The 55164-nt window shown below is 70.2% G+C and carries 50 protein-coding genes and 1 pseudogene (1 of these 51 cut by a window edge); 29 read left to right on the plus strand and 22 right to left on the minus strand.

Annotation, left to right across the window (positions count from 1 at the left end; all coding sequences use genetic code 11):
• On the minus strand, nucleotides 1-365 hold the start of the coding sequence (locus ACZ39I_RS00235) for a glycoside hydrolase family 3 protein (protein ID WP_467241268.1). The gene continues 1432 nt to the left of window position 1, outside the view; 365 of the gene's 1797 nt are visible here — the first part of the coding sequence; the start codon lies at nucleotides 363-365; its stop codon lies off the left edge, out of view.
• A gap of 370 nt (nucleotides 366-735) precedes the next feature.
• Here ACZ39I_RS00235 and ACZ39I_RS00240 point away from each other — a divergent pair, with 370 nt between their 5' ends.
• From ACZ39I_RS00240 to ACZ39I_RS00270, 7 genes are all read left to right on the plus strand, one after another.
• Nucleotides 736-993 (plus strand): hypothetical protein, encoded by a 258-nt coding sequence (locus ACZ39I_RS00240; protein ID WP_467241270.1) that lies wholly within the window; start codon nucleotides 736-738, stop codon nucleotides 991-993.
• Nucleotides 994-1052: 59 nt separating this feature from the next.
• Nucleotides 1053-2318 (plus strand): 3-phosphoshikimate 1-carboxyvinyltransferase, encoded by a 1266-nt coding sequence (aroA, locus tag ACZ39I_RS00245; RefSeq protein WP_467241272.1) that lies wholly within the window; start codon nucleotides 1053-1055, stop codon nucleotides 2316-2318.
• Nucleotides 2319-2325: 7 nt separating this feature from the next.
• On the plus strand, nucleotides 2326-2958 hold the full coding sequence (locus ACZ39I_RS00250) for a GNAT family N-acetyltransferase (RefSeq protein WP_467241273.1): 633 nt from the start codon (nucleotides 2326-2328) through the stop codon (nucleotides 2956-2958).
• Between the two features lie 618 nt (nucleotides 2959-3576).
• Complete coding sequence (locus ACZ39I_RS00255) at nucleotides 3577-4350, plus strand: class I SAM-dependent methyltransferase (protein WP_467241275.1); 774 nt, start codon at nucleotides 3577-3579, stop codon at nucleotides 4348-4350.
• Between the two features lie 487 nt (nucleotides 4351-4837).
• Nucleotides 4838-6256, plus strand: coding sequence for a glycosyl hydrolase family 28-related protein (locus tag ACZ39I_RS00260; RefSeq protein WP_467241277.1), 1419 nt, complete (start codon nucleotides 4838-4840; stop codon nucleotides 6254-6256).
• Nucleotides 6257-6585: 329 nt separating this feature from the next.
• Nucleotides 6586-8052: a glycosyltransferase family 2 protein gene (locus tag ACZ39I_RS00265; protein ID WP_467241279.1), complete on the plus strand. Its 1467-nt coding sequence runs from the start codon at nucleotides 6586-6588 to the stop codon at nucleotides 8050-8052.
• 47 nt (nucleotides 8053-8099) lie between these two features.
• A complete protein-coding gene (locus tag ACZ39I_RS00270) occupies nucleotides 8100-8258 on the plus strand; it encodes a hypothetical protein (protein ID WP_467243329.1) in 159 nt (52 codons plus the stop codon).
• On the opposite strand, the gene ACZ39I_RS00275 is transcribed toward ACZ39I_RS00270, so the two are convergent.
• Both ACZ39I_RS00275 and ACZ39I_RS00280 read right to left on the minus strand, forming a co-directional pair.
• Nucleotides 8205-8417 (minus strand): DUF397 domain-containing protein, encoded by a 213-nt coding sequence (locus ACZ39I_RS00275; RefSeq protein ID WP_467241281.1) that lies wholly within the window; start codon nucleotides 8415-8417, stop codon nucleotides 8205-8207. The two genes, ACZ39I_RS00270 and ACZ39I_RS00275, sit on opposite strands and share 54 nt — an antisense overlap.
• Nucleotides 8414-9232: a helix-turn-helix domain-containing protein gene (locus tag ACZ39I_RS00280; protein ID WP_467241283.1), complete on the minus strand. Its 819-nt coding sequence runs from the start codon at nucleotides 9230-9232 to the stop codon at nucleotides 8414-8416. Before ACZ39I_RS00280 ends, ACZ39I_RS00275 begins: the two co-directional genes overlap by 4 nt.
• 120 nt (nucleotides 9233-9352) lie before the next feature.
• Between ACZ39I_RS00280 and ACZ39I_RS00285 the strand changes: the two genes are divergently transcribed.
• The gene (locus ACZ39I_RS00285; protein ID WP_467241285.1) at nucleotides 9353-9760 is read left to right on the plus strand and encodes an ATP-binding protein; all 408 of its coding nucleotides are present in this window, start codon (nucleotides 9353-9355) and stop codon (nucleotides 9758-9760) included.
• A gap of 72 nt (nucleotides 9761-9832) precedes the next feature.
• Here ACZ39I_RS00285 and ACZ39I_RS00290 read toward each other — a convergent pair whose 3' ends face one another.
• The 4 genes from ACZ39I_RS00290 to ACZ39I_RS00305 all read right to left on the minus strand — a co-directional run bounded on the left by ACZ39I_RS00290 (nucleotide 9833) and on the right by ACZ39I_RS00305 (nucleotide 13737).
• Complete coding sequence (locus tag ACZ39I_RS00290) at nucleotides 9833-11068, minus strand: MFS transporter (protein ID WP_467241287.1); 1236 nt, start codon at nucleotides 11066-11068, stop codon at nucleotides 9833-9835.
• Nucleotides 11069-11251: 183 nt separating this feature from the next.
• Nucleotides 11252-12052 (minus strand): sugar phosphate isomerase/epimerase family protein, encoded by an 801-nt coding sequence (locus tag ACZ39I_RS00295; protein ID WP_467241289.1) that lies wholly within the window; start codon nucleotides 12050-12052, stop codon nucleotides 11252-11254.
• Nucleotides 12053-12131: 79 nt separating this feature from the next.
• A complete protein-coding gene (locus ACZ39I_RS00300) occupies nucleotides 12132-13064 on the minus strand; it encodes a bifunctional helix-turn-helix transcriptional regulator/GNAT family N-acetyltransferase (RefSeq protein ID WP_467241291.1) in 933 nt (310 codons plus the stop codon).
• 76 nt (nucleotides 13065-13140) lie between these two features.
• Nucleotides 13141-13737, minus strand: coding sequence for a dihydrofolate reductase family protein (locus ACZ39I_RS00305; protein WP_467241293.1), 597 nt, complete (start codon nucleotides 13735-13737; stop codon nucleotides 13141-13143).
• Nucleotides 13738-13908: 171 nt separating this feature from the next.
• Here ACZ39I_RS00305 and ACZ39I_RS00310 point away from each other — a divergent pair, with 171 nt between their 5' ends.
• Nucleotides 13909-14496 (plus strand): DinB family protein, encoded by a 588-nt coding sequence (locus ACZ39I_RS00310; protein WP_467241294.1) that lies wholly within the window; start codon nucleotides 13909-13911, stop codon nucleotides 14494-14496.
• Nucleotides 14497-14546: 50 nt separating this feature from the next.
• Here ACZ39I_RS00310 and ACZ39I_RS00315 read toward each other — a convergent pair whose 3' ends face one another.
• Entirely contained in the window at nucleotides 14547-15593 is a 1047-nt protein-coding gene (locus ACZ39I_RS00315) for a LacI family DNA-binding transcriptional regulator (protein ID WP_467241296.1), read from the minus strand.
• Nucleotides 15594-15878: 285 nt separating this feature from the next.
• Between ACZ39I_RS00315 and ACZ39I_RS00320 the strand changes: the two genes are divergently transcribed.
• Genes ACZ39I_RS00320 through ACZ39I_RS00330 form a run of 3 tightly spaced genes read left to right on the plus strand, consistent with a single transcriptional unit; the run spans nucleotide 15879 to nucleotide 19014 of the window.
• Nucleotides 15879-17036, plus strand: coding sequence for a Gfo/Idh/MocA family protein (locus ACZ39I_RS00320; RefSeq protein ID WP_467241298.1), 1158 nt, complete (start codon nucleotides 15879-15881; stop codon nucleotides 17034-17036).
• Nucleotides 17033-18187: a dihydrodipicolinate synthase family protein gene (locus tag ACZ39I_RS00325; RefSeq protein ID WP_467241300.1), complete on the plus strand. Its 1155-nt coding sequence runs from the start codon at nucleotides 17033-17035 to the stop codon at nucleotides 18185-18187. The genes ACZ39I_RS00320 and ACZ39I_RS00325 overlap by 4 nt, the downstream gene beginning before the upstream one ends.
• Entirely contained in the window at nucleotides 18184-19014 is an 831-nt protein-coding gene (locus tag ACZ39I_RS00330) for a sugar phosphate isomerase/epimerase family protein (protein WP_467241302.1), read from the plus strand. The genes ACZ39I_RS00325 and ACZ39I_RS00330 overlap by 4 nt, the downstream gene beginning before the upstream one ends.
• Before the next feature lie 53 nt (nucleotides 19015-19067).
• Here the strand turns inward: ACZ39I_RS00330 and ACZ39I_RS00335 are convergent, their stop codons facing one another.
• The 6 genes from ACZ39I_RS00335 to ACZ39I_RS00360 all read right to left on the minus strand — a co-directional run bounded on the left by ACZ39I_RS00335 (nucleotide 19068) and on the right by ACZ39I_RS00360 (nucleotide 25933).
• Nucleotides 19068-19934, minus strand: a complete 867-nt coding sequence (locus ACZ39I_RS00335; RefSeq protein ID WP_467241304.1) for a DUF1963 domain-containing protein — start codon at nucleotides 19932-19934, stop codon at nucleotides 19068-19070.
• A gap of 199 nt (nucleotides 19935-20133) precedes the next feature.
• Nucleotides 20134-20523 (minus strand): D-ribose pyranase, encoded by a 390-nt coding sequence (rbsD, locus tag ACZ39I_RS00340; protein ID WP_467241307.1) that lies wholly within the window; start codon nucleotides 20521-20523, stop codon nucleotides 20134-20136.
• A complete protein-coding gene (locus tag ACZ39I_RS00345; protein ID WP_467241309.1) occupies nucleotides 20520-21422 on the minus strand; it encodes a ribokinase in 903 nt (300 codons plus the stop codon). The genes rbsD and ACZ39I_RS00345 overlap by 4 nt, the downstream gene beginning before the upstream one ends.
• Nucleotides 21423-21454: 32 nt before the next feature.
• Nucleotides 21455-23392, minus strand: coding sequence for an ABC transporter permease/substrate-binding protein (locus ACZ39I_RS00350; protein WP_467241311.1), 1938 nt, complete (start codon nucleotides 23390-23392; stop codon nucleotides 21455-21457).
• Complete coding sequence (locus ACZ39I_RS00355; protein ID WP_467241312.1) at nucleotides 23382-24908, minus strand: sugar ABC transporter ATP-binding protein; 1527 nt, start codon at nucleotides 24906-24908, stop codon at nucleotides 23382-23384. The genes ACZ39I_RS00350 and ACZ39I_RS00355 overlap by 11 nt, the downstream gene beginning before the upstream one ends.
• The gene (locus ACZ39I_RS00360; RefSeq protein WP_467241313.1) at nucleotides 24905-25933 is read right to left on the minus strand and encodes a LacI family DNA-binding transcriptional regulator; all 1029 of its coding nucleotides are present in this window, start codon (nucleotides 25931-25933) and stop codon (nucleotides 24905-24907) included. The genes ACZ39I_RS00355 and ACZ39I_RS00360 overlap by 4 nt, the downstream gene beginning before the upstream one ends.
• 194 nt (nucleotides 25934-26127) lie before the next feature.
• On the opposite strand from ACZ39I_RS00360, the gene ACZ39I_RS00365 reads away from it, so the two are divergent.
• From ACZ39I_RS00365 to ACZ39I_RS00375, 3 genes are all read left to right on the plus strand, one after another.
• The gene (locus ACZ39I_RS00365; protein ID WP_467241315.1) at nucleotides 26128-26493 is read left to right on the plus strand and encodes a cupin domain-containing protein; all 366 of its coding nucleotides are present in this window, start codon (nucleotides 26128-26130) and stop codon (nucleotides 26491-26493) included.
• Between the two features lie 227 nt (nucleotides 26494-26720).
• Nucleotides 26721-28964, plus strand: coding sequence for an SF1B family DNA helicase RecD2 (gene recD2, locus ACZ39I_RS00370; RefSeq protein WP_467241317.1), 2244 nt, complete (start codon nucleotides 26721-26723; stop codon nucleotides 28962-28964).
• A gap of 231 nt (nucleotides 28965-29195) precedes the next feature.
• Nucleotides 29196-30485 (plus strand): citrate synthase, encoded by a 1290-nt coding sequence (locus tag ACZ39I_RS00375; RefSeq protein ID WP_352384175.1) that lies wholly within the window; start codon nucleotides 29196-29198, stop codon nucleotides 30483-30485.
• Between the two features lie 774 nt (nucleotides 30486-31259).
• On the opposite strand, the gene ACZ39I_RS00380 is transcribed toward ACZ39I_RS00375, so the two are convergent.
• Both ACZ39I_RS00380 and ACZ39I_RS00385 read right to left on the minus strand, forming a co-directional pair.
• Nucleotides 31260-33473: a heavy metal translocating P-type ATPase gene (locus ACZ39I_RS00380; RefSeq protein WP_467241319.1), complete on the minus strand. Its 2214-nt coding sequence runs from the start codon at nucleotides 33471-33473 to the stop codon at nucleotides 31260-31262.
• Nucleotides 33474-33493: 20 nt separating this feature from the next.
• Nucleotides 33494-33733, minus strand: a complete 240-nt coding sequence (locus ACZ39I_RS00385) for a heavy-metal-associated domain-containing protein (RefSeq protein ID WP_467241321.1) — start codon at nucleotides 33731-33733, stop codon at nucleotides 33494-33496.
• A 90-nt stretch (nucleotides 33734-33823) separates the two neighbouring features.
• Here ACZ39I_RS00385 and ACZ39I_RS00390 point away from each other — a divergent pair, with 90 nt between their 5' ends.
• Nucleotides 33824-34867, plus strand: coding sequence for a zinc-dependent alcohol dehydrogenase family protein (locus ACZ39I_RS00390; RefSeq protein WP_467241322.1), 1044 nt, complete (start codon nucleotides 33824-33826; stop codon nucleotides 34865-34867).
• On the opposite strand, the gene ACZ39I_RS00395 is transcribed toward ACZ39I_RS00390, so the two are convergent.
• From ACZ39I_RS00395 to ACZ39I_RS00405, 3 genes are all read right to left on the minus strand, one after another.
• The gene (locus ACZ39I_RS00395) at nucleotides 34848-35414 is read right to left on the minus strand and encodes a GNAT family N-acetyltransferase (protein WP_467241323.1); all 567 of its coding nucleotides are present in this window, start codon (nucleotides 35412-35414) and stop codon (nucleotides 34848-34850) included. The two genes, ACZ39I_RS00390 and ACZ39I_RS00395, sit on opposite strands and share 20 nt — an antisense overlap.
• A 62-nt stretch (nucleotides 35415-35476) precedes the next feature.
• Nucleotides 35477-35677 (minus strand): helix-turn-helix transcriptional regulator, encoded by a 201-nt coding sequence (locus ACZ39I_RS00400; RefSeq protein WP_355788220.1) that lies wholly within the window; start codon nucleotides 35675-35677, stop codon nucleotides 35477-35479.
• 308 nt (nucleotides 35678-35985) lie between these two features.
• Complete coding sequence (locus ACZ39I_RS00405) at nucleotides 35986-36903, minus strand: sugar phosphate isomerase/epimerase family protein (protein ID WP_467241324.1); 918 nt, start codon at nucleotides 36901-36903, stop codon at nucleotides 35986-35988.
• A gap of 131 nt (nucleotides 36904-37034) precedes the next feature.
• On the opposite strand from ACZ39I_RS00405, the gene iolC reads away from it, so the two are divergent.
• The 5 genes from iolC to mmsA are packed head-to-tail and all read left to right on the plus strand — an operon-like array spanning nucleotide 37035 to nucleotide 43082.
• Nucleotides 37035-37985: a 5-dehydro-2-deoxygluconokinase gene (iolC, locus tag ACZ39I_RS00410; RefSeq protein ID WP_467241325.1), complete on the plus strand. Its 951-nt coding sequence runs from the start codon at nucleotides 37035-37037 to the stop codon at nucleotides 37983-37985.
• The gene (locus ACZ39I_RS00415; RefSeq protein WP_467241327.1) at nucleotides 37982-38863 is read left to right on the plus strand and encodes a Cgl0159 family (beta/alpha)8-fold protein; all 882 of its coding nucleotides are present in this window, start codon (nucleotides 37982-37984) and stop codon (nucleotides 38861-38863) included. Before iolC ends, ACZ39I_RS00415 begins: the two co-directional genes overlap by 4 nt.
• 10 nt (nucleotides 38864-38873) lie before the next feature.
• Nucleotides 38874-39689, plus strand: a complete 816-nt coding sequence (gene iolB, locus ACZ39I_RS00420; RefSeq protein ID WP_467241329.1) for a 5-deoxy-glucuronate isomerase — start codon at nucleotides 38874-38876, stop codon at nucleotides 39687-39689.
• A complete protein-coding gene (gene iolD, locus ACZ39I_RS00425) occupies nucleotides 39686-41563 on the plus strand; it encodes a 3D-(3,5/4)-trihydroxycyclohexane-1,2-dione acylhydrolase (decyclizing) (protein ID WP_467241331.1) in 1878 nt (625 codons plus the stop codon). Before iolB ends, iolD begins: the two co-directional genes overlap by 4 nt.
• A 16-nt stretch (nucleotides 41564-41579) precedes the next feature.
• Complete coding sequence (gene mmsA / locus ACZ39I_RS00430; RefSeq protein ID WP_467241333.1) at nucleotides 41580-43082, plus strand: CoA-acylating methylmalonate-semialdehyde dehydrogenase; 1503 nt, start codon at nucleotides 41580-41582, stop codon at nucleotides 43080-43082.
• A 47-nt stretch (nucleotides 43083-43129) separates the two neighbouring features.
• Here mmsA and ACZ39I_RS00435 read toward each other — a convergent pair whose 3' ends face one another.
• Nucleotides 43130-43963: an SCO4651 family lipoprotein gene (locus ACZ39I_RS00435; RefSeq protein WP_467241335.1), complete on the minus strand. Its 834-nt coding sequence runs from the start codon at nucleotides 43961-43963 to the stop codon at nucleotides 43130-43132.
• A gap of 202 nt (nucleotides 43964-44165) precedes the next feature.
• Here ACZ39I_RS00435 and ACZ39I_RS00440 point away from each other — a divergent pair, with 202 nt between their 5' ends.
• From ACZ39I_RS00440 to ACZ39I_RS00460, 5 genes are all read left to right on the plus strand, one after another.
• Nucleotides 44166-45557, plus strand: coding sequence for an APC family permease (locus ACZ39I_RS00440; RefSeq protein ID WP_467241337.1), 1392 nt, complete (start codon nucleotides 44166-44168; stop codon nucleotides 45555-45557).
• Between the two features lie 141 nt (nucleotides 45558-45698).
• Complete coding sequence (locus ACZ39I_RS00445) at nucleotides 45699-48323, plus strand: CocE/NonD family hydrolase (protein ID WP_467241339.1); 2625 nt, start codon at nucleotides 45699-45701, stop codon at nucleotides 48321-48323.
• A complete protein-coding gene (locus tag ACZ39I_RS00450) occupies nucleotides 48320-49186 on the plus strand; it encodes an ABC transporter permease (RefSeq protein ID WP_467241341.1) in 867 nt (288 codons plus the stop codon). Before ACZ39I_RS00445 ends, ACZ39I_RS00450 begins: the two co-directional genes overlap by 4 nt.
• Before the next feature lie 147 nt (nucleotides 49187-49333).
• A complete protein-coding gene (locus ACZ39I_RS00455; protein ID WP_467241342.1) occupies nucleotides 49334-50854 on the plus strand; it encodes a vWA domain-containing protein in 1521 nt (506 codons plus the stop codon).
• A 72-nt stretch (nucleotides 50855-50926) separates the two neighbouring features.
• On the plus strand, nucleotides 50927-52846 hold the full coding sequence (locus tag ACZ39I_RS00460; RefSeq protein WP_467241344.1) for an AMP-dependent synthetase/ligase: 1920 nt from the start codon (nucleotides 50927-50929) through the stop codon (nucleotides 52844-52846).
• A gap of 63 nt (nucleotides 52847-52909) precedes the next feature.
• On the opposite strand, the gene ACZ39I_RS00465 is transcribed toward ACZ39I_RS00460, so the two are convergent.
• Nucleotides 52910-53338: a rodlin gene (locus ACZ39I_RS00465; protein ID WP_352384140.1), complete on the minus strand. Its 429-nt coding sequence runs from the start codon at nucleotides 53336-53338 to the stop codon at nucleotides 52910-52912.
• A 240-nt stretch (nucleotides 53339-53578) separates the two neighbouring features.
• On the opposite strand from ACZ39I_RS00465, the gene ACZ39I_RS00470 reads away from it, so the two are divergent.
• The 3 genes and pseudogenes from ACZ39I_RS00470 to ACZ39I_RS00480 all read left to right on the plus strand — a co-directional run.
• The gene (locus tag ACZ39I_RS00470) at nucleotides 53579-53983 is read left to right on the plus strand and encodes a rodlin (protein ID WP_467241345.1); all 405 of its coding nucleotides are present in this window, start codon (nucleotides 53579-53581) and stop codon (nucleotides 53981-53983) included.
• Nucleotides 53984-54247: 264 nt separating this feature from the next.
• Entirely contained in the window at nucleotides 54248-54475 is a 228-nt protein-coding gene (locus ACZ39I_RS00475; protein WP_467241347.1) for a chaplin, read from the plus strand.
• 128 nt (nucleotides 54476-54603) lie between these two features.
• Nucleotides 54604-54753, plus strand: a pseudogene (locus ACZ39I_RS00480) (chaplin family protein); the annotation flags it as partial.
• Between the two features lie 87 nt (nucleotides 54754-54840).
• On the opposite strand, the gene ACZ39I_RS00485 reads toward ACZ39I_RS00480, so the two are convergent.
• Nucleotides 54841-55020, minus strand: coding sequence for a hypothetical protein (locus ACZ39I_RS00485; protein ID WP_467241349.1), 180 nt, complete (start codon nucleotides 55018-55020; stop codon nucleotides 54841-54843).
• Nucleotides 55021-55164: the final 144 nt, after the last annotated feature.

Raw genomic sequence — 55164 nt, forward strand, 5'->3', positions numbered from 1 at the left:
TGTCGCAGTGACGCCTGCTGGATGCCGTTGGACAGATCGGCGATCTGGTGCGGATCGCGGGTGTTGTGCGCCCAGGTGAAGTAGATGATCCCGCCCACCCGGTACCGGGCGATCATCTCGGCGGCCGTACGGACGCCGATCTCCTTGAGGTTGGCGTCGATGTCGGCCTGGTCGGGGGCGGTGGCGGAGTGGCCGTAGACCCGCATCACGAAGAGCTGGCCGACCTTCTCCTCGAGCGTCATACGGGAGACGAGGGAGCGGAGCCTGCTGTCGCGCTGCTGGTCGTCCGCGTGGGCGGTCCCGCTGACGGCGAGGGCCGCGGTGACGCCTGCCGTCGCGGCGAGGACGGTACGTCTGGAGGGCACGTGCGCTCCTTCCGGAGGTGATCCGCTGAAGGAAACTTCCGAGAAGTCACCAATAACCGGGAAGTTTCTGCCAGTCAAGGGAGTGCACAGTAACCAGGGAGGGGCCGCCATCGGCGCAGTTGGAGGGGGGCGCGCCGATGACGGCGTGCTGCCGGCCGCAGTACGGAGGAGAGGGTTGGTCAGCGTTCGCAGCCAGCAGCGAGGCCGACGCCGTACCGCGGTGACTCTCCGGCAGCTTGCGGGTTGGACGAGCGGGGGCGGGGCGGGGTTCCCGGCTGGGGCCCGATTGCCCCAAGTTGGGGAGGGCGGGGCCAACGGGATGGATGAGTCGGCATATTGGGCCGCCCGCGCCCCGGCGTAGGGTCGGTGCATGAGCCAGTTGCTGCCGCTCCTGACCGTCCTCGCCGGTCTTGCCGTGACCCTGGCCCTCTTCGCCCTGCTGGCCCGCCACGTCCGGCGCCGCGGGACGGCGGGCGGGGCCCTCCGCGGGGCGATGGCGGCGCACGACGAGGCGTTCCACGGGACGGCTGCCGACTCGTACTACGAGCTCCAGGTCCAGACGGACCGCCGGGCGCCGCTGCCGGACGACCGGTGGAGGCGGGGGCCGCGCTCCGGGCGGCGCGTCTGAACGGGTCCATCTCGTGGACGTGCCCGCGTCGGAGGCGGTCCTGCGGCGATCATGAGAGCATGCCCGTCGACACGCCCGCCCCGCAGTCCCTGTCCCTCCCCGGGTCCAAGTCCATCACCGCCCGCGCCCTCTTCCTGGCCGCAGCGGCCGACGGCGTGACGACCCTCGTACGCCCCCTGCGCTCGGACGACACGGAGGGCTTCGCCGAGGGCCTGGTACGGCTCGGCTACCGGGTGGGCCGTACACCGGACGTGTGGCAGGTGGACGGCCGCCCGCAGGGGCCGGCGGCCGCCGAGGCGGACGTGTACTGCCGGGACGGCGCGACGACCGCCCGTTTCCTGCCCACCCTGGCCGCGGCCGGCCACGGCACGTACCGCTTCGACGCCTCGCCCCAGATGCGCAGGCGTCCCCTGCTGCCGCTGTCGCGTGCGCTGCGCGACCTGGGCGTGGACCTGCGGCACGAGGAGGCGGAGGGACACCATCCGCTGACGGTGCGGGCGGCGGGCGTGGAGGGCGGCGAGGTGACGCTGGACGCCGGCCAGTCCTCCCAGTACCTCACCGCGCTCCTGCTGTTGGGCCCGCTGACCCGCCGGGGTCTGCGCATCCGCGTCACGGACCTGGTGTCGGCGCCGTACGTCGAGATCACCCTCGCGATGATGCGGGCGTTCGGGGCGGAGGTGACGAGGGAGGACGAGGTCTTCGTGGTCCCGCCGGGCGGCTACCGCGCCACGACCTACGCGATCGAGCCCGACGCGTCCACGGCGAGCTACTTCTTCGCGGCGGCGGCGGTGACCCCGGGCGCCGAGGTGACGGTTCCGGGCCTGGGCACGGGCGCGCTCCAGGGCGACCTCGGCTTCGTGGACGTACTGCGGCGGATGGGCGCCGAGGTGTCCGTCCGCGCCGACGCCACCACGGTCCGGGGCACCGGCGAACTGCGCGGCCTGACGGTCAACATGCGGGACATCTCGGACACGATGCCGACGCTCGCGGCGATCGCCCCCTTCGCCTCGTCCCCCGTTCGCATCGAGGACGTGGCCAACACGCGGGTGAAGGAGTGCGACCGTCTGGAGGCCTGCGCGGAGAACCTGCGGCGGCTGGGCGTACATGTCTCGACGGGCCCGGACTGGATCGAGATCCACCCCGGGACCGCTGCGCCGGCCGACACCCGCATCACGACGTACGGCGACCACCGCATCGCCATGTCCTTCGCGGTCACCGGCCTTCGGGTACCGGGAATCTCGTTCGACGACCCGGGATGCGTACGGAAGACTTTCCCCGGTTTCCACGAGGCGTTCGCCGAACTGCGCAGGGGCATGGGGAGGTGAACGGGCGTTGAGTCTCCACCTGGAAGGACCGGTCCTGGCAGGCGAGTTGGTGCGCCTGGAACCGCTGGACCACGGACACACGGCCGACCTGGCCGCGGCGGCGGAGGAGAACCGCGGCACGTACGCGTTCACCTGGGTGCCGAGGGCCGACGAGGTCGGTGACTACGTCGAGGCGCAGCTCGCGCGGGCGGCGTCGGGACGGCTGGCGCCGTACGCGCAGGTGTCGGTGGTCTCCGGGCGGGCGGTGGGGGCCACGTCGTTCTGGGAACCGCGGTGCTGGCTCTCGGACGACCGGCTCGACGCCGTGGAGGTCGGTTTCACCTGGCTGGCGGGCTCGGCCCAGGGCACCGGCATCAACGCCGAGGCCAAGCTGCTGCTCTTCCGGCACGCCTTCGAGACGTGGGGCGTCTCCCGCGTCGACCTGAAGACCGACGCCCGCAACGCACGCTCCCGCGCCGCGATCGAAAGCGTCGGCGCCCGCTTCGAGGGCATCCTGCGCAACTGGTCCCGCTCCTGGGCGCCGGGTGAGGACGGCCGGCTCCGCGACTCGGCGATCTTCTCGATCACGGCGGAGGAGTGGCCGGGGTGCCGGGCGCGGTTGGAGGAGCGGGTGGCGGGGTTTGTGGGGCGGCGGGGGTAGTTGAGGTCCCTGGGGTGCCGGTCGAGTGGTGGGAGCTGTTCCAGCGAAACGAGCCCCGCGTGACGCCCCGGGCCGTGACCGTCCGCCCGCGCCCGAAGCCCCGGGCAGACACCGGTAACCGGGCCGCCCCCCCGGCGTCCCCGGCCAGTCGGGGCGACGGGGTCGGCAGACTCAACTGCCGGGGACCGGACCCCGCCACCCGGCCCGGCCGGGGTTCACTTGCTGGAGATGCTCCACTTGCCGTCGCCGTCGCCGTCGCCGTCGCCGTCGCCGTCAGCGGCGTTGCGGAGAGCGGCCCACGGGGCGTCGTCGAGCTTGAAGGCGCCGTAGAGGTAGGCGGAGACGGCGTCGGCGACGAGGGCGACGCGAGCCGGGTCCTCGTCGGCGCTCGGCGGTGAACGCGCGCTTGCCGGCCGCGGTCCCCGTCGTGGCCGATGGGGCGCCGGTGGAGTGGGGACCTGCGTCGGTGCGGGGTGTCGCGGTTTCCCACGAAATCCGGTGGAGTCTCAGCGGCCGGAAGTGGTTGGGTCCTGCTCAATGCTTCGCTGACACGGCCCGGCACAGTGCGAGGCGCAAGGTCCGAATCGCAGGGCGGTCCAGCCCGCGCGTCGTCGAGTGATGGAGGTTGTCGCGGTGGCTGGTTATGGGGCGCTTTCCGACGTATACGAGTGGCTGATCGGGGACGACAGGTTGACCCCCGCCAAGGCAGCCGCGGTGTACTACAGCGATGTCGTGGGCTCTCTGCCGCCCAACGCACGCGTCCTCGACTGCGCGTGTGGAACCGGCCAGCTCGCCGTCGGTCTCGCGAGTCTTGGCCTTGACGTGGTCGCCGCAGACGCCAGTGATGGGATGGTTCGCCGGACCGAGAAGGTCGCCGACGAGCAGGGTGTCTCGCTTCGAGCCCTCCGCGCGAGTTGGGACGAGCTGCCCGACCACCTGGAGGACTCCACGTTCGATCTGGTGTTCTGCGTCGGCAATTCGCTCGGGCACGCCAAGGGAGCAGCCGGGCGCCTGACCGCACTGGAAGCGATGTCGCGGCTGCTGAATCCGGGCGGACGCCTTGTGCTCCACTCACGCAACTGGGAGCTCGTGCGCTCCGCCGGCTCACGGGTAGACGTCCGCGATCGACTCATCCGCCGCAACGACCGCGATGCGCTCGTCACCTACTACTGGCAGATCGAGCAGCGCTGGGAGCAGGAACACTTCCTCGAGATCGTGGTCGCCCAGATCGAGCCGGATGGGGCAGTGCGAGCCTGCTCGGAGCGGTTGTCCATCTGGCCCTACCGGTACGAGGACCTCGTGGCGCAGTTGCGGAGCGTCGGGCTCACGGTGCAGTCCACCACCTTCGACCCCGAGAGTGATGGATACCTGGTGGTCGCCAGCCGCGACTAGGCGCGAGGCACGTCTGAGTCACAGCACTGGAGGCCGATTCGACACAAGGCAGCCGAAGGGTTGCGGAGTCCGGGTGAGACGGCAACTGGAGTACGCACGGGTTGCCGGGTGGAGACCAGGAGCGCGTCCGCATCGCGTCCCGGCGGAGGTCTTCTGCCGCGTCGTCGATTATCAGACCGAAGGGCGCATGTGCGGGCACGTAAGCCCTTCACGGGTTGTTCCGGAGTCATTAAGCTGACATGAAGTAATCAGTCGAATCCTTAGCGTAATCGGGCAGCGGGTCGGCGTTCGTACCCCTCTCCTGTCCCTGAGCAGGCGGTCAGGGAGCCCGTTCCCGGACAACGAGCTGCTCCCCCGGGACCAACCTCCTTGAAATCTCCACTGCGATCGCTCTGATCGCCTCTCCTCAGGGCCGGCTACCCGGCTCCGGTGTTCCGCTGCTCCCAGATCAGCAGCCCGCGTCGACATGCAAGCGACGGAGACCATCATGGCCACCAGCTACTGGTTCAACGTCCTGGACTACGGTGCGACCGCCAACGGCGTCACCGACGACACCACCGCAATCCAGTCCGCGATCAATGCGGTGCCCTCCTCCGGCGGAACCGTCGTTTTCCCGGCGGGCACCTACAAGATCTCCTCCGCTTTGGTGACCCGCTCCAACCTGATCCTCCAAGGCGTCAGCGACGGCTCGGCGGTGATCTCCCAGAGCAGCACCACGGCCCACGGCCTCACCGGCTCGGACATCACCAGGCTGACCGTGCAGGACCTCACCGTCCAGGGACCGGGCAGTGGCAGCGGTAAAGGAATCCTGCTGACGCGATCGGCGAACCCCGCGACTGTCTCGCTGACCTTCTCGCGGATGACGGTGAAGTTCTTCGGCAACACCGGCATCGACCTGTCCAACCCGATCGTGTCCACGTTCACCGGAGTCACATCGGCCAACAACGGCAATCACGGCTGGGACATCCACGGTGTCTCCGGAGGCGCGGCAGGCACAAGTTGCTCATTCATCGCCTGCTACGCCGACATCATCACCAACGCCGGCTTCCGCCTGGACACGATGGCCTACTGCTCCTTCGTCGGCTGCGCAGCGGACCACTGCGGCATCGGCTACGAAGTGACCGGCATCGGAAGCCAGGGCATCAGCTTCACCGGATGCGGAGCCGAATCCGCAGTCAACCGCGGCACCGGATACAACGGCTACAGCTGGAAGATCAACGCGGCCATCGGCGTGGGCCTGTACAACCCCTTCACCTACAACAGCCCCAATGTCAGCATCTGGGTCACCGGCGGCGCCCGAGCGGTCAGCATCCTCGGGTTCGCCGAGAACACACCTACCGGCACGGCGGTCAACTCGGTCAAAGTCGACTCCGGCTGCTCGGCCACCCTCGGCGACTTCAGCAACGTGGAACCCCTGTCGCTGGCGGGAAGTACCAACATCATCAACGACACCGCCGGTGGCACCGTCGCCGCCGGGTTCGTCTATGGCGCGGACTCCGCCTACTACGAGGGCACCGTCTCCTCCGGCACCGCCCCGACCTCGGTCGACCATCTGACCCGCAAGGACTACGTCGACGCCAAGGTCAATCCCGCCCCCGTCACCCTCACTGACGCCCCCACCATCGCCACCAACGCGGCCCTGGGCGACCTCTTCCGCGTCACCCTGCAAGGCAACAGGACCCTGGGCACACCGACCAATCCCACCAATGGCCAGCGCGTGACCTGGGAACTCATCCAGGACGCGACCGGAAACCGCACCCTCACCCTCAGTTCGGCTTTCGTCCGGGGCGCCACCATCCCCACCGTCACCCTTACGACCACGGCCAACAAACGGGACTTCCTCACCGCGATCTACAACGCCACCACGAACAAGTGGTACGTACTCGACTTCGTCAAGGGATTCTGACCGACAGGGGCCGGGGCGAGGCTCGACCGCAGTGATCCACTTGCCGGGATGCCCTGACCGGGGAGAATCGGTCGTAGGGCACCACCGTCATTTCCCGGCAGACAGAGCCGGGCGACGGGCTGGATCAGGCCCTGGAGCAGCGGCCGCCCGCGGCGCTCCGACGAAGACAGTGCCCTCTCATCGACACCGGGAATTTCGTCCGCCGACCTCGCTGTCGCTCAAGCAACCCGGCGCCCTTCGGGAACAGGAACCCGAGCCTCCTGTCGCAGGCTGGTCGCGGAAGAAGTCCGGCCGACCGATGGGCGCTATCGGAAGCCGAGGTGTCATTGGTGGGCCGGCCGAGGCGGGGGACGACACGCAAGGAGGTTTGGGGGCCTGCGTTCGTACGTCAGCGCAGAGATCTGACCTCCAAGGGGCGGACCCTGCCTGGGCACATACCCGACCTTCGCCGCGCCGGTCCTGGACGGATCGTCGTGCTGGTGCCCGCGCACGACGAAGAAGCGCTCATCGCCGAGACCCTCCAGTCGCTCGCGGCACAGACCAGACCCGCGGACGAGGTCATCGTCGTCGCCGACCGGTGCACCGACCGCACCGCTCAGATCAGCACGGCCCACGGCGCGCGGGTCGTTGAATCGGTCGGGAACACGCAAGCCAAGGCCGGTGCACTCAACCAGGTTCTGGGCGAATTGCTGCCGCGGCTGTCCGACGACGACACCGTCGTGGTCATGGACTCCGACACCTCGTTGTCCTCCGATTTCATCGCCAGGGCAGCCCGCCGCCTGCACGAGCAGGAACCCGGCCTCCCGCCCGTAGGGGGCGTGGGCGCCATCTTCTTCGGCTACCCCCTGCACGGTCTGGTCTGCCACTTCCAGGACAACGAGTACGTGCGCTACGCACGTGAACTCCATCGCCGACGGGGCCGCGCCGACGTCCTGACCGGCACAGCCTCCCTCTACCCGGCCAAAGCCCTGCGCCAGCTCCAGCGAGCCCGGGCAGAGAGCACCCTGCCGAGAGGAGACGGCGTCTACGACGTGGCGTCGCTGACGGAGGACAACGAACTGACCCTCGCACTCAAACACCTCGGGTACCGCTGCGTGTCCCCGTGTGCCTGCATCGTGGGCACCGAGCTCATGCCCACCTGGTCCCGGCTCTACTACCAGCGGCTGCGGTGGCAACGCGGCGCCCTGGACAACCTCAGGGCCTACGGCCTCACCCGCGTCACGCTGCCCTACCTATGCCGGCAGGCCCTCACCTATTTGAGCGTGGCCTTCGTCCCCTTCTTCCTCACCGTCCTGGGGTACTACACCGTCACCAAAGGGTTCCCCGGAGTGTCGTGGTTCTGGGCCGCGGTCACCAGCATCGCGGCCTTCGAACGCGTCTGGGCAGCCAAACGCGGCGGCTGGAAGGCCCTGCTGCTCGCCGTCCCAATCGTGCCGGAAGTACTGTTCGACCAATTCCTGAACGTGGTCTACGCCAAAGCGCTCATCGACATCCTGACCCGCTCCGACGCCACCTGGGAACAAGCACGCAGCCGTAAGAAACGCCTCCGGAAGCTGCTGGTCACCACCTGCGGACTGGTCCTGATGCTGGCCGGCGTAGTGGGCCTGGCCTTCGCCTGCATCGCGCTCGGTATCGCCTGGCACCTGATTGCCGTCTTCGTGCTCTGCGGTGTCGCCGCAGCACTCATCCGCCTCAGCCGCCTGTATCCCCTCGGACTGCTGTTGTCCCTGCCCGGCGGAGAACCGAAGCACGACGAGATGCCACCCTGGCGCCAACCAGGAACCCTGACACGCTGAGCGACTTGCTGTTCAGTTGGTGGGACTGAGGACTTCGGGAGGGCGCGGTGCGGCTGCGTGACGTCACGGTCAACGGGCCCTCGAACGGCATCTGCCGCTCCCTCGGCTTCCGGTACGGAGCCGACCTCGACGTGACCTTCGCGGACCGGGTCCTACGGAGCAACCACTGGGCGATCACGCCGCGCACCGACCTGGCGGGGCATTGAACCGAGGAACATGGACCAGGTGGTCGGAGAGACGGTGACGTGAGGGTCGGCGGGGGTCTTGGAATCGCGGATGTGGATGGCGGAGGCCACGGCGACCTCGACGCATTCGCCGCCCGTGTTGTCGCTGTAACTGCTCTTGAACCAGGCCAAGTTGTTCACAGTTCACCCGCCAACTGCTCGATCAGACTCACGGACTCCTCGGGGTTGAGGGCCTGCGTTCGGATCATCGCATAACGGCGGGCGAGTACTCCCACCTCGTCGGGCTTGGAAACGAGGTGGCTGTTGCCCTGGCCTTCCAGATAGACCAGGCTGATCTCCTCCGGCGTCTCGATCACGGTCATCGGACCGGCCAAGCACGCGTGCCCCGCCCTGCTCGTCGGCATCACCTGGACCGTGACGTTGGGGCGCGCGGCGCATTCGACGAGGTACTCGTACTGCCGGCGCATCACGTCCGATCCTCCGATCAGTCGGTGCAGGGCAGCCTCCTCGACCACCATGCTGATCATTGCCACTGGCCTACGGCCGATCAGCGCCTTGCGCTCCATACGAGCCGTGACATGTAGCTCGACCTCCTCGGGATCTACCGGGGGAACCGCATGGTCGTACAACGCACGGGCGTAGTCCTCGGTCTGGAACAGCCCGTGGATCAGTTGTGCGCAGTACGACGACACGCTCAGCGCCTCCTGCTCAAGTTGAACCATGCCCTGGAAATGCGCCGGATACCTCTCCAGCCGCAGGTACTTGACCGCCACCGCGATCAACCCCCCGGCGCCCAGCGCCTTCTCCGCGGCCTCGATGAAGTCATCAGTCGCGGGCTTCGCGCAGGTCTCCACCGCGCTCACCGCCGCCCCCGAGTAGGCCATCAGGTCGCCCAACTCGTTCTGTGACAGCCCCGCCGACACCCGCAGCAGCCGCAGCACCTCCGCGAAGTACTGCGCGGCCGGTGACATCGACGTCTTCTTCGGCTGCCCCATCGCAACGCCCCCTTCAACACGGCTCAACACCGGTCAACGCCCGTACGAGCCCACTCGCCGTGTGCGGACGTCGACACTCCGTCACTGTCGAAGGTAGCGACCAGGGTCGACAGTCATAGAGTGAACACAGAAAGTCACTGTCACGCCTGGCGCCGCCGCTTCATGCCCCTCGCGGAGAACGTCGCCGAAGCCCGTCACGGCGCCCAGCTCGTCCTCACCACCTGGTCGATCCCCGAGGACACCGCCGACACGATCGCCCTGATCCTCACGGAACTGGCCGCCAACGCCGTCCGGCACGCGCGGACCCCGGGCCGTACCTTCGATGTCTTCCTCACCTACGACGGCGAGAAGGCCGTCGAGGTCGAGGTCGCCGACGGCTCGCCCCGTCGCCCGGTCGTCAAGTCCTTCGACCCGGAGTCCACTTCGGGGCGCGGCCTGCTCCTCGTGGAGGCACTTGCCGATGCCTGGGAGGTGCGGGAGCGGGAGTTCGGTAAGTCGGTCTGGGCTCGTGCGTTGGTGCGCAGCTGATTCAGCACCACCTCCAGCACTGCGTCTGCTGGGTCGCCGTCCTGGACCGGTGTCAGGACCCGGGCGCTGAGATCACACCTCGTCCGTAACCGGAACCGCCCGCAACTGAGGCGTCCGCGCCCCCACACACCCCACCGCCGCCACACACATCAGCCCGCCCGTGACCAGCGCCGTCACGCCCGACGTCCAGCCCGCGACCAGTCCGCCGCGCAGGTTGCCGAGGTGGGGGCCCGCCTGGCCGACGATCGTTTCGGCGGCCGTGACCCGGCCGAGCAGGGCGTCGGGGGTGTGGGTCTGGACGATGGTCGTACGGGAGAGGACGGCGAGGGCGTCCGCCGCGCCGGCCGGCACCAGCATGCCCAGGGCCGCCCATGCGCCGGCGGACAAGCCGAACAGCGCCAGGGCCGCGCCCCAGGTCGCCGACGCGCACAGCATCACCGGGCCGGGACGGGCCAGGCGGGTGACCGGGCCGGAGAAGACCGTCGCGGCGACCCCGCCCACCGCGAGCGCGGACAGGAACAGGCCGAGCGTGCGCGGATCGCCGCCGAAGCGCTCCTCGTTGACCAGCGGGAACAGGCTCACCGGCATGGACAGCACGGTCGCGGCCAGGTCGGTCAGCAGCGCGCCGCGCACCACCCGGTGACCGGTCAGGAAACGCAGCCCGTCCAGGACGCCGTGCAGACCGGGGCGGGACTTCTCCCCCTCGGGCGGCAGCGCGGGCAGACCGTAGGCGCCGTAGAAGGACATCGTGAAGCTCAGGGTGTCCAGGAGGTAGCAGACGCCGATGCCCCACCAGCCGAGCACGACCCCGGCGACCGCCGGGCCGACCAGCATCATCGCCTGCCCGGTGACCTGCTGGAGCGCGAGACCGGCGGCCACCTGTTCCCGGGGCAGCAACCGCGGCACGAACACCCCGGCGGCGGGCGCGCCGAGCGCGGCGAAGGAGGTCTGCGCCGCGACCAGCAGCAGGACCACCAGCACCGGCGCGTGCCCGGCGAAGCCCTGCACGGCCAGCAGCAGGGAGCAGACCGCCGAGCCGACGGTGCCGGTGAGGTAGACCCGGCGCCGGTCGGCCCGGTCGACCCAGGCGCCGGCGAAGAGACTCACCGCGACCATCGGCACCGCCTGGGCGATACCGACCGCCCCGCTCCAGAGCGTGCTGTGGGTCATGTCCCACACCTGGTACATGACGGTGACCATGGTCATGAAGGTGCCCAGCGTGGACACCGTGCGCCCGAACAGCAGCCGCCGGAAGACGGGCGAACTACGCAGCGGCCGTACATCGAGGAACGTACGGCTGAGGCTCATGAGACCGGGGGCGGGGGAGGGGCGGGCTGATGCACCCCGGGACGCTATCCGGCCCCTCCCGCCAAGACCACCCGTTTAATCGCCGTCAGCCGTCAGCCGTCAGCCGTCAGCCGTCAGCCGTCAGCCGTCAGCCGTCAGCCGTCAGCCGTCAGCCGTCAGCCGTCAGCCGTCAGCCGTCAGGCGTCAGGCGGAGTCGTTCAGGAGCCGGGCCAGATGCTCGCGGCCGGCCTCCAGCAGCTCCTCCAGCGGTGCGGCCGCCTCGTACCACCGCTTCTCGTACTCCCAGCACAGCCAGCCGTCCCAGCCGTTCCGGGAGAGGACCTCGACGCACTCCGCGAGCGGCAGGACACCGGCGCCGAGCGCGACGGGGGTGGTGTCCTCGGCCGAGGCGATGTCCTTGACCTGCACGTACCCCAGGTGCGGGGCGAGGGCCGCGTAGGTCTCGGAGGGCTGTTCGCCGCCGAGCCAGGTGTGCATGACGTCCCAGAGCGAGCCGACCTGACGGTGGCCGACCGGGCCGAGGATCCGGATCGCGTCGGCGCCCGTGCGGTGCGAGTCATGGGTTTCGAGGAGGATGCGTACGTCGAGGTCACCGGCGTACTCCGCGGCCGTACCGAGCCGCCGGGCGGCCGTGGCGTCGGCCTCCTCGCGGGACTGGTCGGAGGCGGCGCCGGGGAAGACGCGGACGTATCCGGCGCCGAGGTCGCGGGCCAGGTCCAGGAGGCGGTGGATCTCCTCCACGACGGGCTCGTCGTCGCCGGGCGCCGCCACGCGCGCGTACCCGGCGACACCGAGGACCTCCACGCCGGCCGCCTTGAACTCGGCGACCGCGTCGGCCCGTTCGGCGAGTCCGACACCGGGGTGCAACGGCTCCTCCGGATGCGCGCGCAGTTCTACTCCGTGATAGCCGTACGTGGTCGCGAGCCGCAGCACGTCGGTCAGGGGGAGGCCGGGGACACCGAGGGTGGAGAACGCCAGTTTCATGCGCCTACTCTCACCCGGTGGAGTCGGTGAGGTCCAGCCGGGAGCCTGGATGAGCCGAGCCGCCACTCGACCACCCCCCTCAATCTCCCGTGCCGGTCAGCTCCAGTCGCCAGTCCTGCCCGTTCAGGTCCCTGCCGAAGGAGCGGTGGGGTTTCTCGGCGGCCAGGACGAAACCGTGGCGCTGGTAGAGGCGGCGGGCTGCGGTGAGGACGTCGTTGGTCCACAGGACCAGGTCGCGGTAGCCGGCACCGCGTGCGAAGTCCACGACGGCCGACACCAGCCGGTCCCCGATGCCGAGGCCGCGCGCCTCGGGCTCGACGAGCAGCAGCCGGAGCCTGGCGGTGGCGGGCGCCTCGTCCCGTACGCACATCACGCAGCCCACCGGCCGCCCGTCCAGCTCGGCGATCCACACCCGCTCCAGATGCGGATCGTGGTCCTGCGCGAAGTCGGCGACGATCCTGGCGACCAGCGCTTCGTAGTCGGCGTCGAAGCCGTACTCGGCGGCGTACAGGGCCGCGTTCCGGGCCACGATCCAGCCGAGGTCGCCGGGGCCCGGCTCGCGCAGCAGGACGTCCTCGCGGCGCGGGGGGCGGCCCTCGGACAGGAGCGTACGGACGGTCCGCATCGCCTCGGTGAGCCGGGGCCGGTCGGCGGCGGGGACGGTCGCCAGGAGCGCGCCCACGGATTCGTCGGCACGTTCGGCGAGCAGCGCGGCGGTCTCCCGGCCGCGCGGGGTGAGCGTGACGCGGCGACGGCGCGGATCCCGGACCGAGGGTGTGCGCTCGATCAGTCCGTCCTGCTCGAACTTGTTGAGGATCCGGCTCAAGTACCCCGCGTCCAGGGAGAGTTCGGTGCGCAGATCGGCGGCGTCGGTGCGCGGTGAGTGTGCGAGCTCGTACAGGACGCGGGACTCGGTGAGGGTGTACGGGGCGTACAACTGGCGGCTGTAGTCGAGGGCGCCGATGACGTTCGTGTAGAAGCGGTTGAAGGCGCGGATGTCCTGGACGGTCATGTCGCTCGACCCCCGGATGCTTGACTCAGTCAGAGATACCGATGGACCGAGCGTAGGACGCCCGCGCCCGCCGCGGCTACCCCTCGGTGGCCGGCCGGTAGACGCACACCTGCACGCCGGTCTTCCCGGTGACCGTGGACACCAGCTCGAACGGCCGCTTCGCCCCGTCCTCCGGGAAGATCGACTTGCCGCCGCCGAGCACGACCGGCATCACGATGAGCTGGAGCTCGTCGACGAGCCCCTCGCCGATCAGCGTGCGGACGAGGGTGGGGCTGCCCATCATCGCCAGGTCGCCGCCCTCGCTCTCCCGCAGCGCACGGATCCGCCCGACGGCCTCGGAGCCCGGGATCCGCTCGGTGTTGTTCCAGGTCAGCTCGGAGTCGCCGAGGGTGTCGGTGACGACGTACTTCTTCAGGGAGTTCAGCCGGTCGGCGAAGGGGTCCCCGGCCTGCTGCGGCCACGCCGCCGCCATCGTCAGATACGTCCGCCGCCCGTACAGCAGCGCCTCGGCCCGCTCCATCCCCTCGGTGAACGCCGGTCCGAGCACCTCCGCGTCGAAGTAGGGGTGCGACCACCCGCCATGCGCGAACCCGCCGTCGGTGTCCTCCTCGGGCCCACCGGGCGCCTGCACGACCCCGTCCAGACTGATGAACTCACTGACGACGATGCGCATGGGACTCACTCCATTTCCTGGCCGGTCGGTTACGGCAGTGCAGACCGGGGTGGGGCGCGGAACTCATCGGTGCGGGGAGCGTACGGCGTCTTCGGGTTCAGTCCCACCGGAACCGTCACCTGCCTGTCGATATCCGATGGACAAGGATCGTGCCGACGACAGACTGATCCGATGACCGCATTGGATCCCACGGCCGACCTCCGCCTCTACCTCCAGGACGCCCGAGACTGCCTGCTCCTGAAGCTCGACGGCCTCTCCGAGTACGACGTCCGCCGACCCCTGACGCCGACCGGGACCAACCTCCTGGGACTGGTCAAGCACCTCACCGGTGCCGAGGCGGTGTACTTCGGCGAGACCTTCGGCCGGCCGCTCCCCGGGGCCCAGCCCCTGTGGATCACCGGCGCCGCCGAACCGAACGCCGACCTGTGGGCGACTCCCGAGGAGACCCGCGAGCAGATCGTCGACGGCTACCGGCGGGCCTGCGCCCACTCGGACGAGACCCTCGACGTCCTTCCCCTGGACACCGTCGGCCGCGTCCCCTGGCCCCCGCACTCGGAGCTCACCCTCGGCCGCATCCTGATCCACATGATCGCCGAGAGCCACCGCCATGTCGGTCACGCCGACGTCGTACGCGAGCTCGTCGACGGGTCGGTGGGGCAGCGGGCGGAGGGGGACAACATGGCGCCGGGGGACGGGCACTGGTGGGAGCAGCACCGGAACCGGGTGGAGGCGGCGGCGAGGAAGGCGGGCGGGCGCTGACCCTCCCCTGAAGGCGCCACGCAGCAGCTACCCCCAGGGGCGTCCGGCCCTCAAGTCCGAGGAGCTCCCGAAGAGCCCCGCACCATGAGTTCCCCCCGCACCGTTGCGATCCCCCCGGGCGGCGGCTCCTCCCGCCCCATCGCGATCCGCCCCGCCCGCGCCCCCGCCTCCGCCAACGGCAACCGCACCGTCGTCAGCGCGGGCACCGCGTCGATGCTGAACGGCAGGTCGTCGAACCCGGCGACGGACACGTCGTCCGGAATCCGCAGCCCCGAGTCCCGCAGCGCCGCGCACGCGCCCAGCGCGACGGAGTCGTTCGCGGCCACCACGGCCGTCAGCGACGGATCCCGCCGCAGCAGCTCCAGCGTGGCCTCGTACCCGGACCGGCGGTCGTAGCGGCCGTACACCGTCCAGCGGGGATCCTCCTCGATCCCGTGCGCCTCCAGTGCCGCCCGGTGCCCCTCCAGCCGGTGCCGGGTCGTCGTCCGCTCCTGGGGGCCCGCGATGTACCCGAGCCGCCGGTGGCCGAGCCCGATCAGGTGGTCCGTGAGCTCCTTGCCCCCGCCCCGGTTGTCGAAGGTCAGCGCGAACGCCCCGGTCTCCGGCGCCGGCGGCCGCCCGCACAGCACGATCCGCGTCCCCGCGTCCGCCAGCTTCCGCAGCTTGGCCGACATCGCCGCCTGGTGCGGCGCGTCCTCCACCGCCCCGCCCGTCAGGACGACCGCCGCCGCCCGCTGCCGCTGGAGCAGGGTGAGATACGTCAGCTCCCGCTCCGGAGAGCCCCCGGTGTTGCAGACGACCCCGAGCCGCTCACCGCCCGCGCGCCCGCCCGGCCCCCCGATCTCCGACTGGATCGCCCCGGCCATGATCCCGAAGAAGGGGTCCGCGATGTCGTTCACGAGGATCCCGACGAGGTCCGACGTGGCGGCGGCGAGCGAGCTCGCCGGCCCGTTCAGCACGTAGTCCAGCTCGTCCACGGCCCGCAGCACCCGCTCACGGGTCGACGCGGCCACGGGATAGTTCCCGTTCAGTACGCGCGACACCGTCGCGGGGGAGACCTGGGCGCGGGCCGCCACGTCCGCCAGGGTCACCGTCATCTCGTCGTCCTCCGGTCGCGCGCCTCGGCATGCCTGAGCGGGCCTCGGCGCATCTAAGTCGTACTTCGTCGTACACGCGGGCCCCCACGGCCCGGTTCCGAGCTGACCTTAAGGCCATGACGCCCAGTTGTTCGCCCCCTCGAACAACTCACCCCCGCCGCAGTCTTGTCCAGACCGGTGGTCAGAGGCTAGCTTCTTCCTGGATAGAAAGCGCTTGCTGTAACGCTCATCAGTGGAGCGTGCGCGGCGCGCACGACCGCGTACGACTCCGATGAAGGGAATGACGTGACACGCAAGACGGTGCGTATCGCCATGAACGGTGTGACGGGGCGCATGGGCTACCGCCAGCACCTGGTCCGCTCGATCCTCGCGATCCGCGAGCAGGGCGGTCTCGACCTCGGTGACGGCAACGTGCTGTGGCCCGAGCCGATCCTCGTGGGCCGCCGTGAGCACGCGCTGAAGGCCCTCGCCGAGCAGCACGGCCTGGACCCGGCGAACGTCTCCACCGACGTGGACGCGGTCCTCGCCGACCCGACCGTGGAGATCTACTTCGACGCCCAGGTGACCTCCGCGCGCGAGGAGGCCATCAAGAAGGCGATCGCGGCGGGCAAGCACATCTACACCGAGAAGCCCACCGCCACCGGCCTCGACGGCGCCCTGGAGCTGGCCCGCCTCGCCGAGGCGAAGGGCATCAAGCACGGCGTCGTCCAGGACAAGCTGTTCCTGCCCGGCCTGCTCAAGCTGAAGCGCCTCATCGACGGCGGCTTCTTCGGCCGGATCCTCTCGATCCGCGGCGAGTTCGGCTACTGGGTCTTCGAGGGCGACTGGCAGACCGCGCAGCGCCCGAGCTGGAACTACCGGGCCGAGGACGGCGGTGGCATCGTTGTCGACATGTTCCCGCACTGGGAGTACGTGCTCCACGAGCTCTTCGGCCGGGTGAAGTCAGTGCAGGCCCTCACCGCCACCCACATCCCGCAGCGCTGGGACGAGAACGACAAGCCCTACGACGCCACCGCCGACGACGCCGCCTACGGCATCTTCGAGCTCGACAGCGGCGCGATCGCCCAGATCAACTCCTCCTGGGCGGTCCGCGTCAACCGCGACGAGCTCGTCGAGTTCCAGGTCGACGGCACCGAGGGCTCCGCCGTCGCCGGCCTGCGCAACTGCCGCGTTCAGCACCGCTCCGCCACCCCGAAGCCGGTCTGGAACCCGGACATCCCCGCCACCGAGGTCTTCCGCGACCAGTGGCAGGAGGTCCCGGACAACGCCGAGTTCGACAACGGCTTCAAGGCCCAGTGGGAGCTCTTCCTCAAGCACGTCTACGCCGACGCCCCCTACCAGTGGGACCTCCTCGCCGGCGCCCGCGGCGTCCAGCTCGCCGAACTGGGCCTCAAGTCCTCGGCCGAGGGCCGCCGTCTCGACGTACCGGAGATCTCGCTGTGACGATCCGACTCCCCGACCTCCAGGGGGGCTTCAGGGCCTACGAGCCCCGCGAGGAGCCCTTCGCCGCCACCCCCGGCACCCCTTTCACCTCCCGTACGGTCTTCTCGGCGGCGCACGTCGTCGCCGATCCGTTCGCCGACTCCACGCCGGACTCCCCGGCCGCCGTCGACTGGGACGCCACCCTCGCCTTCCGCCGTCACCTGTGGTCGCACGGGCTCGGTGTCGCCGAGGCCATGGACACCGCCCAGCGCGGGATGGGCCTGGACTGGGCGGGCGCGGCCGAGCTGATCCGGCGCAGCGCCGCCGAGGCCAAGTCGGTCGGCGGTCTCATCGCCTGCGGTGTCGGCACCGACCAGCTCACCGGCCCCGCGACCTTGGACGAGGTCCGCGCGGCCTACGAGGAGCAGCTCGCCCTCGTCGAGGAGTCAGGCGCGCAGGCCATCCTGATGGCCTCCCGGGCCCTCGCGGCCGCGGCGAAGGGCCCCGAGGACTACCTGGAGGTCTACGGCCACCTCCTGCGCCAGTCCGCCGAACCGGTGATCCTGCACTGGCTGGGCCCGATGTTCGACCCGGCCCTGGAGGGCTACTGGGGCTCGTCCGACCTGGACGCGGCGACCGACACCTTCCTGGAGGTCATCGCCGCCCACCCCGACAAGGTCGACGGCATCAAGGTCTCGCTGCTGGAGGCCCAGCGCGAGATCGACATCCGCCGCCGGCTCCCGCAGGGCGTCCGCTGCTACACGGGTGACGACTTCAACTACCCCGAGCTGATCGCCGGTGACGACCAGGGCTTCTCCCACGCCCTGCTCGGCATCTTCGACCCGCTGGGTCCGCTCGCCGCCGAGGCGGTCCGCGTGCTGGACACCGGTGATGCCAAGGGCTTCCGCGAACTCCTCGACCCCACGGTCGAGTTGTCCCGCCACCTCTTCCAGGCGCCGACCCGCTTCTACAAGACGGGCGTGGTGTTCCTCGCCTGGCTGGCCGGCCACCAGTCGCACTTCACGATGGTCGGCGGCCTCCAGTCGGCCCGCTCCCTCCCGCACTTCGCGCGCGCCTACGAACTCGCCGACGGCCTGGGCCTGTTCCCGGACCCGAAGCTGGCCGAGGAGCGCATGAAGAACCTGCTGTCCCTGTATGGGGTGAACCAGTGACCGACCTGTCCCGCTTCTCGATCAACCAGATGACGGTCAAGCAGCTGTCCCTGCCGGAACTGGTCGACGCCTGCCGCGACTTGGGCGTCGGCAACGTCGGCCTGTGGCGCGAGCCCGTCCAGTCGTACGGCGTCGAGGAGACGGCCAAGCTGGTCCGTGACGCGGGCCTCACGGTCACCACGCTGTGCCGCGGCGGCTTCTTCACGGCGATCGACCCGGACGAGCGGGCCGCGGCCCTGGACGACAACCGGCGTGCGGTCGACGAGGCGGCGACCCTGGGCACCGACACGCTGGTCCTGGTCTCCGGCGGCCTCCCGGCCGGTTCCAAGGACCTGCACGGCGCCCGTGAGCGCATCGCGGACGCCCTGTCCGTCCTGGGCCCGTACGCGGAGGAGCACGGGGTGAAGCTGGCCATCGAGCCGCTGCACCCCATGTACGCCTCGGACCGCTGTGTGGTCTCCACGCTCACCCAGGCCCTCGACCTGGCGGAGCGCTTCCCCGCCCACCAGGTCGGCGTCACGGTGGACACGTACCACATCTGGTGGGACGACAACGCGTCCGCGCAGATCGCCCGCGCCGGCGCCGGCGGCCGTATCCATACCTTCCAGCTCGCGGACTGGACGACCCCGCTGCCGGAGGGCGTGCTGAACGGCCGCGGGCAGATCGGCGACGGCGCGATCGACATGCGGGAGTGGCAGCGGTACGTCGAGGCGGCCGGGTACACGGGCGCCATCGAGGTCGAGCTGTTCAACGACGCGCTGTGGGCCCGCGACGGCCGCGAGGTCCTTGCCGAGACCGCCGAACGGTTCGTGGCGCACACCTTGTGAAGCGAGGGCCGGAGGGGAATCTCGGGAGTCCCCTCCGGCCCCGTCCGGAGCCCTTACGGATTCCGGGAAACCGTCGTGAACGTCCGGTCGAAGCGCCGGGCCGCCAGGTCCGCGCGCTGGACGGACCAGTGGGCGGTGGCGCCTTCCAAGCCGTCGATCCAGGGATTCCACTCGGCGAGCAGCACCCAGTCCGCGAGGTCGCCCGAGACCGGCTCACTCCCGCCCCAGCGCCCGGCCGCGGCCTCCTGCACCGCGCACCACACGGCCTTCCCGACGGGGTCGGTGTCGACGGCCTCCTGGTCGGCGTACCCGCCGATCCGGAGCCGCCCCGAGGAGGCGATGTCGTCGTGGGTCTCGTGCCACACCGCGGCCAGTTCCTCGGAGCGCGGATGCCCGGGCAGCGGTACCCAGCGGGGCTCCTCGGGTATCTCGACCCAGTGGTGGTACGGCAGCGAGACGTCGACCGTCGCCCTGAGCGTCTCCTGCGGGAACTGCGCGAAGACCTCCTGGTACTCGTCGTCGTTCTCGAACCAGGCCCACCCCTCCTTGTCCCGCTCCTCCACGGCCGTCCCGGACGGTACGTACACCGCGCTCCCCATGCTCTCCCGGTCACCGAAGTCCTCGGGATAGGCGAACAGCAGCAGGTGGCCGTCGGACGGCAGGGACAGATCCGTCGCGCCGGCGGGCAGGGCCGCGAGGTCGATGGACGCGACGAAGGGATGGAAGGGGTGCGTCACCCCCACGGGAAGCAGCAGCGGCCCCCCGAACCGCCCCACGACCGGCCCGTCCCCGTGCTCGGCCAGCGTCGCGCAGGGCCGGGCGGTGTCCATCCACCGCTCCACGTCCTCGACGGGGATCCCACGTGCGAGCGCCTTGTCACGGAAGGGACGTAACCTCATCCGCGTGTCCTCGGAAGTCATGGCCGGAACGGTAGCGGCGGGCACTGACAAAAAAATCCGGGAAGCCGTACAACCCTTTCCGCACCTGGCCGGTCGTACTTGGCATCAGGACTCTTGGAGGGGGATCCGGGGGGATCGCGGGGGTTCTGATGGGGGAGGGGAAAGCCGAGAGGCCCGGTCCATGGACCGGGCCTCTCGAAACATCTGCGCGGGCGGCGGGTCAGAAGAAGACCCCGCAGCGCAGCAGCACATTCGCGTACGGCCGTGCCTCGCCCGTGCGTACGACCAGCCGCGCGTTCGCCGAGAGCTTCTTGAGCCTCTCGTGGGGGACCAGGTGCAGCTCGGGGAAGCGGGCGTGCAGCAGTTGCGCGGCCGCGGGGTTGGCGTCCCGCACCTCCGCGGCGGCGGTGCCCCCTTCCACGACCAGCTCGGTGAGCAGCCCGTCGAGGACCTCCGCGAAGGACGGCACCCCGGCCCGGAAGGCCAGGTCGACCACGCGCGGCCCGTCGGGGATCGGCATGCCGGCGTCGCACACCAGCACCCCGTCCCCGTGCCCGAGCTCGGCGAGCGCGCCGGAGAGCTGACGGTTGAGTATTCCGGCCTTCTTCACGGCGCCCCGACCTCCTCCGCCGTGGGGAAGGAGTCCTGCGCGCCCTTGCGGGTCACCGCGACCGCCCCGACCCGGGACGCGTACGCGGCGGCCTCCGCCAGCCCCGCACCGGCCCCCAGCCGGGACGCCAGCGCCGCCGTGAATGCGTCCCCCGCCCCCGTCGTGTCCACGGCGTCCACCTTCACCGACGCCACCCGGCTCACCCCCGCCGAGGACGCCACCAGCGAGCCCTCGGCGCCCAGGGTCACGACCACCGACCGCGGCCCCTTCGCGAGCAGCAGCCGCGCCCAGTCCTCCGGCGCGTCGCTCACACACGCGTCCCCGAGGATCACCTTCGCCTCGTGCTCGTTGACGATCAGCGGATCACAGGCCACCAGGACCTCGGTGGGCAGCGGCCGCGGCGGCGACGGGTTCAGCACGAACCGGCTGTCCGGCGACAGGTTCCGCACCACCTCCACGACCGTCTCCAGCGGGATCTCCAGCTGGGTGGAGACCACCCGGGAGGCGTGGAAGAGGCTGACCGCGGCCCGTACGTCCCCCGGCGTCAGACGCCCGTTGGCGCCCGGCGAGACCACGATGCTGTTGTCGCCCGACGGATCGACGGTGATCAGGGCGACCCCCGTCGGCGCCCCGCCCACCAGCACGCCCACCGTGTCGACCCCGGCAGCCCGGAGTGAGTCGAGCAGCAGCCGGCCGTGCCCGTCGTCGCCGACGCGGGCCAGCAACGCCGTACGCGCGTCCAACCGGGCCGCCGCGACCGCCTGGTTGGCGCCCTTGCCCCCCGGGTGCACGGCCAGGTCCGAGCCGAGCACCGTCTCGCCTGCGCCGGGCCGCCGCTCGACGCCGACCACCAGGTCGGCGTTGGCGGATCCCACGACCAGCAGGTCGTAGTCGTACATGAAGATGACTCCCTGTGGGGTGAGTGGGGCGCTCAGCCCGTGAAACCGGCCACGTTCTGCTTGGTGACCACCTTCACCGGCACCTTGACCGTCTCCTCGACCTTCTTGCCCTCGATGGCCTTCAGCGCGTTGTCCACCGCGATTCTGCCGAGTTGGGAGGGCTGCTGTGCGACGGACGCGTACAGCGTGCCGTCTTTCACCGCCTTCAGGCCGTCCGGCGTGCCGTCGAAGCCGACCACCGAGACCGACGTGCCCGCCTTGGAGCCCAGCGCCTTGATCGCGCCGAGCGCCATCTCGTCGTTGGCGGCGATGACGCCCTGGACGTCCGGGTGGGCCTGGAGCAGGTTCGACATCACGTCGAGGCCCTTGGTGCGGTCGAAGTCGGCGGGCTGCTGCGCGACGACCTGGATGCCCGGATATGCCTTGAGACCCTGCGCGAAACCCTGCGCGCGCTCACGGGCGGCGGACGTACCGGCCTGGCCCTGAAGGATCACGATCTTGCCCTTGCCGCCGAGCTTCTCGCCGATGCTCTTGGCGGCGAGCTCACCGCCGGCGACGTTGTCGCTGGCCACGAGGGCGTCCGTCTTCGCGTTGTTGACGCCGCGGTCGACCGCGATGACCGGGATCTTCGCCTTGTCGGCGGCCTTCACCGAGTTGCTCGCCGCGTCCGAGTCCACCGGGTTGACGATGATCGCGCCGAGGCTCGAACTGGTGAAGTTCTGCAGCTGGTTGGCCTGCTGGGAGGCGTCGTTCTGGGCATCGGTGACGGTCAGGTCCACGCCCAGCTTCTTCGCCTCGGCCTGGGCGCCCGAGCGGATCTGCACGAAGAAGGGGTTGTTCAGGGTGGACAGCGACAGACCGACCTTCGGGTTCGCCGTCGAGGACGAGCCGTTGTGCAGGAAGGAGGTCGCGCCGACGATCGCCACGGTGACCACGGCCGCGAGACCGTACGTGGCGGCCTGGCGCCCCTTGCCGCCCTGCGAGGCACCCGTCACCGGGGTCGCCCCCGCCTTGCGGCGCAGGGTGTCCAGGAGCACCGCCAGCGCGATGACGACACCGATGACGACCTGCTGCCAGAACGCGGACACGTTCAGGAGGTTGAGGCCGTTGCGCAGGACCGCGAGGATCAGCGCGCCGATCAGCGTCCCGGACGCCTTGCCGGTGCCGCCCGCGAGCGAGGCACCGCCGATGACGACCGCGGCGATCGCGTCCAGCTCGTAGCCGTCGGCGGCCTGCGGCTGTGCCGAGGACAGCCGGGCGGCGAGCACGACACCGGCGACGGCCGCGAACACACCGGACAGCGCGTAGATGGCGAGCTTCTGCTTCTTCACCCGCAGCCCGGACAGGCGGGCCGCCTCCTCGTTGCCGCCGATCGCGTACATCGAGCGGCCGATGTAGGTCCGTCCCAGCACGAAGGCCGCGAGGAGCCCCATGACGACCATGACGAGGACGGGCACCGGCAGCCAGCCGCCGAGCGTGTCACCGAGGTGCGAGACCGAGTCGGGGAAGGCGATCGGGGAGCCCTCGGAGATCACCAGCGACAGACCGCGCGCCACCGAGAGCATCGCCAGCGTGGCGATGAACGGCGGGAGTTTGCCGTACGCGATCAGGAAACCGTTGACGAGACCGGCCGCGATGCCGGTCACGACGGCGAGGACGACGGCCAGGAAGACCGGCACCCCGTGCGAGGTCGCGCTCCAGGCGAGGACGGTGGCCGACAGGGCCGCCACCGAGCCGACCGACAGGTCGATGCCCGCCGAGACGATCACGAAGGTCACACCGAAGGCGAGGATGGCCGTCACGGCCGCCTGGACGCCGACGTTGAGCAGGTTGTCGGTGGTCAGGAAGTCGCCGGACAGCGCCGACATGGCGATGACCAGGACGATCAGCGCGGTCAGCGCGCCGTTGTCGAGCAGGAGACGGCGCAGGCCACCCGCGCTCGCCCCGCTCTTGAGCGTGTCAGTGGCCACCGGGGGCCTCCTTGTCGTTCTTTACGGTGTTCGTGCTGACGGCGAGTGCCATCACGGAGTCCTGCGTGGCCTCGTCGGCGGCGAGTTCGCCGGCGATCCGGCCCTGGGCCATCACCAGCACCCGGTCGCTCATGCCGAGCACCTCGGGCAGATCGCTGGAGATCATGAGGACGGCGGCACCGGCCGCGGTGAGTTCGTTGACGAGCTGGTAGATCTCGACCTTGGCGCCGACGTCGATCCCGCGCGTGGGCTCGTCGAGGATCAGCACCTTGGTGTCGGCGAGCAGCCACTTGCCGATGACGACCTTCTGCTGGTTGCCGCCGGAGAGCGTCCGCACGTGCTGGTGCAGGCCCGCCATCCGCACGCCGAGCTGCTCGGCGATCCGCCCGGCGGCCTCCCGCTGGCCCTTGAGGTCGACGAGCCCCGCGCGCGTGGCGGCCCGCATGGTCACCAGACCCAGGTTCTCCTCGACCGACTGGTCGAGCACCAGGCCCTGGCCCTTGCGGTCCTCGGGGATCAGACCGATCCCGGCCGCCATGGCGGCGCCCACGTCATGCCCCTTCAGGGCCGTCCCGGCGACGTGCACGGCCCCCTTGTCGTACGGGTCCGCGCCGAACACGGCCCGCACGACCTCGGTACGGCCCGCTCCGACCAGCCCGGCGATGCCGACCACCTCGCCGGCGTGCACCTCAAAGCCGATGTCGTGGAAGACGCCGTCGCGCGTGAGGCCCTCGACCTTCAGAAGGGCGGCTCCCGTCTCGCCGCGCTCCCGCGGGTACTGCTGCTCGATCGACCGCCCCACCATCAGGCGTACGAGCTCGTCCTCGGGCGTGGTGGCGGGCACCTGCCCGACGGACTTCCCGTCCCGGATGACCGTGACCCGGTCGCCCAGGGCGGCGATCTCCTCCAGATGGTGGGTGATGAAGACGATCCCGACCCCGTCCTCGCGCAGCCTGCGCACGATCGCGAAGAGCTTGTCGACCTCCCCGGAGGTGAGCACGGCGGTCGGCTCGTCCATGATCAGCACGCGCGCGTTCAGACTCAGCGCCTTGGCGATCTCGACCATCTGGAGCCGCGCGATGCCGAGTTCACGCACACGCGCGCGGGGCGACACATTGACCCCGACGCGCTTGAGCAGCACCTCGGCGTCGGCCTCCATCCGCTTCCGGTCGATCATCCCGAAGCGGCGCGGCTGCCGGCCCAGGAAGATGTTCTCGGCGACCGTCAGATCGGGGACGAGGTTGAACTCCTGGTAGATGGTGGCGATGCCCAGCCGCTCGGCGTCCTGCGCCCCGCGGATGTGCACCTCCTCGCCGTCCACCAGCACACGGCCCTCGTCGGGGTGGTAGGCGCCCGACAGCATCTTGATCAGCGTGCTCTTGCCGGCGCCGTTCTCGCCGAGCAGTACGTGCACCTCGCCCCGACGCAGATCGAAGTCGACGCCGTCGAGCGCGACCACGCCGGGGAAGGACTTCCGTATGCCCTCGATGCGCAGCAACTCGTCCTCGTTGCTCACGGCTCGCTCCTGTTCGTTACGGGGTTCTCGTGCGCGTCCTCGCCGCAGGAACGGCGGACGACGAGACGGGCGGGGAGGGTGACCGACGCGGGCGGCCGCCCCTCGATGCGGTCGACGAGCGCGCGCACGGCGGCCCGCCCCAGCTCGCCCGTGGGCTGGGCGATCGCGGTGATCGGCGGATCGGTGTGCACGAACCACGGGATGTCGTCGAACGCCGCCAGGGCGAGGTCCTCCGGTACCCGCAGCCCACGCGCGCGTACGGCGTCCAGCGCGCCGAGCGCCATCAGGTTGTCGGCCGCGAAGACGACCTCGGGCGGCTCCGGCAGGTCGAGGAAGCCCTCGGTGACCCGCCGCCCGCTCTCCGCCTGGAAGTCGCCCTGCCCGATGTAGGCGTCGGGCAGTTCGAGGCCGTACGCCTCGAGAGCCTCCCGGAAGGCCGCCACGCGCTCCTGACCGGTCGTGGTGGCGGCGGGCCCGGCGATGATGGCGAGCCTGCGGTGCCCCAGCGCGTGCAGATGGGCGACGAGATCGCGTACGGCGGCCCGTCCGTCGGCCCGCACGACCGGCACGGCCACACCCGGGATCCAGCGGTCCACGAACACCATCGGCGTCCCCGCGCGCACGGCGTCCAGCATCAGGGGGGAGCCGCCGTCGGTGGGGGAGACCAGGAGCCCGTCGATACGGCGGTCCAGCAGGTTCCGTACATGGTGGTCCTGGAGGTCGGGCCGTTCGTCGGCGTTCCCGATGATCACGCTGTACCCCAGCGCGCGGGCCTCCTCCTCGACGGAGCGGGCCAGCTCGCCGAAGTAGGGGTTCAGCACGTCGCTGATGACCAGGCCGAGGGTGTGGGTCTGGTCGGTGCGCAGGGAGCGGGCGACGGCGTTCGGGCGGTAGCCCAGGGCCGCGACGGCGGCCAGCACACGCGTGCGTGCGTCCGCGCTGACCGACGGATGGTCGTTCAGTACCCGCGACACCGTGGCGACGGAGACCCCCGCCTCGGCAGCGACATCCTTGATGCTCGCCATCGCCGCTCCACCTCCTCGTGGAACTCGTGGAATCGATTACAAGATCCCTTGCAGGAAGGATTGGAATCGATTCCACGACGGTTGGCAAGACCCCGAGACCGGATCGTGATGTCGCGGGCGGGGCGAGAACGGATCAGGCTGAAAGGACCAGGAGTGTTTTCCTCGAGGCCGTGGCGGGCCGGAGCGGAGGCGTCATGACGGCGGCCACTCACGACGAGGTACCCGTGGTCATCGAGGGCGGCGGGTTGGAGGTGCGCACCAAGCCCATCGGCGGCGGCATGTCCGTCGGCTACTTCCGGCTGCCGGAGGGCACGGACATGGGCCCCGCCCTCAAGGGCCTCGACGGCGACGCGTGCCAGTGCCCGCACTGGGGCTACCTGCTCAAGGGCCGGCTGAAGATGCTCACGCCCACGGGCGAGGAGGAGTACGAAGCGGGACAGGCGTACTACTGGGGACCCGGCCATGTCCCCGTCGCCCTGGAGGACTGCGAGTACGTGGATTTCTCCCCGACGGAGGACCTCCGGACGGTGATCGACCACGTGACGTCACAGGCGGGGTAGCCGGGTCGGGTGCGCGTGGGGCTCTGCACGCTCCGATCCCGGAGACCGCCGGGCGCTGTCGGTGCCGGGCGGTACCGTCGGATCATGACCGATCAGGCGGGGGCCTCCACGGGTGAACGACGACTGGCCGTGCTCGAAGGCGTGCTGGAGCGGATCGCATGGTTTTGACAAGCAGGTGATCGGCTGGAGCTGCTCCCGCTGTCAGACCTGGCCGGTACCGTCGGATCATGTCCAGGCAAGAGGCAGCGGCGGACCGCCGATTGGCAACGTTGGAAGGCGTGCTGGAGCGCATCACGTACGCCAACGAGGACAACGGCTACACGGTCGCCCGCGTCGACACCGGCAGAGGCGGCGGCGACCTCCTCACCGTCGTCGGCGCGCTGCTCGGCGCCCAGGTGGGGGAGTCCCTGCGGATGGAGGGGCGGTGGGGCTCCCACCCGCAGTACGGCAAGCAGTTCACCGTCGAGAACTACACGACCGTCCTGCCCGCCACCGTCCAGGGCATCCGCCGCTATCTCGGCTCGGGGCTCGTCAAGGGTATCGGGCCCGTCTTCGCCGACCGCATCACCCAGCACTTCGGCATCGACACCCTGAAGATCATCGAGGAGGAGCCGAAGCGGCTCGTCGAGGTCCCCGGTCTCGGCCCCAAGCGCACCAGGAAGATCGCCGACGCCTGGGAGGAGCAGAAGGCGATCAAGGAGGTCATGCTCTTCCTCCAGACCGTCGAGGTGTCCACCTCCATCGCCGTGCGCATCTACAAGAAGTACGGCGACGCCTCGATCTCCGTCGTCAAGAACCAGCCCTACCGGCTCGCTTCCGACGTCTGGGGCATCGGCTTCCTCACCGCCGACAAGATCGCCCAGTCCGTCGGCATCCCGCACGACAGCCCGGAGCGCGTCAAGGCGGGCCTGCAGTACGCCCTTTCGCAGTCCAGCGACCAGGGGCACTGCTACCTCCCCGAGGAACAGCTGATCGCCGACGCGGTCAAGCTCCTCCAGGTCGACACCGGTCTGGTCATCGAGTGCCTCGCCGAACTCGCCGAGCCGGACGAGGAGTCGGGCGACCCCGGCGTCGTACGCGAGAAGCTCCCCGGCCCCGACGGCCACGAGGTCACCGCCGTCTACCTCGTCCCCTTCCACCGCGCCGAACTCTCCCTGTCCGCCCAGCTGATGCGGCTCCTGCGCACCGACCAGGACCGGATGCCCGGTTTCCGGGACGTGGCCTGGGACAAGGCGCTGGGCTGGCTGAAGGGCCGTACCGGCACCGAGCTCGCCCCCGAGCAGGAGGCCGCCGTGAAGCTCGCGCTCACCAAGAAGGTCGCCGTGCTCACCGGAGGCCCCGGCTGCGGCAAGTCCTTCACCGTGCGCTCGATCGTGGAGCTGGCCCGCGCCAAGAAGGCCAAGGTCGTCCTCGCGGCCCCGACCGGCCGGGCCGCCAAGCGCCTCGCCGAGCTCACCGGCGCCGACGCCTCCACCGTCCACCGCCTGCTGGAGCTGAAGCCCGGCGGCGACGCGGCCTACGACAAGGACCGCCCGCTCGACGCCGACCTGGTGGTGGTCGACGAGACCTCCATGCTGGACCTGCTCCTCGCCAACAAGCTGGTCAAGGCCGTCCCGCCGGGCGCGCACCTGCTGTTCGTCGGGGACGTGGACCAGTTGCCCAGCGTCGGTGCCGGCGAGGTCCTGCGGGACCTCCTCGCCGACGGCGGCCCGGTACCGGCCGTGCGCCTCACGCGCGTGTTCCGGCAGGCCCAGCAGTCCGGTGTGGTGACGAACGCGCACCGGATCAACGGCGGGCAGCACCCCGTCACCGACGGCATGAAGGACTTCTTCCTCTTCGTCGAGGACGACACCGAGGAGGTCGGCCGGCTCACCGTGGACGTGGCGGCCCGTCGGATTCCGGCCAAGTTCGGCCTCGACCCGCGCCGGGACGTCCAGGTGCTCGCCCCCATGCACCGAGGGCCCGCAGGCGCCGGCACCCTCAACGGTCTGCTCCAGCAGGCCATCACCCCGGGCCGCCCCGATCTCGCCGAGAAGCGGTTCGGCGGCCGGGTCTTCCGGGTCGGCGACAAGGTCACCCAGATTCGCAACAATTACGAGAAGGGCACCAACGGCGTCTTCAACGGCACCGTGGGCGTGGTCACCTCGCTCGACCCTGTCGACCAGCGCCTCACCGTGCTGACGGACGAGGACGAGGAGGTGCCGTACGAGTTCGACGAACTGGACGAACTGGCCCACGCGTACGCGGTGACCATCCACCGTTCCCAGGGCAGCGAGTATCCGGCCGTGGTGATCCCGGTCACCACCAGCGCCTGGATGATGCTCCAGCGGAATTTGCTGTACACGGCGGTCACCCGGGCGAAGAAGCTGGTCGTCCTCGTCGGTTCGCGCAAGGCGATCGGTCAGGCGGTGCGCACGGTCTCGGCGGGACGGCGTTGTACGGCGCTGGACTTCCGGCTCTCGGGCCGGTGAGGAGCGTCAATCGTGAGACAACACAAAAAATGATCGATCAAATGAGTCACGTGGGTCACAGAGCTCTTCCGGAAGCGGTTGCGGAGGGGCAGGATGAGCAAGTTGGCGGCACTCAGTGCCGCTGATACGCCCAACGGCCGACCCCGAGTGCACTCTCCTGCGCCAAATGGGGGATGGTAGAGACAGTCAGGGCAACCTCGAAGAAGAGGCACAACGTCGGTGAGGGATGACGTGAGCGACAACTCTGTAGTAGTGCGGTACGGCGATGGCGAGTACACCTACCCGGTGATCGACAGCACCGTCGGCGACAAGGGCTTCGACATCGGGAAGCTCCGCGCCCAGACCGGTCTGGTCACCCTGGACAGCGGCTACGGCAACACCGCCGCCTATAAATCCGCCATCACCTACCTCGACGGCGAGGCCGGCATCCTCCGGTACCGCGGCTACCCGATCGAGCAGCTGGCCGAGCGCTCCACGTTCCTGGAGGTCGCTTACCTCCTGATCAACGGTGAGCTTCCGACCGTCGACGAGCTCTCGGCGTTCAAGAACGACATCACGCAGCACACCCTGCTGCACGAGGACGTCAAGAACTTCTACCGGGGCTTCCCGCGCGACGCCCACCCGATGGCCATGCTGTCCTCGGTCGTCTCCGCGCTGTCCACGTTCTACCAGGACAGCCACAACCCCTTCGACGAGAAGCAGCGCAACCTCTCGACGATCCGGCTGCTCGCCAAGCTTCCGACGATCGCGGCGTACGCGTACAAGAAGTCGATCGGTCACCCGTTCGTCTACCCGCGCAACGATCTCGGGTACGTCGAGAACTTCCTGCGCATGACCTTCTCGGTCCCGGCGCAGGAGTACGAGCCCGACCCGGTCGTGGTCTCCGCCCTCGACAAGCTGCTCATCCTGCACGCGGACCACGAGCAGAACTGTTCGACCTCGACGGTCCGCCTCGTCGGCTCGTCCCAGGCGAACATGTTCGCGTCGATCTCCGCCGGCATCAACGCCCTGTGGGGCCCGCTGCACGGCGGTGCCAACCAGTCCGTCCTGGAGATGCTGGAGGGTATCCAGACCTCCGGCGGTGACGTCGACTCCTTCATCCGCAAGGTGAAGAACAAGGAGGACGGCGTCCGGCTGATGGGCTTCGGCCACCGGGTCTACAAGAACTTCGACCCGCGCGCGAAGATCATCAAGGCTGCCGCGCACGACGTCCTCTCGGCCCTCGGCAAGTCCGACGAGCTGCTGGACATCGCGCTCAAGCTGGAGGAGCACGCGCTTTCCGACGACTACTTCGTCTCGCGCAGCCTCTACCCGAACGTCGACTTCTACACGGGCCTGATCTACCGCGCCATGGGCTTCCCGACCGAGATGTTCACGGTCCTGTTCGCGCTCGGCCGCCTGCCGGGCTGGATCGCCCAGTGGCACGAAATGATCAAGGAGCCGGGTTCCCGCATCGGCCGCCCGCGCCAGATCTACACGGGCGTGGTCGAGCGCGACTTCGTCCCGGTCGAGCAGCGCTGACACCTGCCGGTCGGCTGAGGGGCGTCGCTTCGGTGGCGCCCCTTCGGCGTTTCCGGCGCGTGAGCGGCCGCCGGTGGAAGCGCAGTGCGCCTAGGAGCTCGCCGCTGAAGGAGTGTGGGCGACTGCGGTCCGGCCGTGGCTGGTGGCGCAGTTCCCCGCGCCCCTGAGGTGGGCGCGGACGCCTGCCGGTCGGCTGAGGGGCGTCGCTTCGGTGGCGCCCCTTCGGCGTTCCCGGCGCACGAGCGGCCGTAGAAAAGCGGAAGGCGCCCTGGCGACGGTCCCCCCACGGGCCGGCGTCCAGGGCGCCTTCCCATGTCCCGGTGCGGATTCCCCCCACGGGATCCGGCCGGGCGTCTGAGAGACCAGCGCCTGAATCGCTGTCTTTCCGGTCTTGCTGTTGAGCAGAACGAGCAAAACTCCTCGTACTACTCCTTGTGTGCGGTCTGCCGGGACAGCGCACGGTCGGGAGGGCCGCTCAAAGCTTCCCTAAGTGCGTGCCCCGGCAACGCAGCTCCGAGGAAGTCCCCCAAGACATCCTCAGACGTCAGTCAACGCCCCCCAAGACGCTGCCTGACATCGCCAACTTAGACCTTCGAACCCCTTCGATGGTTACGTTCGCATCACTGTGATCTGCGTCTCTTGCAAATGTCCGTTAGATACGCAAGAGCCCGGATACGGTGAACGAGACCCCAGCGTAAGGACGATGCGCGAGTCTTGTGAAGAGCTTATGTGAGTGGGGCTCCGGACTCCAGAGGGGGGTCCGTCAAAGGATCCTCAACGGAAGGCACGCAGCCGCAGGCTGTTGGTCACCACGAACACCGAGGAGAACGCCATCGCCGCACCGGCGATCATCGGGTTCAGCAACCCGGCCGCCGCCAGCGGCAGCGCGGCCACGTTGTAACCGAAGGCCCACACGAGATTGCCCTTGATCGTGGACAGGGTGCGCCGTGAGAGCCGGATCGCGTCCGCGGCCACCCGCAGATCCCCGCGCACCAGCGTCAGGTCCCCGGCCTCGATCGCCGCGTCGGTCCCGGTCCCCATGGCGAGGCCCAGGTCGGCGACGGCGAGCGCGGCCGCGTCGTTGACCCCGTCGCCGACCATCGCGACGACCCGCCCCTCGCCCTGCAACCGCCGTACGGCATCGACCTTGTCCTCGGGCAGCACCTCGGCGATCACCTCGTCGATCCCGACCGCCCGCGCCACCGCCTCGGCCACCGTCCGGTTGTCCCCGGTCAGCAGCACCGGCCTGAGCCCCAGCGCCCGCAGTGACCGCACCGCCTCCGCACTGGTCTCCTTGACCGCGTCGGCGACCGCCAGAACGCCGCGCGCCCGACCGTCCCACCCGACGACGACAGCCGTACGGCCGTCCCGCTCGGCCTCTTCCTTCGCCCGGGCCAGCTCGGCGGGCAGCACGTCGAACAGCCGCCCGACGGCCACCTCGCGGCCCTCCACGCGCCCGCGTACGCCCTTGCCGGGGACGTTCTCGAACCGCTCGGCCGCCGGCAGCGGGCCGACCCGCTCCTCCGCGCCCGCGGCGACCGCCCGGGCGACGGGATGCTCGGAGGCGTGCTCCAGGGCGCCCGCGAGCCGCAGCACCCGCTTCTCGTCGGCGTCCTGGACGACGTGGACCGCCTGGAGGGTCATCCGGCCGGTGGTCACCGTGCCGGTCTTGTCCAGGACGACGGTGTCGACGCGCCGCGTGGACTCCAGGACCTCGGGCCCCTTGATGAGGATGCCGAGCTGGGCGCCGCGCCCGGTGCCGACCATGAGTGCGGTCGGCGTGGCCAGGCCCAGCGTGCACGGACAGGCGATGATCAGTACGGCGACGGCCGCGGTGAACGCGGCGGCGGTGTCCCCGGTGACGCCGAGCCAGCCGGCGAAGGTGGCCAGCGCGATGAGGATGACGACCGGCACGAAGACCGCGGAGACCCGGTCGGCCAGCCGCTGCACCTCCGCCTTGCCGTTCTGCGCGTCCTCCACCAGCTTCGCCATCCGCGCGAGCCGCGTGTCGGCCCCGACCCGGGTCGCCGCGACGACGATCCGTCCGCCGGCGTTGACGGTCGCGCCGGTGACGGTGTCCCCGACGCCGACGTCCACCGGTACCGACTCGCCGGTCAGCATGGAGGCGTCCACGGCCGAGGCGCCCTCGACGACGGTGCCGTCGGTCGCGATCTTCTCGCCGGGCCGTACGACGAACCGGTCCCCGACGGCCAGTCGGTCCGCCGGAATGCGTATCTCCCGCCCGTCCCGCAGCACGCCGACGTCCTTGGCCCCGAGTTCCATGAGTGCTTTGAGAGCGGCCCCCGCGTGACGCTTGGCGCGGGCCTCCAGATACCGGCCGAGCAGGATGAAGGCGGTGACTCCCGCGGCCACTTCGAGATAGATCGTCGAGGCGCCGTCCATGCCGCCGACGGTGAGCTCGAACCGCTCCCGCATGCCCGGCATCCCCGCGTCACCGAAGAACAGGGCCCACAGCGACCAGCCGAACGCGGCGAGGGTCCCGACCGAGACGAGGGTGTCCATGGTGGCCGCGCGGTGCCTGGCGTTCGTCCAGGCGGCCCGGTGGAAGGGCCACGCACCCCAGACGACGACGGGCGAGGCGAGGGTCAGCGCGAGCCACTGCCAGTTGTCGAACTGGAGGGCGGGGACCATGGAGAGCGCGACGACGGGGACGGCGAGCGCGACGGAGACGAGGAGCCGCTGCCGCAGGGCGGTGAGCTCGGGCGCGTCCCGGGACGGCTCTTCCGCGGGTGGCGCGGGCTGCTCGGCCGTGTACCCGGTCTTCACCACGGTCGCGATGAGATCGGCGACCTCGACCCCCGGGGGGTAGCTGACGCGGGCCTTCTCGGTCGCGTAGTTGACCGTGGCGGTGACGCCGTCCATCCGGTTGAGCTTCTTCTCGACCCGGGCGGCACAGGAGGCACAGGTCATACCGCCGATGGCCAGCTCGACCTCGGACACGGGCGCTGTCGGAGCCGTAATGGACATGTTCGCTGCTCCCTGGTCGGTCAGGCCTTGCCGACGAGCTCGAAACCGGCCTCGTCCACAGCGGCCCGTACGGCCTCCTCGTCCAGCGGCTCCGTCGATACGACCGTCACCTCGCCGGTGGCCGCGACCGCCTTCACGGAGCTGACCCCCGCGATCTCGGAGATCTCACCGGAAACGGAACCCTCGCAGTGCCCGCAGCTCATCCCGCTCACCTTGTAGACGGCGGTGACGGTACCCGGGGTATCGGTCTGGGCGGTCATGTCGTTCTCCTCGTCGAGGCGTGTGGGGTTACCGAGTCACAGCCTATACCCCTAGGGGGTATTTAACCAAGAGAGGTCCGGTAGACGCGAATGCGAGCGGTTGTCTTCGAACGGTACGGCGAACCCGCACAAATACGGGACCTGCCGGACCCCCGTCCGCCGGACCACGGAGTGGTCGTCCGGGTGGCGGCCACGGGCCTGTGCAGAAGCGACTGGCACGGCTGGCAGGGCCACGACCCGGACATCACCCTCCCGCACGTGCCGGGCCATGAACTGGCGGGCACGGTCGAGGCGGTCGGTCCCCGCGTGAGCAACTGGAAGCCCGGCGACCGGGTGACCGTCCCCTTCGTCTGCGCCTGCGGCAGCTGCGCGTCCTGTGCGCGGGGCGACCACCAGGTCTGCGAGCGCCAGACACAGCCCGGCTTCACCCACTGGGGCTCCTTCGCCCAGTACGTGGCGCTGGACCACGCCGACGTGAACCTCGTGGCCGTACCGCCGGACATGTCCTTCGCCACGGCCGCCTCCCTGGGCTGCCGTTTCGCCACGGCGTTCAGGGCGGTCGCGCAGCAGGGGCGGGCCACCGCGGGGGAGTGGGTCGCGGTGCACGGCTGCGGGGGTGTGGGCCTGTCCGCGGTGATGATCGCGGCGGCCTCAGGGGCCCGTGTGGTGGCCGTGGACGTGTCGTCCCGGGCCCTGGCCCTGGCGAGGAAGTTCGGCGCGGCCGAGTGCGTGGACGCGACCGGCACGCCGGACACCGCGGCGGCGATCCGCGAGCTGACCGGTGGCGGGGCGCACGTGTCCCTGGACGCCCTCGGTTCCCCGGCCACCTGCGCGGCCTCCGTCAACTCCCTGCGCCGACGCGGCCGGCATGTCCAGGTCGGCCTGCTGCCCTCGTCGGACGGGACGACCCCGGTCCCCATGGCCCGCGTGATCGCCCTGGAGCTCGAACTCCTCGGCAGTCACGGCATGGCCGCCCACACCTACCCGCCGATGCTGGAGCTGGTCGCGGCGGGCGTACTGCGGCCGGACCTCCTGGTCACGTCCACGATCACCCTGGACGAAGTCCCGGACGCCCTGGCGGCGATGGGCTCGGCTCCCGCGGCGGGGGTGACGGTCATCGAGCCGTGGGAGTGAGGGCGGCCCACTCGCAGTCGAGGATCGCCATGAGCACCTCGTCGACCCACTCGCCGTCCCTGAACTCGACCTCCCGCCGGATCCCTTCCACGGTGAAGCCGACCTTCTCGTACACCCGCAGCGCGCGGGCGTTGTAGCCGTAGGCCTCCAGCGCGATCCGGTGCAGACCGAGCCGCTCGAAGCCGTACCCGACGATCAGGCGGGTGGCCTCGGTGCCCAGCCCGCGGCCGCGTCCCCGCGGGCCGATGAGCGTGCGGAAGGTGCAGCTGCGGGCGGCCGGATCCCACTCGTACAGGACGACCTCGCCGACGAGTTCGCCGGTGGCGCGGTCGGTGACGGCGAGGTCGAGACGGTCGGGCTGCTCGGACCGGGAGCCGTACCAGGACCGCAGCCGCTCCAGGGTGAGGTCGGCGGCGGGCGCCCCGGTGCAGCGGACGACCTCGGGGTCCTCGATGATCTCCGCCATCACCTCGGCGTCCGCCTCCGTGAACGGCCGCAGCACGGTCTTGTCGCCGGTCAGCACGGGTTTGACGGAGAAGTCGCTCATGGGGCGACTGTGTCAGACACCGGCACCTCCCGGCCCGGCAATTTTCGCCGGGCCGGTCGGCCTCAGTCCTCTCTGCGCCCCCGGTTGCCCGGCCGGGACGCGACCCACGCGCGCACGGTGTCCGCGTACCAGTAGGGCTTGCCGCCCTCGACATGGTCGGGCGGCGGCAGCAGCCCGTGTTTGCGGTACGACCGCACGGTGTCCGGCTGCACCCGGATGTGCGCCGCGATCTCCTTGTACGACCAGAGCCTTCGGTCGGTCATGTGGTGCACCTCCTCGCGCGCACCGCGGCGGCGGCCGGGAACGGCCGTCGGGGGTACCGGGCACTGCGCTGGCGATCACAAGTTGCGCCTCGTGAACGACACCCGGTGACCGTCGGTCAGGGCCTGTGCGCCAGGTGTGACGGAGAGCCCGCGTACCTGCGACATATGTGACACGGAGGAGGTGTTTGTGACAGAGGTGACGCAATGGCGTACGCGGGCGCGAGGGCGCGGCGCGTTGACAAGGGGGCAGTGAAAGGGGGCATAAGGGGCCGTCCCGGGCTCCTGTGAACCTGCCTGTCGGGTCCGGACTAAGCCCCGCACGACCTCAGGAACGCCCGGGTCCGCTGGGCGATGGGCAGCGGCTTGTCCGGCTCGCACGGGTACATGTCCTGCTCGACGATCGCGAACAGGTCCACGTCCAGCTTCTGCGCGGCCTCCAGCACGGGACCGAGTGCCGGCACCCCCGAAGGCGGTTCGCACATCACGCCCTGCGCCACCGCGGGCCCGAACGGCGTCCCCTTGGCCCGTACGTCCGCCAGGATCTCCGGGTCCACCTGCTTGAGGTGCAGATACCCGATCCGCGACCCGTACGTCTCGATCAGCTTGACGCTGTCGCCGCCGCAGTACGCGTAGTGCCCGGTGTCCAGGCACAGCGACACGAGGCCGGAGTCGGTGGCGTCCAGGAAGCGGACCACGTTCTCCTCGCTGTCGATGTGGGTGTCGGCGTGCGGGTGGACGACGATCTGGAGGCCGTACTCCTCGCGCACCCGCTGTCCGAGCCGCTCGGTCAGCGTGCTGAGGTTGCGCCACTGCTCCGGCGTGAGCGTGTCCGGTTCCAGCACCTCACCCGTCTTGTCGTCCCGCCAGAACGACGGGATCACGACGAGATGCCGGGCGCCCATCGCCTGCGCGAGCACCGCGTTGTCCGCGACATGCGCCCAGGTCTTCTCCCACATGGCCTCGCCGTGGTGCAGGCCGGTGAAGACGGTGCCCGCGGACACCTTCAGGCCGCGCCGGGAGACCTCTTCGGTGAGGACTGCGGGGTCGGTCGGGAGGTACCCGTACGGTCCCAGCTCGATCCATTCGTAACCGGAGTCCGCGACCTCGTCGAGGAAGCGTTGCCAGGGGACCTGCTGGGGGTCGTCGGGGAACCACACGCCCCAGGAGTCCGGAGCCGAGCCGATCCGGATGCGGGACAGTGAGGGCTGAGGTGCGGGCGCTGTCATGCCGGTCAGCTTCGGTTCGGAAAGCAAGCGCTGTCAAGGTCTCGTCCGAATGTCTGGACAAAACATTGACAGGGCGCGGCGTCCGGGGCTACAAACGCCGGGAGAGCCGACGCAGGTACGAAGGGAAGTCGATGGCGTACGACCTGATCACCATGGGGCGGATCGGTGTGGACCTGTATCCGCTCCAGACCGGTGTCCCGCTGCCGCAGGTGACGTCCTTCGGCAAGTTCCTCGGGGGCTCGGCGACGAACGTCGCGGTCGCCGCGTCGCGCCTGGGACGGCGGACCGCGGTGATCACGCGCACCGGCGACGACCCGTTCGGCACCTATCTCCACGAGGCACTGCGGGACTTCGGCGTGGACGACCGCTGGGTCACCCCGGTCCCGGGCCTGCCGACCCCCGTCACCTTCTGCGAGGTCTTCCCGCCGGACGACTTCCCGCTGTACTTCTACCGGCAGCCCAAGGCCCCGGACCTGGAGATCGACGCCCACGAGCTGGACCTCGACGCGATCCACGAGGCGAGCGTCTTCTGGGTCACCGGCACCGGTCTGAGCGAGGAGCCCAGCCGTACGGCGACGCTGGCGGCCCTCGCCCACCGCGCCAAGGCCGGCACCACGGTCTTCGACCTGGACTGGCGCCCGATGTTCTGGAACGACCCGGCCACGGCCCGCCCCTTCTACGAAGAGGCCCTGCGCCACACCACCGTCGCCGTCGGCAACCTCGACGAGGTCGAGGTCGCGACCGGGGTGCGCGAGCCGCACGCCGCCGCCCGCGCCCTCCTGGACGCCGGTGTGGAACTGGCGGTCGTCAAGCAGGGCCCCAAGGGTGTCCTCGCCGTCAACAGCAAGGGCGAGTCCGCCGAGGTCCCGCCCCTGCCCGTGAACGTCCTGAACGGTCTCGGCGCCGGTGACGCCTTCGGCGGCTCCCTGTGCCACGGCCTGCTGAGCGGCTGGGACCTGGAGAAGATCATGCGGTACGCCAACGCGGCCGGCGCCATCGTCGCCTCCCGCCTCGAATGCAGCTCGGCGATGCCGACGGTCACCGAGATCGAGGACGCGGTCGCGGCGGGAGCGGTCAAGTGAACGTCGACCTCGCCGAACTCGTCCGCCTGCGCGCCGAACACCCCGAGGCGATCGCCGAAGCCACCGCCCGGCGCACCCGCAGGCCGCTGCTCAACGACAGCGGCCGTCTGATGATCGTCGCCGCCGACCACCCCGCCCGGGGCGCGCTCGGGGTGGGGGGCAACCGGTTGGCGATGGCCAACCGCGCCGACCTGCTGGAGCGCCTGTGCCTGGCGCTGTCCCGCCCCGGCGTCGACGGTGTCCTCGCCACCGCCGACATCCTGGACGACCTGCTGCTGCTCGGAGCCCTCGATGGCAAGGTCGTCATGGGCTCCATGAACCGCGGCGGCCTCCAGGGCGCGAGCTTCGAGCTCGACGACCGCTTCACCGGCCACCGCCCCGAGGACATCGAGCGGTTCGGCTTCGACGCCGGCAAGCTCCTCCTGCGCATCGACTACGACGACCCAGGCTCCCTGACCACTCTGGAGTCCACGGCCCGTGCCATCGACGACATGGCGGCACGCAGGCTCCCCGTCTTCGTCGAGCCGTTCATCAGCGGCCGCACCACCGAGGGCAAGGTCAGGAACGACCTGTCCGCCGAGGCCGTCACCAAGTCGATAGCCATCGCCTCGGGCCTGGGCGGTAGTTCGGCCTACACCTGGCTCAAGGTCCCGGTCTGCGACAACCCCGACGACATGGGCGAGGTCATGGCCGCCTCCACGCTGCCCGCCGTATTGCTCGGCGGAGAGGTCGGCGACGACCAGGACGGCGCGTACGAGAAGTGGCGCGGCGCCCTCCAACTCCCCACCGTGCGCGGCCTGGTGGTCGGCCGCTCGCTGCTGTACCCGGCGGACGGCGACGTGGCCGCCGCCGTGGACACCGCCGTAGGACTGCTGTGAGGGCCGCCGCATGACACAGACCGAGCTGTACGTCCCCAAGGGTGCCTCGACCAACGCCCAGTACGCGGTGGACATCGACCCCAAGCGGGCCGGCTGGACCCACAGCAGCCTGCGGATCGTCGAACTGGCACCGGGTGGCACACACACCTTCACCTCCGGTGACAGCGAGTGGATCGTGCTTCCGCTGGAAGGCGGCTGTACCGTCCACGTCGATAACGAAGAGTTCCAACTCCTGGGCCGGGAAAGCGTGTTCGCCGGAGTCTCGGACTTCGCGTACGTGCCCCGGGACGCCCAGGCATCGATCGCCTCCGGCGCGGGAGGCCGCTTCGCCCTGGCAGGAGCGAAGTGCGAGCGACGACTCCCCGCCCGCTACGGCCCCGCGCCGGAGGTCCCCGTCGAAGAACGCGGCAGCGGCACGCAGTTGCGGCACGTGCGCAACTTCGCCTCCGCCGACGCCTTCGACTGCGACAAGCTCATCGCCGTCGAGGTGGTCACCCCGGGCGGCAACTGGTCCTCGTACCCGCCGCACAAGCACGACGAGCACCGGCCCGGCGTGGAAGCCGAGTTGGAGGAGATCTACTACTTCGAGATCGACGGCCCGAACGGTTTCGGCTATCAGCGCGTATCTCCCTCCCGTGAGGGCGGATCCGACGTCCTCGCCGAGGTCCGCTCCGGCGACGCCGTCCTCGTTCCCGACGGATGGCACGGCCCGTCCATCGCCCAGCCCGGCCACGACATGTACTACCTGAACGTCATGGCGGGACCGGGTGAGACGCGGGAGTGGCGGATCTGCTTCCACCCGGACCACACGGAGGGGTACCGATGACCACCCGCCTGACCGTCGCGCAAGCGCTGGTCCGCTTCCTGGCCGCCCAGTACACCGAACGCGACGGTGTACGGCAGCGGTTGATCTCCGCGACCTGGGGCATCTTCGGCCACGGCAACGTCGCGGGCCTCGGCCAGGCGCTCGTCGAGTACGCCGACGACATGCCCTACCACCAGGGCCGCAACGAGCAGTCCATGGTGCACGCGGCCGTGGGCTACGCGCGTCAGTCCAACCGCCTGTCCACCCACGCGGTGACGACCTCCATCGGCCCGGGCGCCACCAACCTGGTGACGGGCGCGGCCCTCGCGACCATCAACCACCTCCCGGTCCTGCTGCTGCCCGGTGACACCTTCGCCACCCGCGTCGCCGACCCGGTCCTCCAGCAGCTCGAAGTCCCGTACGCCGGCGACATCAGCGTCAACGACTGTCTGCGGCCCGTGTCGAAGTACTTCGACCGCGTCACCCGTCCCGAAGCCCTGATCCCGGCCGCCCTCCAGGCCATGCGGGTGCTCACCGACCCCGTCGAGACCGGCGCCGTGACCCTCGCGCTGCCGCAGGACGTCCAGGCCGAGGCCCACGACTGGCCCGACGAGTTCTTCGCCGAGCGCACCTGGACCGTACGGCGTCCGGGCGCCGACCCGGCCGAACTCGCCGAAGCGGTACGGGCGATCCGCACCGCCCGGCGCCCGCTCGTCATCGCCGGCGGCGGAGTCCACCACAGCCGCGCCGAGGAGGCCCTCGCCGAGTTCGCGCACGCCACCGGCATCCCGGTCGCCTCCACCCAGGCCGGCAAGGGCTCCCTGCGCCACGACCACCCCCAGGATGTCGGCGGCGTCGGCCACACCGGCACCGCCACCGCCGACGAACTGGCCCGCCAGGCCGACCTGGTGATAGGCGTCGGCACCCGGTACACCGACTTCACCACGGCCTCCGGCACCCTCTTCGCCGCCGACGGGGTCCGCTTCCTCAACCTCAACATCGCGCCCTACGACGGCCACAAGCTCGCCGGCATGCCCCTGGTTGCGGACGCCCGCAGTGCCCTCCAGGAGCTCACCGGCGCACTCCAGCTGCACGACCACCGGGTCACGGGCGCGTACGTCGAGGAGTACACCCTCGACAAGGAGCGCTGGGAGCAGCGCGTCGACGCCTGCTACGAGGCCGACGAGCCCGACATCCGGCCGACCCAGCCGCAGGTCCTCGGCGCCCTGGACGCCCTGGTGGACGAGTCCGACGTGATCATCAACGCGGCCGGCTCCCTCCCGGGTGACCTGCACAAGCTGTGGCGCGCCCGGTCGAGGGACCAGTACCACCTGGAGTACGGCTACTCCTGCATGGGCTACGAGATCCCGGCCGCGATCGGTGTGAAGATGGCCGCTCCCGACCGCAACGTCTGGGCGCTGGTCGGCGACGGCACGTACCTGATGATGCCGACGGAGATCGTCACGGCCGTACAGGAGGGCATCGCGATCAAGCTGCTCCTGATCCAGAACCACGGCTACGCCTCCATCGGCGGCCTGTCCGAGACGGTCGGCGGCGAGCGGTTCGGCACGGCCTACCGCTACCAGTCCGAGGACGGCACCTACACGGGCGCCCCGCTGCCCGTGGACCTGGCCGCCAACGCGGCCAGCCTCGGTATGCGCGTGCTGCGCGCGAAGACCGTACGAGACCTGCGCGCCGCCCTCGAAGAGGCGCGGGCCGCCGACACTCCCACATGTGTCTACGTCGAGACCGAAACGGCCGACACAGTGTCGGGCCCGCCTCCGGCGCAGGCCTGGTGGGATGTACCTGTGGCCGAGACCGCGACCCGACCGTCCGCGGTGAAGGCCCGAGAGCTGTACGAACGGCACGTCTCAACCCGACGCCGCCATCTGTGAAAAGGAGTACTCGGTCATGACGAAGATCGTCAACCACTGGATCGGCGGCAAGACCGTCGAAGGCGCGTCGGGCAACTACGGGCCGGTCACCGACCCGGCGACCGGCGCGGTCACCACCAAGGTCTCGTTCGCCTCGGTCGACGAGGTCGACGCCGCCGTGGCCGCCGCCAAGGACGCGTTCGCCACCTGGGGCACCTCCTCGCTCGCCAAGCGCACCACGATCCTGTTCCGCTTCCGGGCGCTGCTCGAGGCGAACCGGGACGCGATCGCCGAGCTGATCACCGCCGAGCACGGCAAGGTGCACTCCGACGCGCTCGGCGAGGTCGCGCGCGGCCTGGAGATCGTGGACCTGGCGTGCGGGATCACCGTGCAGCTCAAGGGCGAGCTGTCCACCGAGGTCGCCAGCCGCGTGGACGTCGCCTCCATCCGCCAGCCGCTCGGTGTGGTCGCGGGCATCACGCCGTTCAACTTCCCGGCGATGGTCCCGATGTGGATGTTCCCGATCGCCATCGCGACCGGCAACACCTTCGTCCTCAAGCCCTCCGAGAAGGACCCCTCGGCCTCCCTCAAGATCGCCGAACTGCTCGCCGAGGCCGGTCTGCCCGACGGCGTCTTCAACGTCGTACAGGGCGACAAGGTGGCCGTCGACCGCCTCCTGGAGCACCCGGACGTCAAGGCCGTCTCCTTCGTCGGCTCGACCCCGATCGCCCGCTACATCCACACCACCGCCTCCGCCAACGGCAAGCGTGTCCAGGCGCTGGGCGGCGCCAAGAACCACATGCTGGTCCTGCCGGACGCCGACCTGGACGCGGCCGCCGACGCCGCCGTCTCCGCCGCCTACGGTTCGGCCGGCGAGCGCTGCATGGCCATCTCCGCGGTCGTCGCGGTCGGCGCCATCGGCGACCAGCTGGTGGACAAGATCCGCGAACGCGCCGAGAAGATCAAGATCGGCCCCGGCAACGACCCGGCCTCCGAGATGGGCCCGCTCATCACGAAGGTGCACCGCGACAAGGTGGCCTCCTACGTCGAGGGCGCCGCCGCCGAGGGCTGCGAGGTCGTCCTGGACGGCACCGGCCACACCGTCGACGGCTTCGAGGACGGTCACTGGATCGGCATCTCGCTCCTCGACAAGGTCCCCACCACCGCCAAGGCCTACCAGGACGAGATCTTCGGGCCGGTCCTGACCGTGCTGCGCGTCGACACCTACGAGGAGGGCATCGCCCTCATCAACGCCTCGCCGTTCGGCAACGGCACCGCGATCTTCACCCGGGACGGCGGCGCCGCCCGCCGCTTCCAGCTGGAGGTCGAGGCCGGCATGGTCGGCGTGAACGTCCCGATCCCGGTCCCCGTCGGCTACCACAGCTTCGGTGGCTGGAAGGACTCGCTCTTCGGCGACCACCACATCTACGGCAACGACGGCACGCACTTCTACACCCGCGGCAAGGTCGTCACCACCCGCTGGCCCGACCCGGCCGACGCCCCGGCGGGCGTGGACCTGGGCTTCCCGCGCAACCACTGAGTCACCCCTGAGGCCGGGCACACGCGTGTGCCCGGCCTCAGCCGTGGTCACTGCCCGCTGGTGGCGTTCTTGAGGACCTCGGTCAGGTCACCGGTCTCGGCGGCCGGCGGGGCCTTCACCACGGCCGTCCTGCCGAACTTCTCGAAGTCCATGGTGACCGTCATGGTGCCGGTCCGCTGCTTCAGCCGGACCGGCAGGTCCCCGGCGCCGACCCAGACCTCCATGGTCATCGAGGTCGAGCCGCCGGTGGCCTTGCCCAGGAGCCCGTCCTGGTCGCCATAGGCATCCTTGAGCCGGCCCAGCTTCTTCTGGTCGATCTCGGCCCGGTAGTGGGTCGTGCTCTTCCCGTCGACGGTCTCCTTGCCGAGGTTCTCGACGTCGTCGGCGTACTTGAGGCCCTTCATGGACGCCGACGGACTGCCGTTGCTGCCGCTGAGCGCCTTGGCGCCGGACTCGCCGAACACGGCGGACCCGTCGATCTTCATCCACTCCTTGCCCTTGAGCGGGCCGGCGGGCTGCGGGTCGACGTCGTAGTAGTAGGCGCCGTCCACGAACAGCACGCGGATCGACGGGTTGGCCGTCAGCGTCTGCATGTGTGCCGCCTTCGTGTCCATCTCGATGTCGTAGGCGTATCCGTCGCCCCACGAGTAGGTGCCGTCCATGGCGATCGGGGTGCCGGTGCCGATGTCCGTCGTCATCCTGACCTCGGCCGAGCCGAGCTGCTCGGTCCGGTCGGTCGCCCGGGCGAGCGCCGCCATGATCGCGTCCGACTTGTCGACGACGTCCGCCGCCTGCTTCACGCCCTGCGAACCGCACGCCGTGACCGCGACCATCGCCGCCGCCGTGAACCCCACCCCGGCAGCGGTGTACTTGAGCTTCATGTGCCCCCCTGTGAATGACCTTTGAGGAGTGACTTTAGCGGCACGTTTTTTCACGCCGACGCTGCGGTTCCCGTACCGCCGGAAAGGGAGAAACGGCCCCGGGAAACTGCCGTATTCGCCATTCAGGCGGCTTCTGATCTACGGATTTCGCAGCTCGACACCTATTGACGCGCCGGTTTTCGTCGGGGTTCCATGCAGCACCATGACCGACACCCTCCGCCCTGCCGACACCGCCGTCCCAGAGGCGCTGGAGCACGGCCACGCCAAGCTCAACCGTTCCATCGGCGTGGTCGGCGGCACCCTGCTGACCCTGTCCTGCGTGACCCCGGCCTCCACGCTCTTCGTGGTCGTCCCCGACCTCTTCGGCTCGCTCGGCACCGCCACCGCCCTGACGATCGCCATCGGCTCCCTCCTCTGTGTCGCCGTGGCGTTCTGCTACTCGGAGCTGGGCACCCTCATCCCCAGCGCGGGCGGCGAGTACGCGATGGTCTCGACGCTGGCAGGACGACTCGCCGGCTGGCTCGTCTTCGTGCTCTCCCTCCTGGTTGTCATGATCGTCCCGCCGGTGATCGCCATGGGCACGGCTGACTACCTGGCCCCGGTGATCCACCTGGACCCCTCCCTGGCGGGCGCCGGAGTCATGCTCCTGGCCACCCTCGCCGGCCTCCTCGACCTGCGCGCCAACGCGTGGATCACGGGCGTCTTCCTGGTCCTGGAGGTGATCGCGGCGGCGGTGGTGGCGCTCCTGGGCTTCACCCACGCGGAGCGCGGCCCGAGCAGCCTGCTGTCCATGCAGGTGGCGGACGCCCACGGCGGCACGGACCCGGTCACCGCCATGCTGGTGGTCTCCGGCCTGGCGATCGCCCTCTTCGTCACCCAGGGCTTCTCGACCGCCGTCTACCTCTCCGAGGAACTGGAGAACCCCCGCCGCAACGTGGCCCGCACGGTCCTGGCCACCCTCGCCATCTCCACCGTGATCATCCTGGTCCCGGTGGCCGCGATCACCCTGGGCGCCTCCGACCTGACCGAACTGACCGGCGGCGACATCGGCGCCATGGTCACGGCCTGGTCCGACTCCGCGGTGGGCACCTTCGTCAGCCTGTGCGTCGCCCTGGCGATCATCAACGCCGGCATCGTCATGGTCATCCAGAACTCCCGGGTCCTGTTCGCCTCGGCACGGGACAAGGCCTGGCCGGCCCCGGTCAACCAGTTCTTCGCCAAGCTCGGCCGCTTCGGCTCCCCCTGGGTCGCCACCCTCGCGGTGGGCATCCCGGGAGCGGCCCTGTGCTTCGTCGACCTGGACACGCTGTACGGCGTCACGGGCGTCTCGGTGACGGGCATGTACCTGCTGGTCGCGATCGCCGCGCTGCTGTCCCGCCGGGGCGGCCACCGGCACACCCCGGCCTGGCGCATGCCGTTGTGGCCCGCGATGCCGGTCCTCCTGATAGCGGTCCTGTCCTACATCCTGACCCAGCAGGAGACGGAGTACCTGCTGTGGACGGGCGGCATCACGGCGGCGGCGACCGTCTACTGGGCCCTGTATCTCCGCCCGCGCAAGGACACGAGGTGGCTCGTCTCGATTCCGAGCGAGTAGACCTGCTCAGGAGGGCGACCAGCCACGACGGCGTGTACCGCGTCTGCTGTACGGGACGACACCCCGTCCACCCCCAGGATGGCTCGGAGTTCAGCCCCCAGTAGCCAAGTCCCGGACAGTTTCACCCCGTACCGTTGACACATGGATCTTCGACGCCTCCGGAGGCCGCGGTGGATCGCCGCCGCGGCCTCCGTCGTCGTGCTCGCCGCAGCCGGGACATGGACGGCCGCCGCCTCTGACGACCCGCCCCCCGTGCACCGCACCGATCGCATCATGGCGCTTGACGGCGTCCGCATAGACACCTCGTACTTCACGGCGAACGGCACCGGGAGGCGCCCCGCGGTCCTCCTGGGCCACGGCTTCGGCGGCAGCAAGAACGACGTGCGCAGCCAGGCGGAAGACCTCGCGAGAGACGGCTACGCGGTCCTCACCTGGTCCGCCCGTGGCTTCGGCAGGTCCACCGGCGAGGTCGGCCTCAATGACCCCGACGCCGAGGTCAAGGACGTCAGCAAGCTGATCGACTGGCTGGCGAAGCAGCCCCAGGTCCAGCTCGACAAGCCCGGCGACCCCAGGGTCGGCGTGGCGGGCGCGAGCTACGGCGGCGCGATCTCCCTCCTCGCCGCCGGCCACGACCACCGCGTGGACGCCATCGCCCCGTCGATCACCTACTGGAACCTCTCGGACGCCCTGTTCCCGAACGGCGTCTTCAAGAAGCTGTGGGCCGGCATCTTCGTCAACTCCGCGGGCGGCTGCGCCGAGTTCGAGCCGCAGATCTGCGCGATGTACCAGCGGGTGGCCCAGTCCGGCGTCCCGGACGCGCAGGCCGAGAAGATGCTGGAGGAGCGCTCCCCGTCGGCCGTCGCCAAGGACATCAAGGTGCCCACCCTGCTGATCCAGGGCCAGACGGACTCCCTCTTCCCCCTGAACCAGGCCGACGCCGCGGCGAAGGCGATCCGCGCCAACGGCGCCCCCGTGGACGTCGACTGGATCGCGGGCGGCCATGACGGCGGCGACCTGGAGACGAGCCGGGTCCAGTCCCGCGTGGCCCACTGGTTCGACCGCTATCTCAAGGACGACAAGTCCGCCGACACCGGCCCCGCCTTCCGCGTCACCCGCACCCTCGGCACCGACACCGGCGACGGCGAGAGCCGCCTCACCGGCGTCACCGCCGACACCTACCCGGGCCTGCAGAGCGACGAGCACAGGATCACCCTCACCGGCCGGGAACAGGACGTCAGCAACCCGGCCGGCGCCAGCCCGCCCGCCGTCTCGGCCCTCCCCGGCCTCGGCGGCGGCGGCCTCTCCCAGCTCTCCGCCCTCGGCCTCGGCGTCTCCCTCGACTTCCCGGGCCAGTACGCCGCCTTCGAGTCGGCCCCGGTCAGGGACGATCTCCAGATCACCGGCTCGCCCACGGTCACCGTCCACGTGAAGTCGACGACCGACGACGCCGTCCTCTTCGCCAAGCTGTACGATGTCGGCCCGAACGGGCAGCAGACCCTGCCGTCCCAACTCGTCGAGCCCCTCAGGGTCGAGGGCGCGAAGGCCGGCAAGGACGTCACGATCACCCTCCCGGCGATCGACCACGACATCGACGACGGCCACCGCCTGCGCCTGGTCCTCGCCTCCACGGACCTCGGCTACGCCTCCCCGACGGCCCCGGCGACGTACACCGTCTCCCTCAAGAGCCATCTGAACGTCCCCGCGGCCCTCAGCGCGAAGAACACCCAGGCCCCCCTGCCCGCCTGGGTGTGGTGGCTGCCGCTGGCCGGCGCGGTGCTCGCCCTGATCCTGGTGGTGACGGGCCGCCGCCGTACGACGGCCCCCGCGGCCCCCGAGCCGGAGCTGACCGAAGTCCCCCTTCAGATAACCGACCTGAGCAAGCGGTACGCCAGGTCCGCCGACCGGTACGCGGTCCGCGACCTCTCCTTCCGCGTGGAGAAGGGCCAGGTCCTTGGCCTGCTCGGCCCGAACGGCGCCGGCAAGACGACCACCCTGCGCATGCTGATGGGCCTGATCAGGCCGGACGGCGGCGAGGTCCGCGTCTTCGGCCACGCGATCGCGCCCGGTGCCCCCGTGCTCTCCCGTGTCGGCGCGTTCGTCGAGGGCGCGGGCTTCCTCCCGCACCTGTCGGGCCGCGAGAACCTGGAGCTGTACTGGCGGGCCACCGGACGCCCGCCCGAGGACGCCCACATGGACGAGGCGCTGGAGATCGCCGGTCTCGGCGACGCGCTGTCCCGCGCGGTGCGCACCTACTCCCAGGGCATGCGCCAGCGCCTGGCCATCGCCCAGGCCATGCTCGGCATGCCGGACCTGCTCATCCTCGACGAACCGACCAACGGTCTCGACCCGCCGCAGATCCGCGAGATGCGCGAGGTGATGATCCGCTACGCGGCGGCGGGCCGCACGGTCATCGTCTCCAGCCACCTCCTCTCGGAGGTCGAGCAGTCCTGCACCCACCTCGTGGTCATGGACCACGGGAAGCTGGTGCAGGCGGGCCCGGTCGGCGAGATCGTCGGCTCCGGCGACACCCTCCTGGTCGGCACGGCCGTACCGGTCGAGGAACCGGTGGCCGAGAAGGTGGCGGCCCTGCCGGGCGTGGCGTCGGCGGCCATCACCGACGACGGCCTGCTCGTACGGCTCGACGCGGACGGCAGCGCGGCACGCCTGGTCGCCGAACTCGTCCGGCTGGAGGTCCCCGTGGAGTCGGTGGGCCCCCACCGCCGCCTCGAAGACGCCTTCCTCACCCTGATCGGAGACTCCGCATGAGCAGCACGCTGACCGAGCGCGCGGAGGTCGCCGACGGTTACCGCGCGGGCCGTACGCTGCCGGTCCGGGTCGAGCTGGTACGGCAGTTGAAGCGCCGCCGCACCCTCGTCATGTTCGGCATCCTCATCGCCCTGCCCCTCGTCCTGCTCATCGCCTTCCAGCTGGGCGGCGGACCGGGCTCGGGCAACAACCGGGTCAACCTGATGGACACGGCGACGGTGTCCGGGGCGAACTTCGCCGCGGTGAACCTCTTCGCCTCCGCGGGCTTCCTCCTGGTCGTCCCGGTCGCGCTGTTCTGCGGGGACACGGTCGCCTCCGAGGCCGGCTGGTCCTCCCTGCGCTATCTGCTGGCGGCACCCGTACCGAGGGCCCGCCTCCTCTGGTCGAAGCTCGTCGTCGGACTGGGCCTGAGCCTGGCCGCGATGGTCCTGCTCCCGCTGGTCGCCCTCGCGGTCGGCACGGCCGCCTACGGCTGGGGCCCGCTCCAGCTCCCCACCGGCGGCTCACTGGAACCGGGCGCGGCGGCCCAGCGCCTGCTGGTGACGGTGGTGTACATCTTCGTCTCCCAACTGGTCACCGCGGCCCTGGCGTTCTGGCTCTCCACCCGCACCGACGCCCCCCTCGGCGCGGTCGGCGGCGCGGTCGGCCTGACCATCGTCGGCAATGTGCTGGACCAGGTGACGGCCCTCGGCGACTGGCGCGACTTCCTCCCCTCGCACTGGCAGTACGCCTGGCTGGACGCCGTACAGCCGAAGGTGCAGTGGTCCGACATGATCCAGGGCACCTCCCTTTCGATAACGCTCGCCCTGGTGCTGTTCGCCCTGGCCTTCAGGGGTTTTGCCCGCAAGGACGTGGTCTCCTAGGTCAACGGAAGATCTCCCACCGGTCTCGAAGGCCCTTCACCGTGCCCCCTTTGAGACCCATCCGCAACGCTCCGTAGCGCACGTTCCGGCCCCCCGGCCCGTCACAGTCGCAGAAGCCGACGTCAACAGGCCCAGGGGGTACGGACGATGGAGCGACAGCGGACACGACAGGTGATGCTCGCCCTCACACTGGCGGGCGGACTCCTGCTCACCGGTTGCGGTGACGGCGACAGCGGAGGCGGGAACAGCGCCGACGGAACGAGGGGCGACTCGAACGCACCGGCCTTCCCGGCCCCGAACCAGCCACAGGGCGAACAGGACTCGCAGGAGTCCCGCGGTGACCAGGTCACCCCGTCCCCCGACTACCTCTCCACCTTCGCCCTCGACGTGGACACCGCCTCCTACGGCTACGCCCGCCGCACCCTCGCCGAGGGCCGCCGCCCCGCCCCTTCGACGATCCGCCCCGAGGAGTTCGTCAACAGCTTCCGCCAGGACTACAAGCGCCCCGACGGCAACGGCTTCACGGTCACCGTCGACGGCGCCCGCACCGACCGCGACGACTGGTCCCTGGTCCGCGTGGGCCTGGCCACGAGGAGCGCACCGGACAACGCGGACGACCGCGCACCCGCCGCCCTCACCTTCGTCATCGACATCTCCGGCTCCATGTCCGAGCCCGGCCGCCTCGACCTCGCTCAGCGGTCCCTCGACACCATGACGAAACGGCTGCGCGACGACGACTCGGTCGCCCTCGTCACCTTCAGCGACCGGGCCAGGAAGGTCCTGCCGATGACCCGCCTCGGCGGTCACCGCGACCAGATCCGCGAGGCCGTCGACAGCCTGGAGCCGACGTTCTCCACCAACCTCGGCGCGGGCGTCGAGACCGGCTACAAGACGGCCGTCGAGGGCCTGCGCAAGGGCGCCACCAACCGGGTCGTCCTCATCTCCGACGCCCTCGCCAACGACGGCGAGACCGACGCCGACGCCATCCTCGACCGCATCGACACCGCCCGCCGCGAACACGGCATCACCCTCTTCGGCGTCGGCGTCGGCAGCAACTACGGCGACGCCCTCATGGAACGCCTCGCCGACAAGGGCGACGGCCACACCGTCTACGTCTCCGGCGACGACGCCGAGAAGGTGTTCTGCGAGCAGCTTCCGCAGAACATCGACCTGACCGCCCGCGACGCCAAGGCTCAGGTCGCCTTCGACCCCGAGACCGTGGCCTCCTTCCGCCTCATCGGCTACGACGACCGCCGTGTCGCCGACGACGACTTCCGCGACGACCGCGTGGACGGCGGCGAGGTCGGCCCCGGCCACACGGTCACCGCGCTCTACGCCGTCCACACCCGCCCCGATGCCGACGGCCACCTCGCCACGGCCACCGTCCGCTGGCAGGACCCCAAGTCCCGCGCCCCGCACGAGAAGTCGGCCGCACTGGAGACCTTCGACGGTTCGCTGCGGGACGCCAACCCCCGCTTCCAGGTCGACGCGGTGGCCGCCTACTTCGCCGACGCCCTGCGGGGCGACTACGCCGACAACCACCTGCCGGGCAGGCCCTCCCTGGGTGAACTCGCCGACTGGGCAGAGGAGTTGGCGGACCGCACCGAGGACAGCGCGGTACGCGGGCTCGCCGACAGCATCCGCCAGGCACGGCACCTCACGGACTGACGCCGGACCCATTGACCTTTTCTTACTTGTGAGTAAGTTAGCCACCCAGTCGGAGCCGACCGGGGAGCCACCATGGGCGTACGCAAGGACCTGAAGAGGGCGAAGCAGCGCACCGACCTGGCGAGTCGCACCAAGGTCGAGGTCATCAGGGACGAGGACGGTGTCGTACGCGAGGCCCGGACACCGCCCCTCGCCCCGCGCCCGACCACCGGGAGCATCGCCGACCTCCCCTTCACCAACGCGGCCGAGACGCCCGACACGGTGGTGCTGCACCGCAAGGAGAAGGAGACCTGGAAGCCCGTCACGGCCGCCGCCTTCGCCCGCGAAGTGACCGCGGTGGCCAAGGGGTTGATCGCCGCCGGCGTCGAACCCGGCGGCCGCGTCGCGGTGATGTCCCGCACCCGCTACGAGTGGACGGTCCTGGACTTCGCGATCTGGGCGGCCGGCGGCCAGACCGTCCCCGTCTACGCCACCTCCTCCGCCGAGCAGGTGGACTGGATCGTCCGCGACTCCGGCGCCCGCCACATCGTGACCGAGAACGCCGAGAACGCGGCCACCGTCACCACCGGCACCGCGGGACACCCGGTCACGCCGCGCGTCTGGCAGCTGGACTCGGAAGCCCTCGACGAACTCACCGTCCTCGGCCGCGACCTCCCCGACGAGGAGGTCACCAAGCGCCGCGCCGCCCTGACCCCCGACACCATCGCCACCGTCTGCTACACCTCCGGCACCACCGGCCGCCCCAAGGGCTGCGTCCTCACCCACGCCAACCTGCACGCCGAGGCCGCCAACACCGTCGAGCTGCTCCACCCCATCTTCAAGGAGGTCACCGACCAGACCGCCTCCACCCTCCTGTTCCTCCCGCTCGCCCACATCATGGGCCGCACCCTCCAGATCGCCTGTCTGATGGGCCGCATCGAGATCGGGCACTGCCCGAGCATCAAGCCCGACGAACTGCGCCCGGCACTCAAGGAGTTCAAGCCCACCTTCCTGGTCGGTGTGCCGTACCTCTTCGAGAAGATCCACGCCACCGGCCGCGCCACCGCCGAGAAGATGGGCCGCGCCGCCTCCTTCGACCGCGCCCACCGCATCGGCGTCCGCTTCGGCGAGGCGTACCTGAACAGGTTCCTGGGCCGGGGCAAGGGACCGGGTCCCGGCCTCTACGCCGCCTGGGGCCTGTACGACCTGCTGGTGTACCGCCGTATCCGCAAGGAACTCGGCGGCCGCATGCGCTACGCCATCAGCGGCGGCTCACCCCTGGACCGCGAGCTCAACCTCTTCTTCTCCGCGGCCGGGATCATCATCTACGAGGGCTACGGCCTCACCGAGACCAGCGCCGCCGCCACCATCGTCCCGCCCCTGCAACCCCGCCCCGGCACGGTCGGACAGCCGATTCCCGGCACCTCGATCCGCATCGCCGACAACGGCGAGGTCCTCATCAAGGGCGGGGTCGTCTTCGGCGCCTACTGGAACAACCCCGAGGCCACCGACGCCGTCCTGAAGGACGAGTGGTTCGCCACCGGCGACCTCGGCGCCCTCGACGAGGACGGTTATCTCACCATCACCGGCCGCAAGAAGGACCTCCTCGTCACCTCCGGCGGCAAGAACGTCTCCCCGGCCGTCCTGGAGGACCGCCTGCGCAGCCAGGCCCCCGTCGGCCAGTGCCTCGTCGTCGGCGACAACCGTCCCTTCGTCGCCGCCCTGATCACGCTCGACCCCGAGGCGATGGCCCACTGGCTGTCGGTCCGGGGGCTGCCCGCCGACACCCCGCACGCCGAACTCGTCACGGACGAACGGCTGCGCGCCGACATCCAGAAGGCCGTCGACCACGCCAACGCGGCCGTCTCCCGCGCCGAGTCGATCCGCGCCTTCCGGCTGGTCGAGGGGGAGTTCACCGAGGACAACGGCATGCTCACGCCGTCCCTGAAGGTCAAGCGGCATGTGGTGACAGAGGCCTACGCGCAGGAGATCGAGGCGCTGTACGGGCGCTGACACGCCGAAGGGGCCGCCGAGTCGCTCGGCGGCCCCTTCGGCCTCGACCAGTGAGGTCCGGAATCAGTGGTCGGACTTCTTGTCGTCGGACTTCTTGCCGTTGGACTCCTCGGCGGTGGACAGGATCGACACGTCCTCCAGCAGGTGGGCCAGCGCACCGTCCCGCTTGGCCTGGGTCGAGTTCTCGGCACACTGCTGTGTCTGCTGGTCCGACAGGATCGGCACGTCCTGGACGTTGACGACCTGGAGCACACCGATGGGCAGGTCGCTGACGGCGAGGCAGGGCTTGTTGAAGGAACCCTGGATCAGCGCCATCTGCGGGCTCATGTTCCCGTAGGTGCTCGAGTTGCCGAAGCTCTGCCACGCACCGTTGCCGTTCGCCACGGTCGGCCCCTGGTCGTTGCCGATCGCCAGTGCCTGCGGAGCCGCGGCGGCAGAGGCACCCATGGCGGACGCGGCCATCGCCGCGGTGGCAACAATCTTCTTGATCACTGGCCAGTCCTTTCTGAGGAAGCCCCGTGGACCGGAGCGTTCTGGCTAACTGCCTGCCCCCGACGAGGTTTCTCCCGTTCACTCCGACGGCGGATAGCGGGGAGCAGCCCAGGACCCGATGACCGCCGGGAGCCCTTGACGGGCCATAGGGCCAATGGAGTGAACGCCCGCAACCATTCCCCACGTGCCGGGTTGATGTGGCAGTAGGGCATTGTGTCGCTACGAGGAAAGGAACGCGAAGTGCTTAAGAAGGCAATGGCCGCCGCGGCGGCCGCCGCTTCTGTCGTTGGAATGTCGGTGGCGGCAGCTCCGACGGCGCTTGCCATCGGCAACGACAATGGGCCGACCGTGGCGAACGGTAACGGCGCTACGTCGTCGTTCGGCAATTCGGCGACCAAGGGTGACATGAGCCCCCAGCTCTCGCTGGTCCAGGGCACGCTCAACAAGCCCTGCCTCGGCCTGAGCGACACCAACGTCGGTGTCCTGCAGGTCGTCAACGTCCAGGACGTGCCGATCCTGTCGGACCAGCTGACCCAGCAGTGCTCCGACAACTCCACCCAGTCCAAGCGGGACGGCGCGCTGTCGCACGTCCTGGAGGACCTGTCGGTTCTGTCGGCCAACTCCGAGAGCAACGGCAAGAAGTAAGTCGAATCCGACTGACCGGGCGGCTCGCAGCACTGTCTGCGGGCCGTCCGGCTTTTTTGCGTGCACCTTTTTGCCACGCGCTCGAGGGTGAAAAGAGTGACCGCGGAGTGCAATCGAGTGAATTCTCCCGCGCCACGCGTTCGGTAGTTTCTCCGTCGGCTATCCCTCGTTCTACAGCCTGCAGGTCATGACGCGAGCCGTTCCGTCTGTGCTCGCTCGGTCACATGCCGACAAAGGGGCATGACCGCAGAGAAGGGAAATCTCATGAAGAAGACCGCCGCTGTCGCCGCGGGCATGATCATGGCCTTCGGCGTGGCCTCCCCGGCCTTCGCGGACGCCGACGCTCAGGGTGCAGCCATCGGTTCCCCGGGTGTCCTCTCCGGCAACGTGGTGCAGGTGCCCATCCACGTGCCGATCAACGTGTGCGGCAACTCCATCAACGTGGTCGGTCTGCTGAACCCGGCGTTCGGCAACGTGTGCGTGAACGACTGACCACGTAACACCTCAGCCGTACCGGCTGTCCTGGCCGGCCTTGGACCGCTCGATTCCGTCCGGGGCCGGCTTTTCCCACTTCTACAAGCAGGAAGACAACGAGATTGCGACAGACCCTGAGTAGGGGAATGGTCGCGGCCGCCGCCGCGACAAGCATTCTGTCCCTGTGCAGCAGCCCCGTCCTCGCCGACACGCACGCGAGCGGGGTCGCCACGGATTCGTCCGGCGTCCTGTCCGGCGACAGTGTGGCGGCGCCCGTCGAGGTGCCGGTCACCGCCTGCGGAGACTCCGTCGACGTGGTCGCCGCGCTCGATCCGGCGTTCGGCAACTCCTGTGCCGGTGAACCGAGTTCTGGCAGACACGGCTCACGCGGCGTGCCGCATGGCGATGACTCCGGTCACGGCGACGACTCCGGTTACGGCGGCGACTCCGGGGACGAAGGGGGCGGCGGGTACGGGGGCGACTCCGGGCAGGAGGAGGGCGGCGGGTACGGGGACCAGGCGCCTCCGCCTGGTGATCACCACACGCCGCCTCCCGGTGGTCATCACACGCCTCCGCCGGGCGACCATCACACGCCGCCTCCCGGTGGCCATCACACGCCTCCGCCCAGTGACCACACGCCTCCGCCCGGCGGTGACCACACACCTCCGCCCGGCGATCACACGCCGCCTCCCGGTGGTGATCACACC

It is taken from the genome of Streptomyces sp. NPDC024687 (assembly GCF_055559055.1).

Coding starts and splice junctions, on each gene's coding strand:
- ACZ39I_RS00240 (WP_467241270.1), top strand. CDS start 736: ATGAGCCAGTTGCTGCCGCTCCTGACCGTCCTCGCCGGTCTTGCCGTG.
- aroA (WP_467241272.1), top strand. CDS start 1,053: ATGCCCGTCGACACGCCCGCCCCGCAGTCCCTGTCCCTCCCCGGGTCC.
- ACZ39I_RS00255 (WP_467241275.1), top strand. CDS start 3,577: ATGGAGGTTGTCGCGGTGGCTGGTTATGGGGCGCTTTCCGACGTATAC.
- ACZ39I_RS00260 (WP_467241277.1), top strand. CDS start 4,838: ATGGCCACCAGCTACTGGTTCAACGTCCTGGACTACGGTGCGACCGCC.
- ACZ39I_RS00280 (WP_467241283.1), bottom strand. CDS start 9,232: ATGGGGCAGCCGAAGAAGACGTCGATGTCACCGGCCGCGCAGTACTTC.
- ACZ39I_RS00290 (WP_467241287.1), bottom strand. CDS start 11,068: ATGAGCCTCAGCCGTACGTTCCTCGATGTACGGCCGCTGCGTAGTTCG.
- ACZ39I_RS00295 (WP_467241289.1), bottom strand. CDS start 12,052: ATGAAACTGGCGTTCTCCACCCTCGGTGTCCCCGGCCTCCCCCTGACC.
- ACZ39I_RS00300 (WP_467241291.1), bottom strand. CDS start 13,064: ATGACCGTCCAGGACATCCGCGCCTTCAACCGCTTCTACACGAACGTC.
- ACZ39I_RS00305 (WP_467241293.1), bottom strand. CDS start 13,737: ATGCGCATCGTCGTCAGTGAGTTCATCAGTCTGGACGGGGTCGTGCAG.
- ACZ39I_RS00310 (WP_467241294.1), top strand. CDS start 13,909: ATGACCGCATTGGATCCCACGGCCGACCTCCGCCTCTACCTCCAGGAC.
- ACZ39I_RS00315 (WP_467241296.1), bottom strand. CDS start 15,593: ATGACGGTGACCCTGGCGGACGTGGCGGCCCGCGCCCAGGTCTCCCCC.
- ACZ39I_RS00335 (WP_467241304.1), bottom strand. CDS start 19,934: ATGACTTCCGAGGACACGCGGATGAGGTTACGTCCCTTCCGTGACAAG.
- ACZ39I_RS00345 (WP_467241309.1), bottom strand. CDS start 21,422: ATGTACGACTACGACCTGCTGGTCGTGGGATCCGCCAACGCCGACCTG.
- ACZ39I_RS00360 (WP_467241313.1), bottom strand. CDS start 25,933: ATGGCGAGCATCAAGGATGTCGCTGCCGAGGCGGGGGTCTCCGTCGCC.
- ACZ39I_RS00365 (WP_467241315.1), top strand. CDS start 26,128: ATGACGGCGGCCACTCACGACGAGGTACCCGTGGTCATCGAGGGCGGC.
- recD2 (WP_467241317.1), top strand. CDS start 26,721: ATGTCCAGGCAAGAGGCAGCGGCGGACCGCCGATTGGCAACGTTGGAA.
- ACZ39I_RS00380 (WP_467241319.1), bottom strand. CDS start 33,473: ATGTCCATTACGGCTCCGACAGCGCCCGTGTCCGAGGTCGAGCTGGCC.
- ACZ39I_RS00385 (WP_467241321.1), bottom strand. CDS start 33,733: ATGACCGCCCAGACCGATACCCCGGGTACCGTCACCGCCGTCTACAAG.
- ACZ39I_RS00390 (WP_467241322.1), top strand. CDS start 33,824: ATGCGAGCGGTTGTCTTCGAACGGTACGGCGAACCCGCACAAATACGG.
- ACZ39I_RS00395 (WP_467241323.1), bottom strand. CDS start 35,414: ATGAGCGACTTCTCCGTCAAACCCGTGCTGACCGGCGACAAGACCGTG.
- ACZ39I_RS00400 (WP_355788220.1), bottom strand. CDS start 35,677: ATGACCGACCGAAGGCTCTGGTCGTACAAGGAGATCGCGGCGCACATC.
- ACZ39I_RS00405 (WP_467241324.1), bottom strand. CDS start 36,903: ATGACAGCGCCCGCACCTCAGCCCTCACTGTCCCGCATCCGGATCGGC.
- iolC (WP_467241325.1), top strand. CDS start 37,035: ATGGCGTACGACCTGATCACCATGGGGCGGATCGGTGTGGACCTGTAT.
- iolB (WP_467241329.1), top strand. CDS start 38,874: ATGACACAGACCGAGCTGTACGTCCCCAAGGGTGCCTCGACCAACGCC.
- iolD (WP_467241331.1), top strand. CDS start 39,686: ATGACCACCCGCCTGACCGTCGCGCAAGCGCTGGTCCGCTTCCTGGCC.
- mmsA (WP_467241333.1), top strand. CDS start 41,580: ATGACGAAGATCGTCAACCACTGGATCGGCGGCAAGACCGTCGAAGGC.
- ACZ39I_RS00435 (WP_467241335.1), bottom strand. CDS start 43,963: ATGAAGCTCAAGTACACCGCTGCCGGGGTGGGGTTCACGGCGGCGGCG.
- ACZ39I_RS00440 (WP_467241337.1), top strand. CDS start 44,166: ATGACCGACACCCTCCGCCCTGCCGACACCGCCGTCCCAGAGGCGCTG.
- ACZ39I_RS00445 (WP_467241339.1), top strand. CDS start 45,699: ATGGATCTTCGACGCCTCCGGAGGCCGCGGTGGATCGCCGCCGCGGCC.
- ACZ39I_RS00450 (WP_467241341.1), top strand. CDS start 48,320: ATGAGCAGCACGCTGACCGAGCGCGCGGAGGTCGCCGACGGTTACCGC.
- ACZ39I_RS00455 (WP_467241342.1), top strand. CDS start 49,334: ATGGAGCGACAGCGGACACGACAGGTGATGCTCGCCCTCACACTGGCG.
- ACZ39I_RS00460 (WP_467241344.1), top strand. CDS start 50,927: ATGGGCGTACGCAAGGACCTGAAGAGGGCGAAGCAGCGCACCGACCTG.
- ACZ39I_RS00475 (WP_467241347.1), top strand. CDS start 54,248: ATGAAGAAGACCGCCGCTGTCGCCGCGGGCATGATCATGGCCTTCGGC.
- ACZ39I_RS00485 (WP_467241349.1), bottom strand. CDS start 55,020: ATGACCACCGGGAGGCGGCGTGTGGTGATCACCAGGCGGAGGCGCCTG.